Annotated in this window: 48 protein-coding genes and 1 pseudogene (1 of these 49 running past the window's edge); 31 read left to right on the top strand and 18 right to left on the bottom strand. The window is 72.9% G+C overall.

Features of this window, described 5'->3' with window-relative positions; all coding sequences use genetic code 11:
* Window positions 1-37: 37 nt before the first annotated feature.
* From GTY84_RS12240 to GTY84_RS12205, 8 genes are all read right to left on the bottom strand, one after another.
* Complete coding sequence (locus GTY84_RS12240) at window positions 38-1213, bottom strand: LLM class flavin-dependent oxidoreductase (RefSeq protein WP_161226216.1); 1176 nt, start codon at window positions 1211-1213, stop codon at window positions 38-40.
* A 120-nt stretch (window positions 1214-1333) separates the two neighbouring features.
* The gene (locus GTY84_RS12235; protein ID WP_161226215.1) at window positions 1334-2821 is read right to left on the bottom strand and encodes an aldehyde dehydrogenase; all 1488 of its coding nucleotides are present in this window, start codon (window positions 2819-2821) and stop codon (window positions 1334-1336) included.
* Window positions 2822-3025: 204 nt separating this feature from the next.
* The gene (locus GTY84_RS12230; protein ID WP_202550902.1) at window positions 3026-3994 is read right to left on the bottom strand and encodes an AraC family transcriptional regulator; all 969 of its coding nucleotides are present in this window, start codon (window positions 3992-3994) and stop codon (window positions 3026-3028) included.
* 375 nt (window positions 3995-4369) lie between these two features.
* Window positions 4370-6727: a pyruvate dehydrogenase gene (locus GTY84_RS12225; protein ID WP_161226213.1), complete on the bottom strand. Its 2358-nt coding sequence runs from the start codon at window positions 6725-6727 to the stop codon at window positions 4370-4372.
* Window positions 6728-6759: 32 nt separating this feature from the next.
* Window positions 6760-8097, bottom strand: a complete 1338-nt coding sequence (locus GTY84_RS12220) for a CaiB/BaiF CoA-transferase family protein (protein WP_161226212.1) — start codon at window positions 8095-8097, stop codon at window positions 6760-6762.
* A gap of 153 nt (window positions 8098-8250) precedes the next feature.
* Complete coding sequence (locus GTY84_RS12215; RefSeq protein WP_161226211.1) at window positions 8251-9222, bottom strand: hydroxymethylglutaryl-CoA lyase; 972 nt, start codon at window positions 9220-9222, stop codon at window positions 8251-8253.
* Window positions 9223-9308: 86 nt separating this feature from the next.
* Window positions 9309-9896 carry an NAD(P)H-dependent oxidoreductase gene (locus GTY84_RS12210; protein WP_161226210.1) on the bottom strand — a complete coding sequence of 196 codons (588 nt, stop codon included), beginning with the start codon at window positions 9894-9896 and terminating at the stop codon, window positions 9309-9311.
* Complete coding sequence (locus GTY84_RS12205; protein ID WP_161226209.1) at window positions 9896-10429, bottom strand: flavin reductase family protein; 534 nt, start codon at window positions 10427-10429, stop codon at window positions 9896-9898. The genes GTY84_RS12210 and GTY84_RS12205 overlap by 1 nt, the downstream gene beginning before the upstream one ends.
* A 335-nt stretch (window positions 10430-10764) precedes the next feature.
* Here GTY84_RS12205 and GTY84_RS12200 point away from each other — a divergent pair, with 335 nt between their 5' ends.
* Both GTY84_RS12200 and GTY84_RS12195 read left to right on the top strand, forming a co-directional pair.
* On the top strand, window positions 10765-12567 hold the full coding sequence (locus GTY84_RS12200) for a CoA transferase (RefSeq protein ID WP_345943415.1): 1803 nt from the start codon (window positions 10765-10767) through the stop codon (window positions 12565-12567).
* Window positions 12568-12724: 157 nt separating this feature from the next.
* The gene (locus tag GTY84_RS12195) at window positions 12725-13144 is read left to right on the top strand and encodes a NucA/NucB deoxyribonuclease domain-containing protein (RefSeq protein WP_161226207.1); all 420 of its coding nucleotides are present in this window, start codon (window positions 12725-12727) and stop codon (window positions 13142-13144) included.
* Between the two features lie 52 nt (window positions 13145-13196).
* Here the strand turns inward: GTY84_RS12195 and GTY84_RS12190 are convergent, their stop codons facing one another.
* On the bottom strand, window positions 13197-13823 hold the full coding sequence (locus GTY84_RS12190; RefSeq protein ID WP_161226206.1) for an SMI1/KNR4 family protein: 627 nt from the start codon (window positions 13821-13823) through the stop codon (window positions 13197-13199).
* 187 nt (window positions 13824-14010) lie between these two features.
* Here GTY84_RS12190 and GTY84_RS12185 point away from each other — a divergent pair, with 187 nt between their 5' ends.
* The gene (locus tag GTY84_RS12185) at window positions 14011-14331 is read left to right on the top strand and encodes a hypothetical protein (RefSeq protein ID WP_161226205.1); all 321 of its coding nucleotides are present in this window, start codon (window positions 14011-14013) and stop codon (window positions 14329-14331) included.
* 148 nt (window positions 14332-14479) lie between these two features.
* The gene (locus GTY84_RS12180) at window positions 14480-14827 is read left to right on the top strand and encodes a hypothetical protein (protein ID WP_161226204.1); all 348 of its coding nucleotides are present in this window, start codon (window positions 14480-14482) and stop codon (window positions 14825-14827) included.
* Between the two features lie 94 nt (window positions 14828-14921).
* Here GTY84_RS12180 and GTY84_RS12175 read toward each other — a convergent pair whose 3' ends face one another.
* Both GTY84_RS12175 and GTY84_RS12170 read right to left on the bottom strand, forming a co-directional pair.
* Window positions 14922-15731 carry an SAM-dependent methyltransferase gene (locus GTY84_RS12175; RefSeq protein ID WP_161226203.1) on the bottom strand — a complete coding sequence of 270 codons (810 nt, stop codon included), beginning with the start codon at window positions 15729-15731 and terminating at the stop codon, window positions 14922-14924.
* Between the two features lie 136 nt (window positions 15732-15867).
* Window positions 15868-17514 (bottom strand): SpoIIE family protein phosphatase, encoded by a 1647-nt coding sequence (locus GTY84_RS12170; RefSeq protein ID WP_161226202.1) that lies wholly within the window; start codon window positions 17512-17514, stop codon window positions 15868-15870.
* Between the two features lie 735 nt (window positions 17515-18249).
* On the opposite strand from GTY84_RS12170, the gene GTY84_RS12165 reads away from it, so the two are divergent.
* Window positions 18250-19128 carry an SDR family oxidoreductase gene (locus GTY84_RS12165; RefSeq protein WP_161226201.1) on the top strand — a complete coding sequence of 293 codons (879 nt, stop codon included), beginning with the start codon at window positions 18250-18252 and terminating at the stop codon, window positions 19126-19128.
* 196 nt (window positions 19129-19324) lie between these two features.
* A complete protein-coding gene (locus tag GTY84_RS12160; RefSeq protein ID WP_161226200.1) occupies window positions 19325-20347 on the top strand; it encodes a methyltransferase in 1023 nt (340 codons plus the stop codon).
* A 691-nt stretch (window positions 20348-21038) separates the two neighbouring features.
* Here GTY84_RS12160 and GTY84_RS12155 read toward each other — a convergent pair.
* The gene (locus tag GTY84_RS12155) at window positions 21039-21554 is read right to left on the bottom strand and encodes a helix-turn-helix transcriptional regulator (RefSeq protein ID WP_161226199.1); all 516 of its coding nucleotides are present in this window, start codon (window positions 21552-21554) and stop codon (window positions 21039-21041) included.
* A 306-nt stretch (window positions 21555-21860) separates the two neighbouring features.
* Here GTY84_RS12155 and accB point away from each other — a divergent pair, with 306 nt between their 5' ends.
* From accB to GTY84_RS12075, 16 genes are all read left to right on the top strand, one after another.
* The gene (gene accB, locus GTY84_RS12150) at window positions 21861-22385 is read left to right on the top strand and encodes an acetyl-CoA carboxylase biotin carboxyl carrier protein (RefSeq protein ID WP_161226198.1); all 525 of its coding nucleotides are present in this window, start codon (window positions 21861-21863) and stop codon (window positions 22383-22385) included.
* Window positions 22382-23734 carry a biotin carboxylase N-terminal domain-containing protein gene (locus GTY84_RS12145; RefSeq protein WP_161226197.1) on the top strand — a complete coding sequence of 451 codons (1353 nt, stop codon included), beginning with the start codon at window positions 22382-22384 and terminating at the stop codon, window positions 23732-23734. Before accB ends, GTY84_RS12145 begins: the two co-directional genes overlap by 4 nt.
* Complete coding sequence (locus GTY84_RS12140; RefSeq protein ID WP_161226196.1) at window positions 23731-25197, top strand: pyruvate/oxaloacetate carboxyltransferase; 1467 nt, start codon at window positions 23731-23733, stop codon at window positions 25195-25197. The genes GTY84_RS12145 and GTY84_RS12140 overlap by 4 nt, the downstream gene beginning before the upstream one ends.
* Window positions 25194-26051 carry an HAD hydrolase-like protein gene (locus tag GTY84_RS12135; protein ID WP_161226195.1) on the top strand — a complete coding sequence of 286 codons (858 nt, stop codon included), beginning with the start codon at window positions 25194-25196 and terminating at the stop codon, window positions 26049-26051. Before GTY84_RS12140 ends, GTY84_RS12135 begins: the two co-directional genes overlap by 4 nt.
* Window positions 26048-27877: a PEP-utilizing enzyme gene (locus GTY84_RS12130; RefSeq protein ID WP_161226194.1), complete on the top strand. Its 1830-nt coding sequence runs from the start codon at window positions 26048-26050 to the stop codon at window positions 27875-27877. Before GTY84_RS12135 ends, GTY84_RS12130 begins: the two co-directional genes overlap by 4 nt.
* Window positions 27874-28983 (top strand): PEP/pyruvate-binding domain-containing protein, encoded by a 1110-nt coding sequence (locus tag GTY84_RS12125; RefSeq protein WP_202550901.1) that lies wholly within the window; start codon window positions 27874-27876, stop codon window positions 28981-28983. The genes GTY84_RS12130 and GTY84_RS12125 overlap by 4 nt, the downstream gene beginning before the upstream one ends.
* Complete coding sequence (locus GTY84_RS12120; RefSeq protein WP_161226193.1) at window positions 28970-30967, top strand: acetoacetate--CoA ligase; 1998 nt, start codon at window positions 28970-28972, stop codon at window positions 30965-30967. Before GTY84_RS12125 ends, GTY84_RS12120 begins: the two co-directional genes overlap by 14 nt.
* Entirely contained in the window at window positions 30964-31860 is an 897-nt protein-coding gene (locus tag GTY84_RS12115; RefSeq protein ID WP_345943414.1) for an amidohydrolase family protein, read from the top strand. Before GTY84_RS12120 ends, GTY84_RS12115 begins: the two co-directional genes overlap by 4 nt.
* Complete coding sequence (locus GTY84_RS34920; protein WP_161226192.1) at window positions 31857-32756, top strand: IclR family transcriptional regulator; 900 nt, start codon at window positions 31857-31859, stop codon at window positions 32754-32756. Before GTY84_RS12115 ends, GTY84_RS34920 begins: the two co-directional genes overlap by 4 nt.
* The gene (locus GTY84_RS12105) at window positions 32753-33499 is read left to right on the top strand and encodes an SDR family NAD(P)-dependent oxidoreductase (RefSeq protein WP_161226191.1); all 747 of its coding nucleotides are present in this window, start codon (window positions 32753-32755) and stop codon (window positions 33497-33499) included. The genes GTY84_RS34920 and GTY84_RS12105 overlap by 4 nt, the downstream gene beginning before the upstream one ends.
* Window positions 33500-34167: 668 nt before the next feature.
* Complete coding sequence (locus GTY84_RS12100) at window positions 34168-35040, top strand: ABC transporter substrate-binding protein (RefSeq protein ID WP_161226190.1); 873 nt, start codon at window positions 34168-34170, stop codon at window positions 35038-35040.
* 2 nt (window positions 35041-35042) lie between these two features.
* The gene (locus tag GTY84_RS12095) at window positions 35043-36143 is read left to right on the top strand and encodes an amino acid ABC transporter permease (protein WP_161226189.1); all 1101 of its coding nucleotides are present in this window, start codon (window positions 35043-35045) and stop codon (window positions 36141-36143) included.
* Between the two features lies 1 nt (window position 36144).
* Window positions 36145-36897 (top strand): amino acid ABC transporter ATP-binding protein, encoded by a 753-nt coding sequence (locus GTY84_RS12090; RefSeq protein ID WP_161226188.1) that lies wholly within the window; start codon window positions 36145-36147, stop codon window positions 36895-36897.
* Between the two features lie 96 nt (window positions 36898-36993).
* The gene (locus tag GTY84_RS12085) at window positions 36994-37779 is read left to right on the top strand and encodes an acetoacetate decarboxylase family protein (RefSeq protein ID WP_161226187.1); all 786 of its coding nucleotides are present in this window, start codon (window positions 36994-36996) and stop codon (window positions 37777-37779) included.
* A 74-nt stretch (window positions 37780-37853) separates the two neighbouring features.
* Entirely contained in the window at window positions 37854-38543 is a 690-nt protein-coding gene (locus tag GTY84_RS12080) for a GntR family transcriptional regulator (protein WP_161226186.1), read from the top strand.
* Between the two features lie 42 nt (window positions 38544-38585).
* Complete coding sequence (locus tag GTY84_RS12075) at window positions 38586-39392, top strand: glucose 1-dehydrogenase (RefSeq protein ID WP_161226185.1); 807 nt, start codon at window positions 38586-38588, stop codon at window positions 39390-39392.
* Window positions 39393-39652: 260 nt separating this feature from the next.
* Here the strand turns inward: GTY84_RS12075 and GTY84_RS12070 are convergent, their stop codons facing one another.
* Complete coding sequence (locus GTY84_RS12070) at window positions 39653-41131, bottom strand: choice-of-anchor A family protein (RefSeq protein WP_345943413.1); 1479 nt, start codon at window positions 41129-41131, stop codon at window positions 39653-39655.
* Between the two features lie 500 nt (window positions 41132-41631).
* On the opposite strand from GTY84_RS12070, the pseudogene GTY84_RS12065 reads away from it, so the two are divergent.
* Window positions 41632-41844, top strand: a pseudogene (locus GTY84_RS12065) (chloramphenicol phosphotransferase); the annotation flags it as partial.
* Window positions 41845-42208: 364 nt separating this feature from the next.
* Window positions 42209-42469 (top strand): hypothetical protein, encoded by a 261-nt coding sequence (locus GTY84_RS12060; protein ID WP_161226184.1) that lies wholly within the window; start codon window positions 42209-42211, stop codon window positions 42467-42469.
* Window positions 42470-42591: 122 nt separating this feature from the next.
* Here the strand turns inward: GTY84_RS12060 and GTY84_RS12055 are convergent, their stop codons facing one another.
* The gene (locus GTY84_RS12055) at window positions 42592-43473 is read right to left on the bottom strand and encodes a LysR substrate-binding domain-containing protein (RefSeq protein ID WP_161226183.1); all 882 of its coding nucleotides are present in this window, start codon (window positions 43471-43473) and stop codon (window positions 42592-42594) included.
* A gap of 71 nt (window positions 43474-43544) precedes the next feature.
* Between GTY84_RS12055 and GTY84_RS12050 the strand changes: the two genes are divergently transcribed.
* The 3 genes from GTY84_RS12050 to GTY84_RS12040 are packed head-to-tail and all read left to right on the top strand — an operon-like array spanning window position 43545 to window position 46107.
* Window positions 43545-44741 (top strand): thiolase family protein, encoded by a 1197-nt coding sequence (locus GTY84_RS12050; RefSeq protein ID WP_161226182.1) that lies wholly within the window; start codon window positions 43545-43547, stop codon window positions 44739-44741.
* On the top strand, window positions 44738-45433 hold the full coding sequence (locus GTY84_RS12045) for a 3-oxoacid CoA-transferase subunit A (RefSeq protein WP_161226181.1): 696 nt from the start codon (window positions 44738-44740) through the stop codon (window positions 45431-45433). The genes GTY84_RS12050 and GTY84_RS12045 overlap by 4 nt, the downstream gene beginning before the upstream one ends.
* Window positions 45430-46107, top strand: coding sequence for a 3-oxoacid CoA-transferase subunit B (locus GTY84_RS12040; protein ID WP_161226180.1), 678 nt, complete (start codon window positions 45430-45432; stop codon window positions 46105-46107). The genes GTY84_RS12045 and GTY84_RS12040 overlap by 4 nt, the downstream gene beginning before the upstream one ends.
* A gap of 133 nt (window positions 46108-46240) precedes the next feature.
* Here the strand turns inward: GTY84_RS12040 and GTY84_RS12035 are convergent, their stop codons facing one another.
* The 3 genes from GTY84_RS12035 to GTY84_RS12025 all read right to left on the bottom strand — a co-directional run bounded on the left by GTY84_RS12035 (window position 46241) and on the right by GTY84_RS12025 (window position 49654).
* A complete protein-coding gene (locus GTY84_RS12035; RefSeq protein WP_161226179.1) occupies window positions 46241-47011 on the bottom strand; it encodes an SDR family oxidoreductase in 771 nt (256 codons plus the stop codon).
* A gap of 28 nt (window positions 47012-47039) precedes the next feature.
* Window positions 47040-48665, bottom strand: coding sequence for an NAD(P)/FAD-dependent oxidoreductase (locus GTY84_RS12030; RefSeq protein WP_161226178.1), 1626 nt, complete (start codon window positions 48663-48665; stop codon window positions 47040-47042).
* Between the two features lie 89 nt (window positions 48666-48754).
* Window positions 48755-49654, bottom strand: coding sequence for an alpha/beta hydrolase (locus tag GTY84_RS12025; RefSeq protein ID WP_161226177.1), 900 nt, complete (start codon window positions 49652-49654; stop codon window positions 48755-48757).
* Between the two features lie 363 nt (window positions 49655-50017).
* On the opposite strand from GTY84_RS12025, the gene GTY84_RS12020 reads away from it, so the two are divergent.
* From GTY84_RS12020 to GTY84_RS12005, 4 genes are all read left to right on the top strand, one after another.
* A complete protein-coding gene (locus GTY84_RS12020) occupies window positions 50018-51175 on the top strand; it encodes a substrate-binding domain-containing protein (protein WP_161226176.1) in 1158 nt (385 codons plus the stop codon).
* Between the two features lie 148 nt (window positions 51176-51323).
* Entirely contained in the window at window positions 51324-52046 is a 723-nt protein-coding gene (locus GTY84_RS12015; protein ID WP_161226175.1) for a glucose 1-dehydrogenase, read from the top strand.
* Window positions 52047-52121: 75 nt separating this feature from the next.
* A complete protein-coding gene (locus tag GTY84_RS12010) occupies window positions 52122-54695 on the top strand; it encodes an ATP-binding cassette domain-containing protein (protein WP_202550900.1) in 2574 nt (857 codons plus the stop codon).
* On the top strand, window positions 54692-55753 hold the full coding sequence (locus GTY84_RS12005) for an ABC transporter permease (RefSeq protein WP_161226174.1): 1062 nt from the start codon (window positions 54692-54694) through the stop codon (window positions 55751-55753). The genes GTY84_RS12010 and GTY84_RS12005 overlap by 4 nt, the downstream gene beginning before the upstream one ends.
* A 187-nt stretch (window positions 55754-55940) precedes the next feature.
* Here the strand turns inward: GTY84_RS12005 and GTY84_RS12000 are convergent, their stop codons facing one another.
* Window positions 55941-56996: the 3' portion of a helix-turn-helix domain-containing protein gene (locus tag GTY84_RS12000; protein ID WP_161226173.1), read on the bottom strand. 660 nt of this gene lie beyond the right edge of the window; only the last 1056 of its 1716 coding nucleotides appear in the window; its start codon lies beyond the right edge, outside the window; the stop codon is at window positions 55941-55943.

Below are 56996 nucleotides of genomic sequence, written 5' to 3'. Positions count from 1 at the left end.
CCGGTCCGCCGGTCCGCCGGGGAGGGCGGTGCGGCGCTCAGTGGCGGATGCCCGCCTCGATCATGAGGGGCATGACCTCGTCCCGGAACATCGGGAGTTCCTGGTCGGGGTCGATCAGACCCATGATCATGCCGCCCATGCCGGCCTCGTTGAGCTCCTTCATGCCCTGGACGACCTGTTCGGGGGTGCCGACCAGCGGATAGCCGCCCCAGCCGGCGATGAAGCGCTCCGACATCTCCCTGGCGTGGTCGAAGGACTGGCTCGCCCCGGAGAGCGCGATCTTGATGACGTTGCCCGCGGCTCCCCAGTCGCCCTCGTCGACGACCTGCTGGAAGGCCGCCTTCGCCTCCTTCTCGGTGTCCCGGACGACCACCAGTCCGTAGGTCATCACGTCGATGGCGCGCTGGTACTCGTCGCGCGCCTTGCCGCGGACGGTCCCGGTGTAGGCCCTGATGTTCTCCAGCGTGTCGAGGCTGGCGAAGTTGATGTCGACGTTGCGGGCCGAGTAGTCGATGCCCGCGGGCGAGTTGCCCGCGTTCAGCAGCACGGGGTTCGGGCCCTGGTGCGGCTTCGGGTAGGACTCCACGTCGCGGCCCTGGAAGTACGTGCCGTCGACGTCGAAGCTGCCCTCCTCGGACCACAGGCGCAGCGCGTAGTCGATCCACTCCTGCCCGAACGCGTACCGCTCGTCGTGCTGGCGCTGCTCGCCGCCGAACATCTCCATCTCCGGCGGGACCCAGCCCATGACCAGGTTCAGGGCGAACCGTCCGCCGGAGATCCGGTCGATCGTGGTCGCGGCCTTGGCCGCCACGATGGGGTGCACGGTCGGCAGGTGCGAGGTCGCCGCGATCGCGATGTTCTCGGTGGCCTCGGCGAGCCCGGCGGCCCAGGTGTAGGTCTCGAAGCAGTTGCCGTTGAAGTTCGTCGAGCCGCCGAAGCCCTTCCACCGCGCGACGGGGACCATGACCTCCAGGCCCATCCGGTCGGCCTGCTGGGCGATGGACTTCGTGTGCTCCCAGGTGATCTCGTACGACGAGGGCGCGTGGGACATGATCAGGCCGTAGGAGCAGTTGGTGCCGAACAGGCCGAGCTTCATCGGCTGGTCGTTGAGCAGCGGGTTGGTCTCCCGGCGGTCCCGGGCCGGCCGGGTCTCGCTGTCGGGACGCGGATCGGTGGCGGCGAGTCCGAGCCTCTCGTTCGCGCTGAGCGTCATGTCGTTCTCCTTGGTTCTCCGGTTCGCCCCGCGCGCGGGACGTCGTGCCCGGGCGGGGGTGGGTACGGTCGCGGCCCGCGGCGACGGGCGCGCGGGTGGAGGGGGGAAGGGAAGGGGGGATCAGCCCATCTTGAACGGGTCGCGGGACCCGCCGGTCAGCTCGACCAGGACGGACTTGTTCTCCAGGTACTCGTTGACCGCGTCGGTCCCGTTCTCCCGGCCGATGCCGGAGAGTCCGAAGCCGCCGAAGGGCATGTTCGGGGTGACGACCCGGTAGGCGTTGATCCAGACCGTGCCGGCGCGGACGGCGGCGGCCACCCGGTGGGCCCGGTGGACGTCCTTGGTCCACACGGCACCGGCCAGTCCGTAGGGCGTGTCGTTGGCCAGGGCGACGGCCTCGTCCTCGTCGGTGAAGGTGTAGGCGGCCAGGACCGGGCCGAACACCTCCTCGCGCACGATCGTGTTGCCGGGGTCGGCGAGGACCACGGTCGGCCGGACGAACAGGCCGCCGAGGTCGGCGTTGGGTCCGCCGCCGCAGGCGATGGTCGCCCCCTCGGCCCTCGCGCCCTCCAGGAAGCCGAGGACCTTCTCGTACTGAGGGCGGTTGGCCACCGGTCCCATCTCGGTCGCGGCCTCCGTGGGGTCGCCCTGCTTGATGGCGTTGGCCCGCTCGACGACCCGGGCGATCAGGTCGTCCTTGACCGACTCGTGCACGATGAGCCGGGACCCGGCCATGCACGTCTGCCCGGTCGCGGCGAACACGCCGGCGACGACGCCGCCGGCCGCGGCGTCCAGGTCGGCGTCGGGGAAGACGATCTGCGGTGACTTCCCGCCGAGTTCCAGGGTCACCTTGTTGATGTTCGCCACCGCGGCCTGCGCCACCTTCGCACCGGTCGCGGTCGAGCCGGTGAACGCGACCTTGTCGACGCCCCGGTGGGCCGCGAGGGCCTCGCCGGTGGACCGGTCCCAGCCGGTGACGACGTTCAGGACGCCGGCGGGCAGGCCGGCCCGGGTGAGGATCTCGGCGAACGCGACCGTCGAGGCGGGCGAGTGCTCGGACGGCTTCACCACACAGGTGCATCCGGCCGCCAGGAGGGGAGCGAGCTTGAACGTCAGAAGCAGCAGGGGGCTGTTCCACGGTGTGATGGCGCCGACCACCCCCACGGGCTGGCGGACCGTGTAGCCGAAGTAGGTCCGCGGGTCCAGGGCCGGGACGGTCTTGCCCTCCAGCTTGTCCGCGAGCCCGGCGTAGTAGGTGTACCAGGTGCCGAGTCCCCTGAGCTGGCCGGTCATCTCGCGCATGAGCTTGCCGGAGTCGCGTACCTCCAGCAGCGCGAGCCGTTCGGCGTTCGCGCCGATGGCGTCGGCGATGTCGCGCATGACGGCGGCGCGTTCGAAACCGCTCTTGGCGCCCCACTCGCCCTCGAACGCGGCCCGTGCGGCCCGGACGGCGATGTCGATGTCCTCCGGGCCGCCGTCGGCGACGGTCGCCCACGGCTGCCCGGTGTAGGGGTTGAGTGATTCGAAGGTCTTTCCGGAGACGGCGTCGACGCTCTCGCCATTGATGAAGAGCTTGAACGTCTCGGGCGGGGAGGAGGGGGAAGCCATGTCGTTCGGTCTCCTCGGAGGGGAGTCGGGGGTGTCGCGGACTTCACACCGAACGCTAGGAAGAGCGGTGCCGGACTCCTATCCCTTCGCGGACGCGTAAGGGCCGTTGAGCGCAGAGTCGGCGGATGCGCGGCCCGCGTCCCCGGTGCGCGGGCACGGGTGGAGCGCGCCCGGCCGGCGGCCGGGCGCGCGGGGTGCGGCGGGTCAGCGCTGGAGCGTGACGGAGGGCAGTTCGTTGAACTGGTCCCGGTACTGCTGGGCGAACCGCGACTGGTGGAAGAACCCCCACCGCATGGCCACGTCCGCGACCCGGGTCTTCTGCGGGTCGCTGCGCAGCAGTTCGGCCCGCACCCTGCTCAGCCGGATGCGGCGTACGTACGCCATGGGCGACTCCCCGAGCTGCTCCTGGAACGCGGCGTGCAGGGTGCGGACGCTCACGCAGCCGACACGCGCGAGGATCTCCGGGGTGATCTCGCCTTCCGCGTGCGCCTCGATGTAGGAGACCACGGAGGTCAGCCGGCCGAGACGGCGCAGGTCCTCGCTCCCGGCGAGCGCGTCGCTGAACCGGTGCCGGCCCGCGTGCAGCAGCGAGGTGAGGACATAGGCCTCGAGCTGTTCACGTGCGAGCGGCATCTCGGCCAGACCGGCGGGCTTGTCGAGTTCGGCAGCGAGGAACTGGACCGCCCGGAGCAGCGCGCGGCCGGAACCGGTGGTCAGGTCGAGGCCGAAGTCGAAGTCGATGATCCCGGTGACCGGTCTGCCGATCAGGTCGGAGAGGTGTGCCTCGAGGCTGGTCCGCGGGATCTTCAGGATGAGCTGCTCCGCCTCGGGGGTCCAGGACACCCGGTTCGTCTGGACCGGGGAGAGCACCACCCCGCGCCGGCCGGCCGCGGTGGCCTCGCGGCCGCCGTCGCTGCGGGATGCCTTCGTCTCGCCGACGATGGTGAGGTTGACGTGGTAGCAGTCCTCGGTCGCCGGCATGGTGAGTTCGGCTTCGGCCTGGTAGGTCAGGTACCCCAGGGTCATGTACCGGTCCGTGAGGGCGTTCAGGCGCATGTCCATCGCGTCCCGGGGGCCGATCAGATCATGCGGCAGGTAGATCCTGGTGACCGCCTCGCGGGCCTCCTCCAGGCTCTGCGTCCTGATCACCGAGGCAGAGGCCAGGTATTCCATGGCACCCCCTTCGGGGCACATCAGCTCCGTGATGAGTGCCGCCAGCGTAGACGTGCGGTGACGGCCGGCGCAGCCGCCCGCGGTGAGCGGCTATCCGTTCCCTGCTGATTCTGGCGAAAACAGGACAAACATCAAGGTCGTGGGTCACATGGGGCCGGGGGTGCGGCGTTCCCGCCGCCCGAAGCAGGGCAGGAGCAGGGCCGGAGCACGCCCGGAGCAGGGCCGGGGCACGCCCCCTGCCGGGCCCGGCCCCACCCGGCCGCGCCGGGTCGGCACGGCTGCGACGGCCTCCCGTCCGTCGGGCACCGCTGCCCGCGCGGGTCCGTCCCCCGTTCGGTGGCACCGGCGTCGTGGGTCCTTTGGACCGGTGCGGTGCTACCGGCCGAGAAGGGTCAGTGCCGCGTCGATGATCGCGTCGGTGCCGATGCCGTGCAGTTCGTGCGCGTCGGCCAGGTCCGAGGACTGTCCGAACTCGGTCACCCCCAGGCACCGGATGCGGTCGCCGCGTGCCCCGGCGAGGTAGGACAGGGTGTGCGGATGGCCGTCCAGGACGGTGACCAGGGGTGTGGGGCGGAGCGGGGGGAACAGCTCGTCGATGATGTCCGACCCGCCGCCGGCCGTGCGGGTCCCGCGCCGCTGGAACGAGCGGAAGACCAGGTCGGGGCTGGTGAGGCAGACGACCCCGGCGCCGATGCCCAGGTCCGCCAGGGCGTCGGAGGCCGCGACGACCTCCGGCATCATCGCACCGACACCGACCAGGGTGATCCGCTCGTCCGCCGGGTCCGGCGAGCGCAGGCGGTAGCCCCCGGCGACCGCCTGGAGGCGCCGCCGCTCCCTCAGCGCCGGGTCGTTCGGGACCCGGGCGAGCGCGGGGTCGACGGGGCGCGTCGAGAGCCGGAAGTAGGCCGACGTGCCGCCGGGGACACCGATCCCGTTCATCGCGTGCAGGAAACACCATTCCAGGTCCTGGGCGAACGCCGGTTCCCAGTAGACGCAGGAGGGCTGTTCCAGGCCGATCGACGGTGTCGTGACGGACTGGTGGGCGCCGCCCTCGGGGGCCAGGGTCACTCCGGACGGGGTCCCGACCAGGATCGACTGGCCGCCGGCGTAGATGCCGTAGCTCCAGGGTTCCAGGGCCCGGGTGACGAACGGGTCGTACAGGGTGGCGACGGGGATCAGCCGCTGGCCCCACCGGGACCACGTGGCGCCCAGTTCACCGGCGAGCGACACCAGGTTGACCTCGGCGATTCCGAGCTGGATGTGTTGCCCGTCGCGGACCTCCGACCACCGCAGCACACGCTCGGTGTCATCGGCGAACCAGTCGGTCCGTTCGGTGGCCGACCACACTCCGGTCTTGTTGATCCAGCCGCCGAGGTTGGTCGAGGAGGCGACGTCGGGGCTGCACGTCACCACCCGGGCGGCGGTCTCCGGGGCGTCCCGGACCAGATCGGCCAGCAGCCGGCCGAGCGCGGCCTGGGTCGAGGCGGGCTTGCGGTGCGGGTGTCCGAGCGCCGTCGGCACCGTAAGGGGTGGCGACGGCGCGTACGGGGAGCGCCGGAGCAGCTCGCCGCGCCGCGAACACAGTCCGGCGGCGGCCGTGCCGGGTTCGAACGGACGCCACGGGTCCTCCGGGCGGACCCCGCACGACTGCGCCAGCGACCGCATCTGCGCCCCGGTCAGGAGCGCGGAGTGGTTGCCGGGGTGGCCCTCGGTCGGCAGGCCGCGTCCCTTGACGGTGTAGGCGAAGACGACGGTGGGCCGGTGCACGTCGACCGTGTCGAACGTGTCGACCAGGAGCCCGAGGTCGTGCCCGCCGAGGTCGCGCACCGCGGCGGCGAGCCGGTCCTCGGTCAGTGAGGCCAGCAGCGCCTCCAGCTCCGCCGAGTCCGTCCCCGCGAGGATGCGGTCGGCGGTCTCGGAGGAGTCGGCCCTGAGCATCCGCTGGTACTCCTCGTTCGGCATCCCCTCCAGGCGGCTGCGGAGTTCCTCCCCGCCCGGGCGGGTGAACAGCTCGCCGACGGTGCGCCCCCACTTCAGGACGACGACCTGCCAGCCGGCGGCGGCGAACATGCCCCGCAGGCGCTCGATCTGTGTGTCGGGCACGATCCGGTCCAGTGACTGCCGGTTCAGGTCGACGACCCACAGCAGCTCGCCGAGTTCCGTCACCTGCGGGTCCGCCACCGCCTCCCAGATGGCGCCCTCGTCGAGTTCGGCGTCGCCGAGCAGGCTCACGAAGCGGCCGGCGGGGGGTGTGCCGGGGAACCGGGAGGCGAGGTAGCGGTGCGCGACGGCCGCCCACAGCGCCGCCGTCGCGCCGATGCCGACCGACCCGGTGGAGAAGTCGACCGTGTCGGGGTCCTTGGTGCGCGACGGGTAGGACTGGAGGCCCCCCTTCGCCCGCAGCGTCGTCAGGTACTTCGGGTCCAGGTCTCCCAGCAGGTAGTTGATCGCGTGCAGGACGGGCGACGCGTGCGGTTTGACCGAGACCCGGTCCAGGCTGGTCAGGTGGTGGAACCACAGGGCGACCATGATGTCGACCATCGACGCGGAGGACGCCTGGTGCCCGCCGGCTTTGATCCCGGTCCGGTTCGGGCGTCCGTGGTTGGCCGCGTCGACGATGGCGGCCGAAAGCCAGAGCACGCGCCGGGAGATGTCGCGCAGGACGTCGGTGCCGTCGGCCGGCCGGTCAGGTGCGTTCGCGGGCGGGGGGACGGCTCGGGGAATCTGTGTCATGGATCGCTGCCTCCCGGTGAGGGGCTGTGGGGTCAGATGTGCGCGGACCGGGCACGGTGGCCGGGCGGGTCGTCCGGTGCGGCGGCGGGCACCGCGTCGCCGGGTCCTGCCACGGCGTCCCGGCACGCCCGGCAGCCGCACGGGCGCGCGAGAAGCCCGGAGAGGACCTCGTGCGTGTGTTCCCCGAGGTCCGGTCCCGGACGGGCGACGGGCAGGGACCGGCGGCCCAGCACGGGCACGATTCCGGGGAACATCACGTCGCGGAGTTCCCCGGCGACGTCGACCGGGAGTGTCTGCACCATGTCGCGTGCCGCGAACTGCTCGTCGTCGACGATGTCCTTGGCGGTGTGGATCGGCCCGGCCGGCACGTCGGCCGCGGCCAGGGCGGCCAGGACCTCGTCGCGGGGGCGCCGGCCGGTCCACGCCCCGATGGCCCGGTCGAGTTCGTCACGCCGGGCCCAGCGGCCGGCGTTGGTCGCCAGACCGGGGTCGTCCCGCAGGTCCGGGCGGCCGATGGTCTCCATGCAGCGGCCGAAGATGGAGTCGCCGTTGCCCGCGATGACCACGGAGTCGCCGCCGGAGCAGACGTAGGCGTTCGAGGGGGCGATGCCCTCTATCCGGCCGCCGGTGCGCTCCCGGAGCACGCCGTGGGCGGAGTAGTCGGGGACGAGGGACTCCATCATCGAGAAGACCGCCTCGTGGAGCGCGACGTCGATGTGCCGTTCGGCGGGCGTCCAGGGACGGCGGCCCCGCTTCTCGCGGTTGACGCGGTCCAGCAGCGACATGACGACACCGAACGCCGCGTAGAGGCCGGCGACGGAGTCGCCGATGGACACACCGACGCGGGAGGGCGGCCGGTCGCTGTCGCCGACGAGTTCCCGCATCCCGCCGAAGGCCTCCGCGACGGCGGCGAACCCGGGCCGGGGAGCGAGCGGACCGGTCTGGCCGTAGGCGGAGATGCGTGCCACGACCAGTTCGGGGTTGGCGTCGGTGAGCGCTTCCGGGGTCAGTCCCCACTTGTCGAGGGTGCCGGGGCGGAAGTTCTCGATCAGGACGTCCGAGCAGGAGACCAGGTCGAGGACCGAGGCCCGGCCGTCGTCTGTGCGCAGGTCGAGTTCGACCGACTTCTTGTTCCGGTTGACGGTGCGGTACAGCATCGAGGTGCCGCCCGCGAACAGGCGCCAGTTGCGGAGTTCGTCGCCGGTGCGGGGCCGCTCGATCTTGATGACCTCGGCGCCGAAGTCGGCCAGCAGGCGGCCCGCGGTGGGCGCGGCGATGAAGTTGCCGAGTTCGACGACGCGGATGCCCGCCAGCGGGAACGTGTCGGCGGAGGCATGGGACCGGTGCGGTGTGCTGCCTGCCAGGCTCATTCTCGGTGCCTTCCTTGTCGGTTGCGGGAGGGTCGGGGGGACTCCGCGGGGCGGCCGGGGCGGCCCGGGCTCCCCACGGGCTCGGCGGGGCGGCCGGGGCGCGTGCCTTCCGCCGCGGCCGGGGTGCGCGTCTGCCGCCGCGCGGACGGCGGGTCAGTTCCCGGTGGCGGCCGGGCTGTCCGCGGGGCCGGTCGGGGCGAAGTCCCCGGCCCGCAGGAGCAGGCCCTGCGGCGGGCTGCCGAGCCGGTCCCCGAGCCAGGACCCGACCCGGGCGAGGCCCTCGGGGTCGGGGGTGCCGGGACCGAGCAGGGGCACGCCTTCTCCGCGCAGGAGGTAGAGGAGGTCCTCGGTCGCGATGTTGCCGGTGGCGGCGGGGGCGAACGGGCAGCCCCCGAACCCGCCGACGGAGGCGTCCAGGGCGACGACTCCGCCCGGGACGGTCCCGCCGTCCGCATCGAGGCGGGCGGCCGCGGCGGCGTTCGCGTAGCCGGTGTTGCGGGTGTTGTGGAAGTGGAAGCGGAGTCTGCGGACGCGCGCGTCGCCGGCCGCGAGCGCGGCCAGCGCGCGGACCTGGCGGGGGACTCCGACGCCGATGGTGTCGGCGAACGCGATCTCGTCCGGCTCGCTCTCGGCCACCCGCGCCAGCACCTTCTCGACCCGGCCGAGGGGGACCCGCCCGGAGAACGGGCACCCGAAGGCCACCGCGAGGGTCACGCTGACCCGCATACCGGCGTCACGGGCGACCTGCGAGGCCGCGGCGGCATGGCCGAGCATCGCCTCGACGGTGAGGTTCTGGTTCCGCAGGCAGAAGGCATCGGTCACCGGAACGACGATGTTGACCTCGGTGCACGGGGTCCGTGCGGCCCGCTCGGCACCGCGCCGGTTGAGGACCAGCCCGATGTAGGACACCCCGGGCTCCCGGGGCACCTTCGCCATGACCTCTTCGGCCCCGGCCATCTGCGGGACGAGGTCGGGGCGGACGAAGCTGACCGCCTCGACGCGCCGGGCGCCCCGGGCGACCAGACGCGTGATGAGTTCGGCGCGGGTGCCGGTGTCGAGCGGCCTCCTCTCGTTCTGGAGGCCGTCGCGGGGGCCGACCTCGACGAGTTCGACGGTCGTGGACATGTACGCGTTCTCCCTGCTGGTTCGGGGACGGCCCGGTCGGCCGGGCCGCGTGCCGGGCCCGCCGCCCGGTGGTAGCTGTTCACGGGTCACACCAGCGGCCTGAGCAGGGCGATGCTCCCGCCGGCGCGGCACGCGGCCGCCAGGTCCACGAGAGCGCGGCCGTGCAGGACGCCGGTTCCGGCCGCTCCCGGGGTCAGGGACCTGTCGGGGCCGAAGGCGGTCCCGGTGAGGAACAGCGACGGTGAGAGCACCTGGACGGCGTAGAAGGAGGTGAGGACGGACCGCAGCCTCTCCGGTGCCAGGAAGTGCTCGGGGGCCGCGCCGGTCATCACCACGGCGGCCGCCTTGCCCCGCAGCGGAGCGCGGGTCTCGTGCTTCGCACCCCGTTCGACGTGTTCGAGGAAGGAGGCCAGCAGGGACGTGTGGGTGGCGCGGTGGACGGGGGACGCGAACACCACGGCGTCCGCCTCCTCGACCGCCTCCACGGCGGCGGCGAAGCCGTCGGCCGCGCCGTCCCGCAGGTCCACGAGGGTGCAGAGGGCCCCGGCCTCGCGGCACCCCTCCAGAACGGCCCCGGCCGCGGCCGCCGTCGAACCGCTCCCGTGCGGACTGGCGAGGACCGCGGTGACCCTGAGCGCGCCGGGCGCTCCGCCGGTCCGCTCCGCGCCGTCCATCAGGACTCCCGCCAGTCCGCGCGCGGGTAGGTCCCGCGGTGGTAGAGCAGGGGGTTCCGCCCGATGTCGTGGCCGAGCGCGGTGACCTCGCCGACGGCGACGGTGTGGTCGCCCCCGTCGTACTCGCGCCACAGGGTGCACTCCGCCCAGGCGCTCACCCCGCCGAGGACGGGAGATCCGTTGGGTGACGGCGTCCAGTCGACACCGGCGAACTTGTCGGTCCCGGAGCGGGCGAACCGGTCGGACAGCCAGGCGTGGTCGTCGGCCAGGATGTTGACGGCGAACCGGCCGGCCTCGCGGATGCGGGGCCAGGTCGTGGACGTGCGGGCCGGGCTGACGGAGATGAGCGGCGGGTCGAACGACAGCGACACGAAGGACTGGCAGGTGAAGCCCAGGGGCGTGCCGTCGGTCCGGCCGTCCAGCGCGGTGACGACGACGACGCCCGTGCAGAACGCGCCCATCGTGGCGCGCAGGGCCTCGGGGGTGATCGCGTCGGCGGCCGTCCGCGTCGGTGGGGTGCTGAGGCTGGTCATGCCGTACAGCGTCATCCACATCGCACGGACCGCATATCCGGTCTCGGCACTCTCCGATCCGGTCCGTGCACAGTGCCCGTCCGCACCGTGTGCGTACCGCACGTTCAACACGTTCACGCGCCCAGCGGCCGGCCCCTGTTGTCCCTCCGCGGCATCGTCGGTTCCCATGGGAACCACTCGGCGAGCGGCTTGGCGGCACCCGGGGAACGGCGGGGGTCCGTCGCCCGCGGTGGTGTTCCCCGGCAGGGCGTCGCGGGGCGGGCCGCCGACGTGCCCGGGGCCGGCATGGGGCCGGCCCCGCCCGGAGGGCCGGGGCCACGGCGGGAGAGGAAGTCATGGAGCTGGGCGCCTGCCCATGCGCCGGGATTCCCGAACCGGTCCGTGTCCCCCGGGCGCTGCCGGAAGGAGGTGGGTGCTGCATGGGTGTCGGTGCTCTCGGCGGAAGGGCCAAGTGCCATCTCGCTGAACTGGGGTTCCCTCCCGTTTCCGCGGAGAACGGCCTCTGGCGCGTCGGCTCCGTCCGGAGCCGGCTCGGAAACGTCACGGTGCGATCGGCGGACACCCCGGGGGCGGATGTGACCACCGAGGAACTCGCCCAGGCCGTCTGCGCCGTGATGAGCCTGTACGGACTGCGCGAGGGGAACGGTCCACGCCGCGTCGGAGTGGACTACACGAGTGTCCTGCGGGCGGTCTCCGTGGGCCAGGGACTTCTCGCCGCCCTCCTCGCCCGTGCACGGGGACACGCCCTCGGCGCCGTCACCGTGGACCCGGTCTCCGCGGTCCTTCTCCCCCACGGGCACTACCTGGCGGTCGCCGAGGCGGCACCGGACGTGTTCAGGCCCCGCGCCGGCCAGGGACGCCCGCCCCCCTTCCGCACCCTCGACGGCCAGTGGGTGGAGATCGAGACACTCCGGGCAGACGCCTGGGGCTCCTGGTGGCGGCACCTGGGCGTCGACGGCGTCACCATCGGCCACGCCTGGCGCGAGCACGCTGCACGTCAGTGGACCGGGCGGAACCGCGTCCCCGAGGCTCTGCACGCGGCTGTCGCGGTCCGTTCCCTGGCCGAGCTGGAAGCCGCTGCCGAGGACCGGGGGGTGGCCGTGACCAGGCTCCAGCCGCACGGCCGGCACCGGCCCGGCGCGCTCCCCTGGACGAGCACCGCGCACCAGCCGCCCCACGGTCCCCCGCCGGTCTCCGGGTCCCCCGCCCCCGGGAGCCTTCCGCTGTCCGGGGTGACGGTCGTGGAGTGCACCCGCTTCCTGCAGGGCCCCTACGCGGGCCTGGTCCTCGCCCTGCTCGGCGCGCGGGTCGTGCTGGTCGAGCTTCCCGGCGGGGACCCGGCGCGGGGGATCGAGCCGGTGGTCAACGGCTGCTTCGCCGGCTTCCGGTCCCTGCACCGCGGCAAGCATCCGGTCCGCCTGGACATCACCAGTGCTCCGGGCCGCCGATCGTTGCTCGAACTGGTCTCCGGGGCCGATGTGTTCTTGCAGAACTGGCCCGCCGGCCGCGCGGAACGTCTCGGTCTCGCTCCCGGGGCGCTCTGGCGGGTGAACCCGCACCTCATCTGTGCCCAGGCCTCCGGCTGGGCACCCCTGCGGGGCCCCCGTCTGCCGACAGTCGCGACCGACTTCTCCGCTCAGGCCCATGCCGGTCTCGCCTACGCCCAGCGTCCCGTCGGCGAGGCCCCCGCGTGCAGCACCACTACCATGCTGGACGCCCTGGGCGGCATGGTGTGTGCCGAGGCGGTCCTGGCTGCCCTGCTCCACCGTGAGACCACGGGGCGCACCGCGGCCGTGGAGACCTCACTGCTGTCCTCCGCCCGGCTTCTGCTGAGTGACCCCCGTCCCTCTCCAGCGCCGCTCTTTCATCCCCTGCCTGCGGCCCGGGGGCACCTGGCGCTGTCCGACACCCCGCGGACCCGCGCCGTCCTCGGGGTGTCCTCCCACGCCGGGAGGCGGGAGCTGGTCCGGGCCCTGGCGGACGACTCCGCCGCCGGCTGGGAACACCGCCTCAACTCCCTGGGTGCTGCCTGTGCCCGTGTCCGCGGCATCGGCGACATCGCCGACGACCCCGCCACCTCGCGCTGTCTCCAGCACGACCAGGGCGTCCGCGTCGCCGCTCCGTGGGAGTTCTCGTGACCGCCGCCCGTCGGCGCCGACCCGCAGCCTGTACCGCCGGGTGGTGCCGCATACGTGCGGGGCCCGGCAGGGCGTCCGGCCTGCCGCCGTGCCGACGGGCGGCGGATGTCGGTCCGGTGTCCGCTCCCGTGCGAGGCCTTTACCTCCGGAACGTGCGGTGGCCTCCCACATCAAGACAGCTTTCACGCAGCCGCAGAACACCCTGCCGGCCAATCCCTCGAAGCACGTGGCGGGCCAGAACGCCAGTGACCCGCTGCACCGGCTGCAGAAAAGCATCAGCCAGACGAATCTGAACAGATACAATGCAAACCGGCGTGAGGCCGTGAAGGTGTGCACAGCCGTAGACCCCAACTACGCGTCGAAGGGGTTGGAGTGCGACGAGTACCCGTTCGCCTCAACCTATGAAGGGTCGGCCCAGTCCATCTACGAGCCGAGTAAACCCGAGAAGAACTTTTCGGCGCTGGCCATCAACGGTACCGAGAACACCGCGGGTGGCAGCCAGCTCGCTACGTACTACGCCAACAACAGGATCATCGACGGCCCGAACGACGAGTTCTATGTGGTGATCATACCCTGACGCCAGTCATCTGTTCCCGGCCGGCTTCTGGCCGGGAACAGCACCCGCCTCGCTAGAATTCCCACTCAAGGTATCCGTCAGCGGTGAACACCGCAGCGCACCCGTTGAGCGTCAGAAGGGGATCACTGTCGCATTCGATCCCTTGAGTGACTCCGGTCTCCAGCGCACACGCCACATCGGCCCACATGTCGGCCACGCTGGGCCAGGTGGGCGCGCCGAAGTAGCCGTCGGCCTTGCCCCAGGTCAGAACGCTCCCGCGCAACTCACCGGGCCTGTTGTCCACCACCAGCAGGTCCCCCGTCGTGTCGTCCCCGATGGGCACCAGCAATGGATGAAACTCCTGGCAGGCGTCCCCGGCACGGGCTGTGGCAGTTGCCCCGTCAACGGAGTGCTGCCGGGCGGCGAGCTTCTGCTGCCACAGCATCTGCATGCGCTGAAGCCCGAGGGGGATGTACAAGGGGGGCAGTACAACGCCCGTGATCGGGTTCGGCTCCGCCCCGTCGAAAAGCAACAACTGTTCCCTCACCGCATCGGGGAACGTCTGCCCCATCAGGGACTGAGCTTCGGATAAGTCGTTCATGGTCGCCGGTGGCCGGACAGTACGTGCTGTCGCGGGCGCATGCGCATCCAGAGCCGTTCGGACACGTGCCCAGGCATCGGTGAGTGTTGTTGTCGTCATCACTCCATCTTGCTACTTGGCGCTGATCGAGTACGCCCTTGGCGCGAAGTGATCGCGTACGGTCCGGTGTTCCCTCTGCCGCCCTCCCCCTGGACCCGCGGGACCGGGCTCGTGCCGGCAATGTTCGGCGCCGGTACGCTCGCCGGCCCGGTGCTCGGCGGCGGGTTCGCCGAACTCGGTCACTGGCGTGCCGCTTTCGGGCCTGGCGGTGCTGCCCTGCCTGGTCACCCTGCGCGCCCTGCCCGTCGGACGGCCGGAGAATCCGGTGAGCCGCCCCGTGCCGGTGGCATCGATGGCCGCGCTCGCGTCGACGGCGGCGGTACTGAGTCTCAGCTCCGCCCTCACCGGGTTCCTGGTGCCGCTGGTGGTCCTCGCCGGGCTGCTGCTGGTCCTGTTCCTCGTCGTGGACGCCCGGGACGCCAACGGCGTGCTCCCGCGCCTGACCTACGTCCGCGGCAACCACCTCAAGGGGTCTACCTCACAGTGGCGGGCCTGTGCGCGGAGGTGATGACAGAGAACTTCATTCCGCTCTTCGGGCAGCAACTGGGGGGTCCGGCCCCCCTGCCGGCGGGGCTGCTCGGCGCCGTCCTCTCACTGGGCTGGGCCGCGGCGCAGCTGTCCAGCGTGCGTGCGACGGGGCGGGGGCCCGAAGGCTCGTGCGCACGGGCCCCTTGTTCCTCGCCGCCGGTCTCACGGCGTACGGCCTGCTCCTGGCCGAGGACGCCCCCGGCACGGCCGTTGTGCTGTGGGCGGTCCTGCTGCTGGTCGCGGGTGCCGGGATCGGCTGCGCGTTTCCCCATCTGCCGGTGGCCACCATGAGCAGCGGCGCCGACGAGGCGGAGGGCTCCAAGGCCACGGCGGCCGTCAGCACCACCCGGCTGATCGCGTTCACCCTCACCTCGGCCGTCGCGGCACCCTGCTCGCGGCGGGCGGCGCGGACCCGCTCGTCTCAGCCCGCCGGCTCGTCCTCGGAATCGCCGGGATCACCTTCCTGGGTGTCCTGACGGCCACCCGGGCGGCCGTCAGGACACGCGGGACCCCGTGAGCCGCTCCGCTCCGGCCGACGGGGCCGCCCGGGCGGGGCAGGGCCGCCCTTCGTCAGGGTTTCCTCGCGACCGCTCCGTACATGGCGATGTCGCGGCCGTCGATGCCGTCCTGTTCGGGCCCCGGGCGCCAGAGGTGCACCTGGGTGATGCCCGGTTCCTGGAGCTCCAGCCCGTCGAAGAACGACCGGGCGGTGGCGAGGTCCCGCAGCGTCATGGGCATGCCCTGCCTGCGGTAGTCCTCCGCCACCCGGTGGACCTCCTCGGGCGCGAAGTCCGCGGTGCCGATGGTCATCGCCAGGTAGCTGCCGGACGGCAGCGGATCCAGCAGCCGCTGGATCAGGCGCCGGTCCTCGGGCGGCAGGATGAAGTGCATGATGCCGATCACCATCAGGCCGACCGGCCTGTTCAGGTCGATGAGTTCGTGGAACTCCCGGCTGTTCAGCACGGCGTCGGGGTCGTGCATGTCGGCTTCGACGTAGACGGTGGCGCCCTCGGGCGAGCTGTGCAGGAGGGCGCGCGCGTGGGCGAGGACGATGGGGTCGTTGTCGACGTAGACCACGTGCGACTCCGGTGCCACCTCCTGCACCACCTCGTGCAGGTTCGGCGAGGTGGGCAGTCCGGTCCCGATGTCGAGGAACTGCCGGATGCCCCGTTCCCGGGCGAGGTAGCGGGCGGCGCGGTGCATGAACCGCCGGTTCTCCAGCATGTGGACCGGGAGGGCGGGCCAGTGTTCGCACATGGCGTCGCCCGCTTCGGCGTCGACGGGGTAGTGGTCCTTGCCGCCCAGGATGTAGTCGTAGACCCGGGCGGAGTGGGCCCGTGAGGTGACGAGCCCCTGCGGCCTGCTGTTCGGAGTGTTCATGTGACACCTTCCCGCTGAGGGTGGGTACGGGTGCGTGGCGTGCTGCTCGTGCCGGGTTCGCGGTGGTCCGGGCCGGTCCCGGTGGGTCTTCCCACCGCTCGTGCGGGGCGGAGGGCCGGTGGCGCGTTCCGCCGCGTCATCGTTCCCTCTCCGCCCGCAGGGCGATGACGGCGATGTCGTCGCGGCGGTCGTGGACGGACGGCAGGAGTTCACGGATCAGACTGGGCAGGGGCACTCCTCTCCGGGCCAGGGCGCCGGTGCGCTCCCGCAGGCGCCGCAGGTTGTGGCCGATGTCCGTACCGGGCCTCTCCACGAGCCCGTCGGTGTAGAGCAGCAGGGTGTCGCCTTCGCGCATGGCCACGAAGAGGTCCGTGCGGGGGAAGGCGTCGGTGACGCAGAGGGGCGGGTCCGGGGCGGCGAGGTCGTGCAGATACCGCGGTGGCGCGCCGGCGGGGACGAACAGGGGCGGCGGGTGTCCGGCGTTCGACAGGGTGACGTCCCAGGCGTCGCCCTCCCGCCGCCGCAGGATCGCGTGGACCACCGTGACCATCGAGGGGCTGTCGAGCGCCTGGACGATGCGGTCGAGCCGGTGCAGTGTGGCCGCCGGGCTCGCCGCCGGTCCGCTGTCGAAGGCAAGGCCCCTCAGCGTGCTGTTGACCCGTCCCATCGCCATGGCCGCGTCCAGGTCGTGGCCCGCGATGTCGCCGATCGACACCGCGAGCGAGTCGTCCGAGAGCCTGACGGCGTCGTACCAGTCACCGCCGACCTCCGCGGCGGAGTCGGCCGGGTGGTACAGCGCCGTGATCGTCACCCCCCCGACGTACGAGGGGGCGGCCAGGAAGGACTGCTGCAGGGTGAGGGCCGTCTCCCGGATGCCCTGCATCTCCAGCGTCCGGCGCAGCGGTCCGCTCATCTGCTGGAAGACGTCCTGGAGGAGCGCGAGGTCCGCCTCGTCCGCGGGCGGGTTCCCGCGGCAGGTCGCCGTGCTCGCCAGCGCGACCGTGCGGCCGTCGACCACGACGGGCAGCAGGGCCACGCTCGTGGCCCCGGCCCGCCGGAGCCACTGGTCGGAGACGTGGGAGAAGATGCCCTCGGGCGGGCGGCCCGCCGAGAAGGTCAGCAGCTGGGACCGCTGGGAGCGCATGGCCCGCTGCGTGGTCGGGCCCATCGTGAAGTCCCCGCTCAGCTCGGGCAGGGAGGGCAGGCCCGGGGCGAGGGCCACCCGCCCCACCGGTACCGCGGAGGGCGCGTCCCGCGCGGGCGGGGATCCGTCCGGCGTGTCGCTCTGCACGTGGAAGATGGCCACGGCGTCGGCCAGTTCGGGGACGACGGCCGCCGCGGCCGTCATGAACGCCTCGGAGAGATCGCGTGCGGCCGGTACCGACGCCATGCGGGCGAGCAGCTTCTCCCGCATCCGCGTGCGCCAGTCGTCCTCGGCGTCGGCAGCGGTGCCCACCCACTCCTCCTCCCCGCCGGGAACGGGCGCCGCGACGATCCTGACGTGCCGGTACCGGTCGGGGCTGTTCTCCAGCCGCACGCGCACGATCTCGTCGACGGGGAGCCGGCGCCGGGTGGCCCTGCGCCACACGCGCCGGAACCGTTCCCGGTCCTTCGGGTGCACCGCGTTCATCCACGAGGCCCCGCCGTCGGGTGCCCACAGCCTCTCCGGGATCCCCCGGCCCGTCAGCCGGGTGACGACTCCGTCGGCCGACATCACCCACACCAGCTGGGGCACCGCGCCCAGGAGGGCTTCGTACCGCTTGAGGAGGTGCCTGTCCTCCACCTCGTCCCTCCTCCGCCGGGGCGTCCTCCGCCTGCCGCTTCCGGCCCGGCGCTTCCGGCCCGGCGGGCGTCCGGGGCCGGTCGGATGCCCGCGGCACGGGCATCACCGCGCTCCGGCGTCGCCACCGCGCGCGTCCGGCGGACCGGGCCTCCCCACCGGTGCGCTCCCGTGGACGCAGGCGTGGGCCTTCGGGCCCGGCGTCGCCCACCACCGCCGCCGGGCCCGGCGGGCCCGTCCCGCGGCGGACACCGGACGGTCGTCTCCCCACATCCTCCGACACTCCCGCGCATCCGGCACGGCAGCACGCCCCGGACGCCGGCGCGGCCCGGCTCCCCGTCCGGGACATCGCCCCCCTGGTCCGGAGGCCGTCCGGACCGCCGGTGGCGGGCGCGGCACGGGCGGGCAGGGGCGCGCGGTGCCCTGTGCGGCGGCGGGCCGAGGGCTCTCCGCCGCCGCACGGGCCCGGGCCCGCCGCACGCGCCGCCCGTCCATCCGGACCCGGTCGCCACCCGTGCCGCGCACTCCGTCACCCGGCGGCCGCTGTCCGCGTCCGCCGTCCTGGAAGATTCCGGGGAAACGCCCGGAAGCGTCGCGGGTGCGCTCGCCACCGCGTTTCAACACGTTCACTCAACGCGCCCGAAGGACCCCTTCCGCCCACTCTCCGGTCCGGGGCTCACTGGTGGAAGCCGTTCCCGGAAGGAGCGGGACCGGAACGACGGGAAGGGAAGGGTCAGGATGACGCTGCTGCCCGGATGGTCCAGCCGACAGCACCGCGAGCTGCACGGCCCCGTGGAAGCGGCGGGACACACGTCGGGCTCACCCGTGTTCGCGGGACGGACCGCCCTCGTCGTGTCCGCCAGCCGGGGTATCGGATACGCCATCGCCACCGAACTCGCACGTCAGGGCGCCTGTGTCGCGCTGACCGCCCGCAACGGGGAGCCGCTGCGCGCCGCCGCCTGCGCCATCGCCGAGGAGACGGGGAGCCGGGTTCTGCCCCTCGTCGCCCACAGCCGCAAGGCCGCTGAGCGCCAAGCGGCCGTGGACGCCGTCATGGAGTCCTTCGGGCGTCTCGACATGCTTGTGTACACCACGGGGATCAACCCGGCCATGCACACACCGGTCATGGAACTCGACCTGGAGTCCGTACGGCACACCATGGAGACCAATGTGCTCGGAGCCCTGGGATACACGCAGCTCGTCTGGCATTCCTGGATGAAGGACCACGGCGGAGCGATCCTGATGACGAGCACGGTGGGCGCGACCGGGGGGTTCCGCCTCCCCGCGTACAGCGCGAGCAAGGCAGCCCTGAACCGGCTCACCCAGGACATGGCCGACCAGCTCGCGCCGCGCGTGCGCGTCAACGCGGTCGCTCCCGCGTTCGTCCGGACCTCCTTCATGGAAACCCTGATCACGCTCCCCCATGACACGATCGCGGCCAGCTATCCGATGGGACGCATCGGCGAGACCGGCGACATCGCTCACGCCGCCGCCTTCCTCCTGTCACCGCACGCCTCATGGATAACAGGCGTCACGCTGCCCGTCGACGGCGGCAAATCCGTCGCGGCCATCACCCACGACCGCGCTCATCCAGGGCCGGGCCAGCGAATCCACTGAACCGGGGCCGAAGCTCCACGGGCATACGGGAACCACCCGCCGCCGGAGTGGGGAACACGCACGGCCGTCCTTCTCACGGAAGGCGACGGCCGGGAAGAGGGACCGGCACACGCCCGTGCCGTGTCCGCCGTGGACACGCGCCTGAGCACACCGCCGGCCGAACGGAATCGGAAGAGAGAAGAAGGGAATCCCGGTCATGTCCGACGAAAAGACCCCCTCGGGCGGGGAATCCGCCGGCCTGTTCCTGATAGAGCAGGCCCTGGGCCTCGCCTACCCGGCGGCCCTGCGCGCCGCGGCCGTCACGGGCGTGGCCGACCACCTCTCGGACGCCCCCGCACCACTGGAGGAACTGGCACGGGCCACGGGTACCGACGCGGGGAACCTGCACCGGATCCTCCGGGTCCTCGCCACCCGCGGCGTCTTCCGCGAAGTCGGCGCGGGGCATTTCGTGCTGACCCCCGCGGCCGAACCCCTCCGCACGGACGCGCCGTCCTCGGTGCGGGCCGCGATCACCATGCTCACCAGCAAGGCCATCTGGTTCTCGTGCGGCGAGCTGGCCGTCCCGGTCCGCGGCGGGGACATCTCCTTCGACAGCGTCTTCGGGAAGAGGATCTGGGACTACTGGGGAGGCGATCTGCCGAAGGACGAGGAGTTCCACGCGGGGATGGCGTCCATGTCCGACCCCGAGATCCGCTCCCCTCTGCGGAGCTACCGGTTCCCGGACGGTGCCACCGTCGTGGACGTGGGAGGAGGACACGGCACCCTCCTCCTCCACGTCCTCGCGCAGAACCCGAGCCTGAACGGCGTCCTGTACGACCGGGAAAAGGTACTCGCCGGCCACCGGCTGGGGGAACTGGGCGCCGATGAACGGTGGGAGACCCGGGCGGGGGACTTCCTGGAGGAAGTACCGGCCGGGGACCTGTACCTGCTCAAGTACATCACCCACGACTGGGACGACGAACGGGCCGCCCGCATCCTGCGGAACTGCCGGAGGGCCATGGCACCCGGCGGGCGGGTGCTGGTGTTCGACGCGGTCATCCCGGAGGGCAACACACCGCACACCGGCAAGCTGCTGGACCTCATCGTGATGTCCGTCCTGCCGGGCCGGGAACGCACGGAGGACGGGTTCCGCCGGCTGTTCGCCGACGCGGGACTTCGCATGACCCGGGTCATCGGGACCGACAGCCACGTGTCCGTCGTCGAAGCCGTGGCCGCCTGACCGGGCATCCCGCACCTCGACGGACCCCGTCCCGGTCAGGACGGACCGCCCTCGGCAGGACCGCCGGAGGAAGGAACGCGCGGGAGGACCGGCGACCGCAACAGCGGGAGGCGCCGCCGGGCCGGGCGATGTCCCGCGCGTTCGGGCCGGGCCCGCGGTGTCTCGCGAGCGGCGGGCGGTTCCCCGGTCATGCCCGTGACGGTGGTGTGCGACCACGCGCCGTGTACCGCGCACCGTCCCGTCGTGTCCTCCTGTGCCTCGCCCGGTGCGGCCGCGGCCCGCGGTCTCCCCTCTCACCCGGCCGGTGTCCCGTGGGGTGAACTGCCCGGTGGGCATGGCGTGTTCGCGGTCCTGCGCACCGGACGACCGGTGGGCGCCGGACCGGCCGGCTGCCGCGTCATACCGGCCCGCCCCGGACCGTCCCGGCACCGCCCCCGGACCGTGACCGGAGGCGCACCGCGCACCCGGTGCGCTCGTACCCCGCTCCTGGCCGGACCGGGTCTCCGGGGCCTCCCTGCCCGGGGGCTTCGCCGGTCCGGGCCGCCTGCCCCGGCGGCCCTGTCCCGCCGCGGCGGAGGCGGAGGCGGGCGGTGCCGGACCTCGGCCAGGTCCGGCGCGGGACGGCCGCCGGCCCCGGGCCCGCGGCGCCCGCCGCGCATCCCGGTCCGCCCGTCTCCCCCGCCCGTACCGGCTACGCGGCCCGCGCCGCCGGTACGGGGTGGGCCGGGTGCGGGTCGGGGCGGCGGCGCAGGTGACCGTGCTGGTAGGCGAGGGCCACGGCGTGGGCCCGGTGCCGGGCCTGGAGGACGTCGAGGATGCGGCGGACGTGGCTCTTGACCGTGTTCACGCTCAGGTGCAGGCCGTCCGCGATCTCCTCGTTGCTCTTCCCCTCGGCGATGAGCCGGAGCACGTCCTGGCAGCGCCCGGTGAGGACCACCCACTCGCGCGGCTCGGGCGAGAGCCGGGCCAGCCAGCCGCGTTCGTAGCCGATGGCGACCATCCGCGCGCGTTCGCTGGTGCCCAGGCTCTTGCCCAGCCGGTCGACGTGGCGCTGCACGGTCGGCCGGGCCACGTGCAGGTGCCCGGCGATCTCGACGTTCTTGTACCCCCGGGCGACGCCCGACAGGACCTGGAGCTGTCTGCAGGTCGGCAGTACGGCCGCCTGTCCGGCCGTCCGCCCGGTGGTCCGCGGACCGGTGGTGGTCACGATGCCCCTCTCCTCTGCCGTCTCGGGAGGCGGCACGGGTGCCGTCTCCCCCGTGAAGAGACCGCACGGGGACATTCCTGACGCCGTTTGACGGAACGTTTTTCCATGTCCGCCAAGGGATTTGCCCCGACGGGCTCCCGCACCCCCGGACCGCTTCCCTCCGGTACAGCTCACCTGCCCCGACCAGGCGATTTTGCGTCCAGGAGAAAGTTGACCGATTTCATTGCGCTCCTGGGAAGGTGCCTCCACGATGGTCTCCACGTCACACGCAGCGTGTGACGTGGAGCACGGAAGGGCACGCGATTCGTGGACATAGACCTCGAGGAGCTTGCAGCGATCATCGAGCTGCTCGACAACGCCGAGTTCACCCAGTTCCGGTTCGAGAAGGGCGATCTGCGGATCGCGGTCAGCCGGGGCGGGGCGCCGCTCGAGCCCGCCGCCCCCGCCCCCGCGCCGTCCCCGGCACAGGCCGCGGCCCCCGGGCGGGCGGCCACCGGCGCGGCGACCGCCCCGGCCCCCGCGCCGGTGTCCGCGCCCGCCCCCGCCGCCCCCGCGGCGGGCTTCGACGAGAGCTCCCTCGCGGCCGACGAGACCCTGGTGCGGGCCCCGCTGCTCGGCACCCTCTACCGCGCCCCGAAGCCGGGCGAGCCGCCCTTCGTCGAGGTCGGTGACACGGTCGAGGCCGACTCGGCGCTGTGCATCGTCGAGGTCATGAAGCTGATGAACTCCGTGACCGCGGGCGTGCCGGGCGAGGTCACCCGGATCCTCGCGGCCGACGCGGAGCTGGTCGAGTTCGGCCAGCCGCTCTTCGTGATCCGGCGGCTGCCGTGACGCACCGGATCTTCATCGCCAACCGCGGCGAGATCGCCGTCCGGATCATCGAGGCCTGCGAGCGGCTCGGGTTCGAGACCGTGCTCGGCGTCTCCAGCGCCGACACCACGACCCTGGGCGCCCGCCGCGCCACCCGCTCCGTCGTCCTCGGCGGCCCGCAGTCCCGCGACAGCTACCTGTCCGTCGCCGGTGTCGTGCACGCGGCGGTCGAGACGGGCTGCACGGCGCTCCACCCCGGCTACGGCTTCCTGTCCGAGCGCGCGGACCTCGCCCGTGCCTGCGCCGAGAACGGCATCGTCTTCATCGGCCCCTCGCCCGAGGCCCTGGAGTCCCTGGGCGACAAGCTCAGCGCCCGCGCCATGGCGACCCGCCTGGGCGTGCCCGTCTCCCCCGGCGGCACGGCCACCTCGCTGCGGGAGGTCGAGCGGCTGGGCGCCGAGGTCGGCTTCCCGATCCTGGTCAAGGCCGCCCACGGGGGCGGCGGACGCGGCATGAAGCTGGTCACCACCCCCGAGGACCTCGCCGAGGCATGGGCGCTGGCCTCCTCGGAGGCCGAGGCCGCCTTCGGCGACGGCACCGTCTTCCTGGAGCGCTACGTCGCCGACGCCAAGCACGTCGAGGTCCAGATCCTCGGCGACCGGCACGGCCACCACGTCCACCTGGGCGAGCGGGAGTGCTCGGTGCAGTACCGCTACCAGAAGGTGGTCGAGGAGTCGCCCTGCGCCGCCCTCGACGCGGCCACCCGCGACGTCCTGACCACCAGCGCGCTCGCGATAGCCCGCGAGCTGGACTACGTCGGGCTGGGCACCGTGGAGTTCCTCTACGACGTGGCCCGCGGCGAGGTGGCCTTCCTGGAGGTCAACCCGCGCCTCCAGGTCGAGCACCCGGTGACGGAGCAGGTGACCGGCGTCGACCTGGTCCGCGAGCAGATCCTGGCCGCGCTCGGCGAGCCGCTCTCGGTCACCCAGGAGGACATCACCGTCACCGGCCACGCCATCGAATGCCGCGTCACCGCCCAGGACCCGGCCCGTGACCTGCTGCCCAGCCCCGGCCCCGTCACGCACTGGCGCCCGCCCGCGGGCGGCGGCATCCGCCTGGACACCCACATCTACCAGGGCTACGTGTTCCCGCCCTACTACGACGCCCTGATGGCCAAGCTCATCACCTGGGGCACCGACCGCGAGGCGGCCCGCACCCGCATGGAACAGGCCCTGGCCGGCTTCGGCATCGGCGGCCCGGTGACCTCCCGCGACCTGCTCGCCCGGATCATCGCCCACCCCGACTTCGCCGACGACTCGGTCACCACGCACTGGCTCGCCGACACCATCCTCACCGGGGGGTCCGCATGACCGCCGTCAGCCTCGTCGACGTCACCATCCGCGACGGCAACCAGAGCCTCTGGGGGGCCGTCGGCATCACCCGGCGCATGATCGAGGCCATGGCGCCCGACCTCGACCGGGTCGGCTACCGGGCCGTCGAACTGGCCAGCAGCACCCTGCTCGCCACATCGGTGCGCTTCCACCAGGAGGACCCCTGGGAGACGCTGCGGACCGCCAGGCGGCTGATGCCCCGCACGCCCCTGGCGTTCCTCACCACCGGCAAGCGGTTCATCACCTTCTACCGCACCCCCGAGTCCCTCTTCGAACTCGCCTTCACCCTGCTGGTCCGCAACGGCGTCAGCCGCCTGTGGGTGGTCGACCCCATGCACGACATGGAGGGCGCCCGGCGCATGGCGGAGATGGCCAAGCGCGTCGGCTTCACCGACGTGGTCGCCGGGATCTGCTACACCAACAGCCCCGTCCACACCGACGACTACTACGCCGCCAGGATCGCCGAACTCGACGCCTGCACCGCGATCGACAGCGTCTACCTCAAGGACCCGGCCGGCCTGCTCACCCCCGAGCGGCTGCGCTCCCTGGTCCCCGGGCTCCAGTCCTCCCTGCGGCGGCTGCGCCTGGACGAGATCCACAGCCACGCCACCACGGGACTCGCCCCGCTGACCCTGCTGGAGGCCGCCGACCTGGGCATGACCAAGCTGCACTGCGCCCTGCCGCCGCTGGCCAACGGCACCTCGCACCCCGCGGGCCCCCAGCTCGTGCGCAACCTGCGGGCCCGCGGCCACGAGGTCGACGTCGACACCGACGCGATGGAACGGGCCTCGGCCTACCTGCGGCGGCAGGCGAGGACCAAGCGGCTGCCCGTCGGCGCGCCGATGGAGTACGACGAGGCGTACCACCGCCACACCATTCCGGGCGGCGTCCAGTCGACGCTCTCCCGCCAGCTGCGCGAACTGGGCCGCCCCGAACTGTTCGACGCGGTCATCGAGGAGTCCGTCGAGGTCCGCCGCGACCTGGGCTGGCCGATCGTGATGACCCCCTTCGCCCAGTACATCGTCACCCAGGCGACCCTGAACGTGATCACGGGCGAGCGGTACAAGCAGCTCAGCGACGAGGTCATCGACCTGCTGCGGGGCGACTTCGGGCCGCTGCCGGGCGAGGTGGACCAGAACCTCCTCGACCGGGCGACGGCCACCCGGCGGGGCCGGCTGCCCGCCTCCGACGGCAAGGAGGAGGTGACCCTCGCCGACCTGCGGCACCGCTTCGGCGAGAACCTCACCGACGAGGAACTGCTGCTGCGGGCGGTCATGCCCGGCGAGCAGGTCGACGCGATGGTCGCGGCACGCCGGGAGTCCCCGGCCGCCGTCCTCAAGGGCCTGCTGCGGACCGCCGAGCGGCGGCCCGGCCTGAGCATGTCGGTCAGCAGCGGCACCACCCGGTTCACCCTCGAACGCGCGCCGGAGGCGTCGTCATGACCTCACTGGAGCAGATCCGCGGCTGGGTACTGGACGTCGACGGCTGCCTGGTCCGCACGAGCCGGGCCGGCGGACGGGGCGGCACCGCTCTTCCCGGCGCGGCCGGACTCCTGGCCGCGCTCCGGGCCGCGGGGCACCGCGTGATCGTGTGCACCAACGCCTCGGAGAAGGCCCCCGCCGCCTACGCCGACCACCTGCGCTCCATCGGCCTGCCGGTCGAGGACTCCGCGTTCGTCACGGCCGGCAGCGCCACCGTCGACCACATCCACGCCCACCACCCCGGCGCCCGTGTCCTGGCCGTCGGCGACGAGGGGCTCACGGTGCCGCTGCGCGAGATGGGCATCACCCGGGCCGGTGCGGACGACGCCGAACCCGCCGACGTCGTCGTGGTCGGCGCCGCCTCCTCGTACTCCGCCGCCGACCTCAGCGCCGCCGCCCTCGCGGTCGACGCCGGGGCCGCCTTCTACACCACCGTCGGCTCCGCCTGGTTCCACGGCGGCCTCGGCCGCTCCCTGGCCGTCTCGGGGGCCGTCGCGGCCAGCATCACCTGGGCCACCGGCACCGCCCCGGCCGTGGGGGGCAAGCCGTCCCCCGTCCTGGCCGCGTCGCTGCTGCGGCGGCTGGCCCTGCCCCCCGAACAGGTCGCCGTGGTCGGCGACGCGGTCGCCGAGATCGCCCTCGCCCGCCACATGGGCGCCCGGTCGGTGGCGGTGCTCAGCGGCGCCCTCACCCCCGCCGATCTCGACCGCATGACCCCGGACCAGCGCCCCGACCTCGTCCTGGACGACGTCGCGGAACTCCACCGCCGTCTGGGCCCCTCCCAACCCGCGTCACAGCAAGGAGTCTTCTCATGAGCGGTGAGGTTTCGCGCTTCCCCTTCTTCCACGAGACCCCGGCACCCGAGGGCGCCGAGGGGTGGGAGTCGATGTACCCCTACTACCTGCTCCCCCGCGAGGAGACCCGCGACTGGGAGGACTCCGTCCTCTGGTTCGCCGACACCATGCACTGGTCGCGCGGCGTCCACCCGTTCGACAGCATCGGCGCCGAGGCGGTCTACCTCGGCGCGGGCCAGAACAGCACCCGCATCTTCGTCCTGCCCACCTCGCTCGGCCTGGACGTCCGCGTCCACAACGGCTACGTCTACATCGCGGGCGTGCCGGTCACCGACCCCGAGGAGATCCGGCGCCGCGCCGTCCTCTTCCAGGAGCGGGCCGGCCACTACTACGCCAACTGGGACGAGCTGTACGCCAAGTGGAAGACCAAGGTGACCGACGCGGTCGCCCGCATGAGGACGATCAGCTTCCCGCCCCTGGGTGAGCTGGACCCGGTGGAGGTCGTCACCGAGGCCCGCGGCCGTTCCACCTCGTGGGACATCATCGCCAACTACCACCGGCTCATCGACGAGTTCTTCCTGGTCTGGCAGTACCACTTCGAGTTCCTGAACCTCGGCTACGGCGGGTACATCGTCTTCTTCCAGTTCTGCAGGCAGGCGTTCCCGCAGATCACCGAGCAGGAGGTCGCCCGCCTCGTCGCCGGTGTCGACGTCCTCGCCTTCCGGCCGGACGACGAACTGCGCAAGCTGGCCCGCAGGGCCGCGGACCTGGACCTGGTGGACGTCCTGTCGGGCCCCGGGACGGCCGGGGAGAAGTTCGCCGCCCTCGCCCTGAGCGAGAACGGCCGCACCTGGCTCAAGGACTACGAGGACGCCCGGGAGCCGTGGTTCAACTACTTCGCGGAGTACGGCTTCACCCACGACCAGGACACCTGGAACTCCAACCCCGAGATCCCCCTCCAGGGCATCGCCCGCTACGCCGCCCGCATCCGCGCCGGCGAGGACATCGCCCGCCCCGTCGAGCGGCTCTCCCGCGAGCGCGACGAGATCGTCGCCGAGTACCGCGCTCTCCTCAGCCCCCAGGAGCAGGCCCAGTTCGACGAACTGCTCGGCCTCGCCCGCAAGGTGTTCCCGTTCATCGAGGAGCACAACATCTACGTCGAGCACTGGACCCACACCGTCTTCTGGGAGAAGGCCTGGGAACTCGGCGACTTCCTCGTCTCGGCCGGGTTCGCCACCGCCCGCGACGACATCTTCTACCTCAACCGCTTCGAGCTCGACCAGGTCCTCGCCGACGTCGTGCAGTCCTGGGCGATCGGCGTGGAGATCCGCGGCAGGAAGAAGTGGGCCGACGTCATCGCCCGCCGCCGCCCGATCGTCGCCGCCCTCCAGGCCCGGACCGCCCCGCCCGCCTACGGCATCCCGCCCGAGGAGGTCACCGACCCGTTCGCGGTGATGAACTACGGCGTGACCACCGACCGGGTCAGGGAGTGGCTCGGCGCGTCCGACGGGTCGGCCACCACCCTCACCGGCATACCCGGCGGCCCGGGTGTCGTCGAGGGCCCCGTGAGGGTCCTGCGCACCGAGAAGGACCTCGCCCTCCTGCAGCCCGGCGAGATCCTGGTGGCCCCCATCACCGCCCCCTCCTGGGCCGCCGCCTTCTCGGTGGTCACCGGCGTCGTCACCGACATCGGCGGCATGATGAGCCACGCCGCCATCGTCTGCCGCGAGTACGGCGTGCCCGCCGTCGTCGGCACCGGCTTCGCCACCGCCAACCTCACGACCGGCCAGCGCGTCCGCGTCGACGGCAACACCGGCACCGTGACCATCCTGGAGGACACCCCGTGAGCGCGCCCGTCCTGACCCGCAGCACCTTCATCCTGCCCTTCTCCGACCCGGGCTGCCTCGACGCCCGCGCCGTCGGCGGCAAGGGCAAGGGACTGGCGGAGATGACCCAGGCGGGGCTGCCCGTCCCGCCCGGCTTCACCGTCTCCGCCGCCGCCTACCGGGACTTCCTCGACCGCGGCGGACTGCGCGAGCGGATCACCGCCCTCGTCGCCGGGGTCGACCTGCACGACGCCGCCTGCGTGGAACGCGTCTCCGGGACCCTGGAGGACCTGCTCACCGCCCAGCCGCTGCCCGACGAGCTGGCCGCCGAGATCACCACCGCCTACCACGCCCTGTGCGACCAGCTCGGCGTGCCCGGCCTGGCCGTCGCCGTGCGCTCCAGCGCCACCGCCGAGGACTCCGTCGCCGACAGCTTCGCCGGCGAGTTCGAGACCTGGGTCGACATCACCGGCGCCGACGACGTCCTCGCGCACGTCCACCGCTGCTACGCCAGCGTGTACGCGAGCCGCGTCCTGCACTACGCCCTCGAACGCGGCGTCGACCTCGCGGGCGTCGAGATGGCCGTCGTCGTCCAGAAGGTGGTCCGCGCCCGCTCCGCCGGCGTCATGTTCACCCTGGACCCCATCACCGGCGACCGCTCCCGCATCGTGCTGGAGTCGAGCTGGGGCCTGGGCCTGTCCGTCGTCGGCGGCGAGGTCACCCCCGACCGCTACACCGTCGGCAAGGTCGGCCTGCATCTGCAGGACAAGGTCCTGGGCGCCAAGCGCGTGGAGTACCGCGACGGCAGCGGCCCGGTCCCCGTCGCGGAGGACCGCCAGCGGGAGTTCTGCCTGCGCGACGAGGAGGCACTGGCCCTGGCCGCCCTCGCCAAGACCGTCGAGAGGCAGCACCAGGCCCCCCAGGACATCGAGTTCGCCGTCGACGAGGACCTGCCCGACGGCCGGAACCTGCTCCTGCTGCAGTGCCGCCCCGAAACGGTGTGGAGCGGCAGGGAGCGCGCACCGCGATTCGACGGGGCGGCGGGACTGATGTCCTGGATCACCGGCAGCATCAGCTCCGCCGCCTCCGGACAGGCACCCCGGGAGGCCGGTCATGACCACGGCTGACGACACCGCGCCCGCCCGCCCGGCCCCGCCCGCCCTGCTCGCCGAGCCCCCCGCCGGGATCCGCGAACGCTCCCGGATCGGCCACTACCTCGACTGGCTCGAACGCGAACGCGGCCTCTCCTTCGCCACCTACGACGAGCTGTGGACGTGGTCGGTGACCGACCTCGAAGCGTTCTGGTCGTCCGTCTGGGACCACTTCGGGGTCGTCTCGCACACCCCCCACCACCGGGTCCTGGGCTCCCGGGAGATGCCCGGCGCCCGGTGGTTCGAGGGCGCCACCCTCAACCTCGCCGAGCACATGCTGCGCCACCACGACCTGGACGACGAGACCGCGGTCATCGCCGTCTCCCAGACCCGCCCCGACATCGAGCTCACCTTCGGCGAGGTCCGCGAACAGGTCCGCCGGGCCCAGGCCGGGCTGAAGGCGCTCGGCGTCCGGCGCGGCGACCGGGTCGCCGCCTACCTGCCCAACATCCCCGAAACGATGATCGCCTACCTGGCCACCATCAGCCTGGGCGCGGTCTGGGCGAGCTGCGCCCCCGAGTTCGGCGCCACCGGTGTCCTGGACCGGTTCCGGCAGATCGAGCCGAAGGTCCTCCTGACCGTCGACGGCTACCGGTACGGCACCAAGCGGATCGAACGGGTCGACGAGGCACGGGAGATCCGCGCCGGGCTGCCCTCGGTCGAGCACGTCGTCCACGTGCCCTACCTGGGCCTGCCCATCGAGGCCGCGGTGAGCTGGGAGGAGCTGCTCGGCGGGCCCCTCGGCCCGGACGCGCCCCTGGAGTTCGAGGCCGTCCCCTTCGACCACCCGGTCTCGGTCCTGTTCACCTCCGGGACCACCGGCCAGCCCAAGCCCATCGTCCACGGCCACGGCGGCCTGCTGCTGGAGCACCTCAAGAACCACGCCCTGCACTGGGACCTGGGCACCGGCGACCGGCTGCTGTGGTTCACCACCACCGCGTGGATGATGTGGAACGCGCTCGTCTCCACCCTGCTGGTGCGCGCCGGCATCGTCATGATCGACGGCGACATCACCCATCCCGACACCTCCCAGCAGTGGCGGCTGGCCGAGCGCACCCGGCCGACCGTCATGGGCATCAGCGCCGGACTGCTCATGCAGTGCCGCCGCGAGGGCCGCCACCCGGCCAAGGAGTTCGACCTCGGCTCGCTCCACCAGCTCGGCGTGGTCGGCAGCCCGCTGCCCCCCGAGGGCTACCAGTACGTGCACGAGCAGTTCGGCGACGAGGTACTCCTCAACGTCGGCAGCGGCGGCACCGACGTCTGCTCCGGCATCGTGCAGGCCAACCCCCTGAGCCCGGTCTGGCTCGGGGAGATGTCCGGCCGCAGCCTCGGGGTGGACGCCCACGCCTTCGACGACCACGGCCGGCCGGTCGTGGGCGAACTCGGCGAACTGGTCATCACCTCGCCCATGCCCTCCATGCCGGTCGGCTTCTGGGGCGACACCGACGGCAGCACCTACCGGGCCGCCTACTTCGACGTCTACCCCGGCGTGTGGCGCCACGGCGACTGGATCCGCTTCAGCGGGACCGGGAGCTGCGTCATCACCGGCCGCTCCGACGCGACCCTCAACCGCGGCGGGGTGCGCCTGGGCACGGCGGAGTACTACCGGGTGGTGGAGGGCATGCCCGAGGTCTCCGACAGCCTCGTCGTCCACCTGGAGGACCCCGACGGGGGCGCGGGCGAGCTGCTGCTCTTCGTCACCCCCGCCGACGGCGCCGTCCTCGACGACGCGCTGCGCGGACGCATCCGCACCGCCATCCGCACCCGGCTCTCCCCCCGGCACACCCCCGACGGCATCGTCGCGGCGCCGGCCATCCCGCGCACCCGGACCGGCAAGAAGCTCGAACTGCCGATCAAGCGCATCCTGGCCGGCAGCCCGGCCGCGACGGTCCTCGACCCCGACGCCGTCGACGACGCGGAAGCGCTGGCGTTCTTCGCGGCGATCGGAGCGGACCGGTGACCCGCTACGAACCGCGCATCGACGTCGACGCCCTCACGGCGCTCGACTTCCACGCCCACATCGAGACCGACGGCCACGGCCACTACGCCCTCGACCAGGAACTCCTGGACGCCTCCGCCGCGTACTTCCGCGGCGGCCAGGACCGCACCCCCACCCTGGAGACCATCGCCGCCCTCTACCGCGAACGCCGCATGGCGGCCGTCGTGTTCACCGTCGACGCCAGCACCTTCCTCGGACGGCCCGCGCTGTCCAGCGAGGAGATCGCCGAGTCCTGCGCCGCGCACGCCGACGTCCTCGTCCCCTTCGGCTCCGTCGACCCCCACCACGGGGCGGAGGCGGTGAAGCGGGCCCGGCGCCTGGTCGTCACCCACGGGGTGCGGGGCTTCAAGTTCCACCCGAGCCTGCAGGCCTTCGACCCCTCCGACCGCGCCCACTACCCGCTCTGGGACGCCCTCCAGGAGCTCGGCGTCATCGCCCTCTTCCACACCGGGCAGACCGGCATCGGCGCCGGCCTGCCCGGCGGGCGGGGCATCAAGCTCCGCTACTCCGACCCGATGCTCGTGGACGACGTCGCCGCCGACTTCCCGCACCTCGACATCGTCCTCGCCCACCCGTCGGTCCCCTGGGCCGACTCGTCCCTCTCCATGGCGACGCACAAGGCCAACGTGCACCTCGACCTCTCCGGCTGGTCACCGAAGTACTTCCCGCCCCAGCTGGTGCGCCAGGCCCGGACGCTGCTCCAGGACAAGATGCTCTTCGGGTCCGACCTGCCGGTGCTCATGCCCGACCGGTGGTGCGCGGACTTCGAGAAGCTGGAGATGCCCGAACCGGTCCGCCACAAGATCCTCAAGGGGAACGCCGTGCGCCTGCTGGGACTCGGGGGGACGCGGTGAGCGAGCCGCCGGGCCAGCCTCCGATCGAATCGGTCGACCGCGCGCTGCGGCTGCTGACCATCCTCCACGACGGCACCGAACTCAGCGCCACCGACGCCGCCCAGCGGCTCGGTGTCGTCGTGTCGACCGCCTACCGGCTGCTCTCGTCCCTGGTCTACCGCGGCTACGCGGTCCAGGGCCGCGACCGCCGCTACCGCCTCGGCCCCGCCCTCGTTCCCGCCTCGGCCACGCCCCTGACCCTCGGCGGGCTGCGGGCCCTGGCCCACTCCTCCCTCGAGACGCTGCACGAGCGCACGGGCGAGACGGTCCAGCTCATGGTGCTGGAGCGGCGCAGCATCCGCTTCGTCGACGGGATAGAGAGCGAACTGCCCCTGCGGGTCGGGGTCCGCAACGGCGAGAAGATGCCGGCGCACTGCTCGGCCGGCGGCAAGGCGCTCCTGGCGGCGCTGAGCAACGCCGACCTGGACCGCCTCTACCAGACGGGGCTGCCGGTCTGGCCCACCGCCAAGCTCGGCGACCTCGGCACCCTGAAGCGGCAGCTGGTCCGGGTGCGGCAGCAGGGCTACGGCCGCAACGACGAGGAGACGGAGCAGGGGGTCAGCGGCATCGGCATGGCCGTCACCGATGTGCTCGGGCAGCCCGTCGCCGCCCTCACGGTGGCCGTCCCCACCGCCCGGTTCACCCGGGACCACATCGACGCCTGTCTCACCGCGCTCGGCGCCGCCGCGGCCGGGACCGCCGACCGGCTGCGCAGCGCCGCCTCGGCCGGCTCCCCGCCGGCCGCGGCGGACGGCACCGGCCCGGCGGGGGCCGGGAGCGGCGCGGACGACGGGCCGGAACGCACATCCGCCGCGCGACGGGCGCGTACGGAGAATCCCGGAGGAGAAGCATCATGACCCTCAGAGACAAGAGGACCCTGGTCACCGGAGCGGGCCGGGGCATCGGCCGCGCCATCGCCCTGGCCTACGCGGCGGAGGGCGCCCGGGTGGCCGTGGCGGACGTCGACGACGCGGCCGGCGAGGAGACGGTCGCGCTGATCGGCGGCCTGGGGGGCGAGGCGTTCTTCGCGCACACCGACGTCACCTCCGAGGCGGACCAGAAGGCCCTGGTCGACGCGGTCGTCGTGGCCTGGGGCGGTCTGGACGTGGCCTGCAACAACGCGGGGGTCGCGCCGCCGATGACCCCGCTGGCGGAGATCACGCCGGAGCTCTGGCACCGGGTCATCGACGTGGACCTGACCGGGGTCTTCCTCGGGGTCCTCCACCAGCTTCCCGCCATGCTCGCCGCCGGGGGCGGGACGATCCTCAACATGGGCAGCATCCTCAGCCGGGTCGCCTTCCCGGGGCTGACCCCCTACACGGCCGCCAAGCACGGCGTGGACGGGATCACCCGGCAGATCGCCCTCGAGTACGCCGCCCGGGGCATCCGCGCGGTCACCATCGGCCCCGCCTTCATCCGCACCGGCCTGGAGGCCGCCCTCGAACCCGCCGTGCGGGCCGACCTGGACGCCCAGCACCCGGCGGGGCGCATGGGCGACCCGGAGGAGGTCGCGAGGGCGGCCGTGTTCCTCGCCGGTGACGGCGCCTCCTTCATCAACGGCGCCTACATCCCCGTGGACGGGGGCTTCCTCACCCGGTAGCCCCCGCGGCCCGCGCCGGTGCGGCCGGCGCGCGCCGCGCGGACGCCGCGCCGGGCACGGCGCGATGCCGGGCACGGCGCGATGCCGGGCACGGCGTGATGCCGGGCACGGCGTGATGCCGGGCACGGCGCGATGCGATGCCGGGCGCGGTCCCCGCCGGGGCGCCGCGCCGTTCGGCCGGTCCGGGCGGGGCTCTCCCGCCGGCGGGGACCGCGCGGCGCGGAGCAGCGCCCCGCCCGCCGCCGGACCGCGTTCGCCCGCGAGGCCGGAGCGAACAGCGAGGCGCCCTGGACCGGCGTCGGGAACGCCCGCGCCCGGGCCCGGCGCTCCTGCCCGGACAGGTGCGGCGCCCGTTCGGCCGGACGGGCCGCGGGCTTCTCCCGGTGTCCCGCGCGCAACGAGCGGACGGCCCGCGCCACCGCCTCGTCGCGGGCAGCCGGGGCCCGGGTCGTTTCCCGCCCCTCCGGTCCGGAATCGGGCAGCGTGACGCCGTGACACTGCGTCAACATCCACTTATCGCCAAACCCTGGCCAAAAACACACACCCATGTATAGCCTCTGTCACACATCACTGACATGTCAGTGATGTTCCAAGGTTCGCGCGGCAGTGCATGGCGTGGACTCGCGCTGCTCTTCGTACTCCGAAGCCATCCTCCACAGAGGTCGCACATGAAGAAGTCACCGAGAATCAGCGGCGTCGTGGCCATCGCCACTGCCCTCGTCGCGCTCACCGCCTGCTCCGGCGGGAACGGAGCGGACGGTGAGAACCGGGCGAAGCCGTTCGGGGACTGCGAGGTCACCGAGAATCCCCCGGTCCACGAGATGAAGACGAGGAAGGACGGCGAGCTGACCGTCGCCGCCTCGCTGCCCTTCCCCGCGGGATACCGGGGCAACACGCTGGATTCCATCGACGGCGGCTACATGTACTGCCTCGACGCGGAGATAGCCAACCGGGCGGGCCTGAAGAAGATCACCCTGGTCAACGCCTCCTTCGAGGCGCTGGTGACGGCCAAGACGTCGAACTTCGACTTCGCGGTGTGGGACATCCTGGTCACCCCGGAGCGCCGCAGGGCCGTCGACTTCGCCAGCCCGTACAACACCTACGAGACCGGTGTCCTCACCAAGACCGGTTCCGGGATCTCCCGGTCCGGCATCAAGAAGGCGACCGTCGGCGTGCTGGCGGGGTCGCTCCAGCTGAAGTTCGCCGAGGACACCCTGAAGCCCGGGAAGGTCCGGGTGTTCAACTCCAACGACGACCTCTTCAACTCCGTGCTCTCCGGCCAGATCGACGCCGCCCTGAACGACACCGCGACGGTGATGCCGCGTGCCGCCAAGTCGGACGGGAAGCTGGAGGTCGTCGGCAGGTACCCGGTCGGCGGCGACGTCGCGCCGCTGTTCCCGAAGGGGTCGCCGAACGTGGCGGCGGTGAACGCGATCCTCGCCGACATGGAGAAGGACGGCACCCTCAAGGCGATCATGGACAAGTGGCTCAACCCGATCCTCGGCGGCGACCCGAACGCGCTCCCCGACTGGAGTGCCTGAGCATGAGCGCGGCAACCCTCGACAAGGGCACCGCCGACGGGTCCGCGCCCGGCGCGGAGGGCTCAGCCCCGGCCCGTCCGCTGCGGACCTCGGGATACCTCGGCGCGGCCGCGGTCCTCGCCCTGCTGACCGCCGTCCTGTGCTACCAGTTCGCCGGGACCCTGCTGACCGGACCGATGCCCAGGCTCCTGGCCGGTGCCGTCCTGCCGGTGCTCGTCCTGGGCGGGCCGCTGCTGCTGGCCCACCAGCGCAACCGGCTCTCGGAGGAGGAGTGGGAGGCCGGGCGCCACACCGAGTCGCGGGTCGCGGCCGCCCGGTCCAGGAACGCCTCGGTGTCCTCCCTGGGCCTGACGGGCTTCGTCGCCGTCGTGGCGGTCGCCGGGCTGCTCGTCTTCACCAACGACGGCGCGGTCCAGAAGACCTTCTTCAACATGTCGTTCATGACCCGGAGCCTGGGGGACGTCTTCGGGGCCCTCCTCATCAACATCCAGATCGCCGTCGGCGCCCAGCTCCTCGCCATGACCTTCGGCCTGCTCCTCGCCGTGGCGCGGCTCCTGCCCGGGAAGGGCTTCTGGCCGGTCCGGGTGCTGGCCATCGCGTACATCGACGTGTTCCGCGGCATCCCGTCCGTGGTGCTGATCTACCTGGTCTGCTTCGGACTGCCCCTGACCGAGGTGCCGGTGCTCAGCGAGGGCGACCCGGTCGTCTACGCCATCATCGCCCTGGCGCTCACCTACAGCGCGTACAACGCCGAGCTGTACCGCGCCGGCATCGAGTCCATCAACCCGGGGCAGACCTCCGCGGCGCTCTCCATGGGCCTCTCGCAGCCGGACGTGCTCAGGTTCGTCATCCTGCCGCAGATGTCGCGGAACATCGCCGCGCCCATGCTGAGCCAGTTCATCGGGCTGCAGAAGGACACGGCGCTGGTCATCGTCGTCGGCATCATCGACGCCTTCAGCCAGGCGAAGATCTACTCCGCCAACGACTTCAACCTGTCCGCGGTGACCGCCGTGTGCTTCGTCTTCGTCCTCGTGACCATCCCGCAGACCCGCTTCGTCGACTACCTGCTGGCGCGCTCCGGCACAAAGCTGAAGAGAGTCTGACATGACGACAACCGCACATGTGGCCCTGGAAGAGGTCACGAAGCAGTACGGCGCCACCACGGTCCTCGACCGCGTCGACCTCTCGGTGGAGCGGAACGAGGTCGTCACCCTCATCGGCGCGTCCGGGTCCGGGAAGTCGACGCTCCTGCGCTGCGTCAACGGGCTCGAACCGATCCAGGGCGGAAGGATCTCGCTCAACGGGGACGTCGTCTCCGGCGACGGGGTCGACCTGGTCAGGCTGCGCCGCCGGGTCGGCATCGTGTTCCAGAGCTTCAACCTCTTCCCGCACATGACCGTCCTGCGCAACTGCACGCTCACCCCCGTCCGCGCCAAGGTCGCCACGAAGGCACGGGCCGAGGCCGACGCGCGCGTCATGCTCGAACGCGTGGGCCTCGGGGACAAGGCGGACGCCTATCCCGAACAGCTCTCGGGCGGACAGCAGCAGCGGGTGGCGATCGCACGGGCCATGCTGATGCGCCCCGAGGTGCTGCTGCTGGACGAGATCACCTCGGCCCTGGACCCGGAGCTGGTGATCGAGGTGCTCAACCTCGTCCGCGAACTGGCGGACGACGGCATCACGATGATGATGACCACCCACGAACTGCCCTTCGCCCGGGAGATCTCCTCCAAGCTCTGCTTCCTGCACAAGGGGAACATCCTGGAGCAGGGCCCGCCCGAGCAGATCTTCAACGAGCCGCGCAGCCCCGAACTGAAGAACTTCCTGCGCCGCATCCACGAGGCGGGACGGAACTGAGGGACCGCCCGCCGGCCCCTCCCTCCCGCCGCGCCGCACCCCTGCGGCCACCGGCCCCCTTTCGCACGAGAACCCTATGGACAACGGGAGTTGACGATGCCTCAGCCCTACGACGTGAAGAACTTCTTCAAGTACCTCGGCTACCCCGGCGGCGACCAGCCGTACTGGTCGAAGGACCTGCGGACCCTCTCCGTCTACTGCCGGGGGGACGCCGCGAACCTCGCCGCCCTGCTGGAGCCCACGCCGTTCGAGCCGGCCGACGACCGGTTCGTCGTGCAGATAGCGGACTTCGGCAACGCCACCCCGGGCGCCTTCTACGACTCCGGGATCGTCATCCCGGTCCGCTACAAGGGCACCACGGCGGTGACCTACTTCTTCGAGTTCGAGGACCAGCACTGGAGCGTGGCCTTCGGCCGCGAGGTGTGGGGCTACCCCAAGCAGTACGCCGAGATCGAGCTGACCGACGACGAGGACGGCGCCCGCGGCACGGTCACCCGCGCCGGGTCCCAGATCTTCCGCATCGCCATGTCGGCCCGGGAGGGCCACTCCGCCGACGCCTGGTCGGACATGCGCCTGTACCCGCACCTCCAGGTCCACGCGCTCCCCGAGGCGAACGGGCCCGGGTTCAAGACCTTCGAGATCATCTCCCGTGACACCTCGAAGGACTTCGTCCTGCGGCACAAGTCGTTCGGCCCGGCCGAGGTCGACCTCTCCCCGGCCCTCTCCGTCAACGGCGTCGAACTGGAACTGGTGGAGGTCCTCGGCGGCGAGTACTCCGTCGGCGACTACGCCTGCACCGTCGAGAACGGCATCTCCACCGTCATCGACGACCTGCTCGCGGCCCCCGCGGCACAGGACACCCGGGCCGCGGCCACCCCGTAGCCTGCTCCCAGTCAACCGCCCACGGCGCCAACGGCCCTGCCGTTGGCTCCCTCCCCCACAAGAGAGGTCGTCCGGTGTGTTCCGTGAAGGTCGTCGGCGATTCAGCGGCCGACGGTGAGGCGTCCCCGCCGAGCCTGCTCAGCACCTCGGCCTACAACGCCCTGTGCTCACGCCTGGTGCGCTGCGAGATCATGCCCGGGGAACGGCTCAGCGAGCCGGAGCTGCGCAGCGGGCTCGGCCTGGGGGCCTCCCCCGTCCGCGAGGCGATCAGACGGCTCGCCTTCGAACGTCTCGTGGTGGTGTACCCCCGCAGCGGCACCTACGCCACCGACATCGCCCTGAAGAACTCCCGCTCCGTGACCGAGCTGAGGCTCGAACTGGAGTCGCTCGCCGCGGTCCTGGCCTGCCGCCGCGGATCGGACGCGGAGAAGCAGCGCCTGCTGGCACTCGCCGAACGGCAGGCGGAGACCGCCAACCTCCAGGAGTGCATCGACCTGGACGCCGCGTTCCACCGCGCGATGTACGCGATGACCCGCAACGTGCACCTCGCGGCCACCGCCGAGATCCACTTCAACCTCGCGCTGCGCCAGTGGTACTTCTGCTCGAAGGTCGTCACCTCCCCCGGCGGCACCGCGGTCGACCACCGCCCGCTGGCCGAGGCCATCGTCCGGCAGGACACCGGGGCCGCCGCCGAGCACATCCGCGAACACGTCCTGCACGACTCCCAGAACGTCGTGCGGATCCTCACCGACTACGGACTGTAGGCACCGCCGCCCCGCGCGGCCCCACCCGAGGAGTACCGTCCCATGCCGGCCGATCACGCCACCGCCCCGCCCGCCGGCCCGCCCGGCCTCTTCTCCCTGGCCGGCCGGACCGCCCTGGTCACCGGCGCCGGCGGCGGCCTGGGCCGTGCCCAGTGCGAGGCCCTGGGCACGGCGGGCGCCCGGATCATCGCCTCCGACCTCCACCCGGCCGCCGCCGAGGAGACCCGCGCGTACCTCGCACGACGGTCAATCGACTGCTCGGCCCTGGAACTCGACGCCACGAGCACGAGCGCCGTCGAGGCCGCCTTCGACGCCCTGGAGGCGGCCGGGGACCTCCCGGACGTCCTGGTGAACAACGCGGGCGTCTCCCTGCGCAACAGCGCGCTGGAGGCCACCCCCGAGGAGTTCGACACCACCCTCGCCGTCAATCTGCGGGCCACCTACTTCACCGCGCAGCGCGCGGCACGCGCCATGCGGGAACGCGGGGGCGGCCGGATCATCAACCTCGCCTCCATCGGCGGCCTCGTGGTCGACGGCGAGCGCTCCTCGGTCTACGACGCCTCCAAGGCCGCCGTCGTCCAGGTCACCAAGAACATGGCCTACGAATGGGGCCGGTACGGCATCAGGGTCAACGCCATCGCCCCCGGCTACATGCGCACCGCCATGACCACGGACCTCCTGCCCGACCGGGCCGAGGAGGACCGTCTCGTCGCCACCCACATCCCGCTCGGGCGCATCGGCGAACCCGGCGACCTCGCGGGCGCGGTGGTCTTCCTGGCCTCGGACGCCTCCGCGTACGTGACCGGCCACACGCTCACGGTCGACGGCGGCTGGGTGGTGTCGCTCTGACTTCCGCTCCACCGCCCCGGAGGGCGGGGATTCCCGCCACGGCCGGCCGGCCGTCCCGGTGAGTTCCCGCTTCACCGCGCCGTGCCGGGACAAGTCCCGGTCCCACCCGCGCTCCGCAGGCTGACACGGCCGGTCCGGCCGCCTTCGCGACGGCAGCGGCACCCGGCCGGTGACGGCCGCTCCCCCGCCGGCCGGGTGTCCCGGCGGCGGGGGAGGCACGCGCGGCCGCGCCGCCGGGAGGCCCGGGGCGCGGACACGCCTCAGCCCAGGCGGCGCGTCCTGCGGACCACCACGGCGGCCGCCGATCCGACCGCGACCAGCAGGGCCCCGGTGGCGGCCAGCAGCCAGTTGTCCGACCCCGCGCCGGTGCTCGCGAGCGACCCGTCGGAACCGGACTGGTCCGGGCCGGACCCGTCCGGACCGCCGGAGCCGTCGGAACCGCCGGGGCCGTTGGGGCCCTCGGAGCCGCCGGGGGCGGACGGCAGGCCCGGGGAGGCAGTGGGCTGCGGGCTCGTCGGGGTGTCCGACGGCGTCGGGGAACCGCTCGGGTCGGGCCCCTGCGACGGGTCCGGGGAACCGCTCGGGTCCGGGCTCTCCGACGGGTCCGGGGAACCGCTCGGGTCGGGGCTGCCCGACGGGTCCGGGGAACCGCCCGGGTCGGGGCTCTCCGACGGGTCCGGGGAACCGGTCGGCTCCGGCGTGGACCCCTCGTCGCAGCCGGGCAGGTCGCCCTCGAAGGGATAGGCGTGCAGTTCCTGGCCGCCCGACTGGCCCTCCGACGTGTGGGTCAGTGAACCGGCCGTGTAGAAGCGGCCGTTGGTGCCGCTCATCGAGAGCGTCGTCATGCTCGACGGGTCGCCGACCAGCACGCTGCCCTGGAACTGGGCGGCCCCCCTCAGCCGGATCTCGGTGGCGTCCGGGAAGTTCCACATCAGGCGCTCGCGCAGCCCCGTCTGGGGCAGGGCGTCCATCAGCGTGCTGATGGCGCGGCTCGCGCCGTAGATGTTGACGAGGACCGTAGCGCCCTGCGGGATGTTCTCGAACCTGATGTCCTGCGCGCCGCCCTGGGCGTTCGCCAGGTCGGCGTCCAGGGAGAAGACCTGGAGAGCGGAGGTGCCGTCGCCCGTGAAGACCCTCTCGTGGCCCGCGTCCTCCACCGTCCCGGTGGCCGGGCGCCGGTGGTCCTTGCCGTCGTCGTAGGCGTAGCACTGGCTGGCCAGGGTGAGCCGGCCGCGCAGGGCGGTGTACGGGGCCACCGCGTCGGCGTCCTTGACCGGGTCCGGGGAGACCGTGCCGCTCAGGTTCCGCCCGTACTTGACCACGCCGTGGCTGGTGCCCTCCTCGGCGAGCAGCCGTTCGCCGCTCGCCACGGTCAGGTCCCGGCCCACGGTGAGGTAGTCGGAGCCGTCGGGCGGCGGCACCCGGGAGCCGACGCCCGCGACGCCGACGTTGTAGATCTGCGAGACGCCCGCGCGCTTGTCCATGTCGAAGTCGCCGAGGACGACGGCCTTGCCCTCGGCCTCGGCGGCGGCCTCCCGTACCAGGAAGTCCCCGCCGACGAAGATGTTGACGTTGCCGTCGTGGTGGGTGACGGGACCGTTGTTCAGGCCCGGCCAGTCGGTGGGGCAGTCGCTCCCCAGGCAGGGGCCGAGCCCTCCGGGGAGCGGAGCGGCCGCGGCCGCGGGCGCCAGCGCGCCGGTCATCGCCACCGCCGCGGTCACGGCCACCGCGACGCGCACGGTTCTTCCGCCACCGCGTCTCAGCTTATATATCCTCATACGGGTCAATATGCAGCACATCTCACAGAGAGTCACCTCGCCGGGGTGATAGTGATGCGAAACACCCTGAAACGTCCAGGTCATGCGACTCCGCGTATTCGCTTTGACGTGCACATTTTTGACGGGCCGTCGGGCGCCGCGGACGGTGCGCGGGAGGGGCACCGGCCGGGGCGGGGCCCCCGACAAAGTGATGACCCGGGCGGCGGGGCCCCTCCGTTCCGTGATGGACCCGTACGGGAGTCCCCCGCCGGGGCGGGCGGCCGTCCGGGGCCTCCGCGGCCTGACGCCCCGGGGCGGGGGACGGGGGCGCCGGTGCCGCGCCCCTGCCCCCTGACGCCCCGTCCGCGTGGGCGTGGGCGGGGCGTCAGGGGGCGGCCGGCCTGTCCAGGGAGTGGACGGTGACCGGGCCGCCGAAGAGGGTGTCCTCGCGCAGGGGGGTGAAGCCGAGCCGTTCCGCCACCCGGAGCGAGGCGGCCCGGGGTGACCGTCCCGCGGGGCTCGCGGCCCGGCAGTACGGCCCGGTGCACGCCCACGGGGAGTACGACGTGGAGTGCGACACCGGTGCGGCGGACCCCCGGGCGTGCGCGCTGCGGATCAAGGAGGCCCTCGCGTGCCCTCCCCGCCCCTCCGCCTTCACCCGTCTGCGACGGCGTCATCTGCCCGACGGCGTGTGAGCGCCGGGCGGGCCCGGGGGCGCCCGGCGGGGCGTCGTCGGGGCGTCGCCGGGAGGCCGTCGGGGCGCCCGTCGGGGCCCCCTTCTCCCGTCCGTGGTGCCGGGCCCGTGTCCGTACGGCCGCCGCGGCCGCGCCTTCTGTGACGCACTTCACTGTTTGAAGGAACCGGGATCCGATCATCTTCTCGTCAACGACAGAGGACCCACGCTCCGCATCGGGAGGTGGGTCCTCGGCGTGTCCGGGGGTCCGCGCGCCTCTTCGGAGGGGGCGTGGGGCCGCGCGTCCGCGGGGCCCTGGCCGGGGCCGGCCGCCTGGATTCTCACGGGTCCTGGGCGGCGGGCCCCCGGAACCGGAGAGGCCCGTCATGACGGTACACATCGAGGGCGTGCACCTCGCGATCCTCGTGATCGCCTGTCTCGTGGGGTACGCGGTCCACCGCCGTTCGCCGGGGCAGCCCGCGGCGGCCGGCGGTCCCGCGGAGGCGATCATGGTCGCGGCGGCCGTGGTGACCGCGCTGGTGCTGCTCTTCACGGGTGCGGAGACGGGCCCGCCGGAGGTGCCGCCCCCGCCGGCCGGTCCGTCGCACCCCTCCCCCGGCGCCCCCTCGGCGCCGCCCGGGCCGTGAGCCGTCACGGGCCGTCAGGGCGGCGGGCCCTCCCCCGGCCCGGCCCCTTCCCCGGTCGGCACCGCGTCGGCGCGCCGGGCGGCGGGCCGCGGGGCGGTTCACGGGGGCGGGCCGCGGGGCGGTCAGAACAGCCGGCGGACGGCCTCGACCGCGCGGGCCAGGTGGGGTTCGGTGCGGTCGGCGCGGTGGGCGACGGCCAGGTCGATCGTCGCCGCCGGGCGGACCAGGGGCCGGTAGACGACGCCGTCGAGGGCGAGCGCGGTCACCGGTTCGGGCACGACCGCCGCGCCGAGCCCTCCCGCGACGAGGGTGATGAGAGTCGAGGTCTCCCCGACCTCGTGGCGGATGCGGGGGTCGACGCCGGCCTCGCGCAGGAGGCCGAGGACGACGCCGTGCATGACCGAGTGGCGGTCGGCCGCGTGCACGATCAGGTCGGTGCCGGCGAGGTCGGCGGCGCGCACCCGGGCGCGTGCCGCGAGGGGGTGCTCGGCGGGGAGCGCCACCACGAGGCGGTCGCGGCGCAGGGTGTGGACGGTGAGGGAGGGGTCGGCGGCGACCGGGCGCAGCAGGGCGACGTCGATGGTGCCGCCGCGCAGCGCCTCGACCTGGTCCGGGGCGAGCATCTCGCCGCGGAAGGAGAAGTCGATGCCGGGCAGTTCGGTGGCGAGGTGGCGCGAGAGGGCGGGCAGGAGGCTGTAGGTGGCGGAGCCCACGCAGGCGAGGGTGAGGTGGCCGACCGCGCCGGCGGCGACCCGGCGGGCGTGGTGGGCGGCCTCGTCGACGTCGGCGAGGATGGCCCGGGCGCGGCCGAGGTAGGCGCGGCCGGCGTCGGTGAGGTCGACGCGGCGGGTGGTGCGCCGGAGCAGGAGGACGCCGAGTTCGTCCTCGAGTTGCCGGATCGCCTGCGAGAGCGGGGGCTGGGCCATGTGGAGGCGCTGGGCGGCGCGTCCGAAGTGGCGTTCCTCCGCGACGGCGACGAAGTAGCGCAGTCTCCGCAGATCCATAGTCCTCGTGTCTCAATCGGGGCGGATATGGATACTTCACGATACTGGCGCCCGGGTCTAGCGTCGAGTGCATGAGCAGTGCATTCCTCTACTCCGCGACACGGACGCCGTTCGGCAGGTTCAACGGGGCGCTGGCCGGTATCCGGCCCGACGACCTGGCGGCCGCCGCGATCGGCGGTGTGCTCGCGCGGACACCGTCCCTGGATCCCGGTGCGATCGACGAGGTCGTCTGGGGCAACGCCAACGGCGCCGGGGAGGAGAACCGCAACGTCGGCCGGATGGCGGCGCTGCTGGCCGGGCTGCCGGCCGGGGTGCCGGGCACGACGGTCAACCGGCTGTGCGGTTCGGGCCTGGACGCGGCGATGGCCGGTTCGCGGATGATCGAGACGGGTGACGCGGGGATCGTGCTCGCGGGCGGCGTCGAGTCGATGACGCGGGCGCCGTGGGTGCTGCCCAAGCCGTCGCGGGCCTTCCCGGCGGGTGACACGGCCGCCGTGTCGACGGTGCTGGGCTGGCGGCTGGTGAACCCGCTGATGCCGAAGGAGTGGACGGTCTCGCTGGGCGAGTGCAACGAGCAGCTCCAGGAGCGGTTCGGGATCTCCCGTGAGCGGCAGGACGAGTTCGCGGTGCGCTCCCACCGGCTGGCGCACCGGGCGTGGGAGGACGGCTTCTACGACGCGCTGGTCACCCCGGCCGGCGGTCTGGAGCGCGACGAGGGCATCCGGGCGGACACCAGCACCGGGAAGCTCGCCGCGCTGAAGCCGTCGTTCCGGCCGGAGGGCACCATCACCGCGGGCAACGCCTCGCCGCTCTCCGACGGCGCCTCCGCGGTGCTGCTGGGCGACGAGTCGGCGGCGGAGGTCCTGGGGTGCGATCCGCTCGCCCGGATCGTCGGCCGGGGCGCGATGGCGCTGGACCCGCGGGAGTTCGGCTACGCGCCGGTGGAGGCGGCCGACCGCGCGCTGGCGCGGGCGGGCATCGACTGGGGCCGGGTCGGCGCGGTCGAGCTGAACGAGGCGTTCGCGGTGCAGGCGCTGGCCTGTGTCGACGCGTGGACCGGACGCGGTCTGCGCGATCCCGGGATCGTCAACCAGCGCGGCGGGGCCATCGCGATCGGGCATCCGCTGGGTGCTTCGGGCGGGCGTCTCCTGGGGACGCTGGCCGCCGTCCTGCGCGAGCGCCGTGAGCGGTACGGCGTGGCCGCGATCTGCATCGGTGTCGGCCAGGCGCTGGCCGTCGTCCTGGAGAACACGGAGGTGTCGAAGTGAGCCGTGCCGCGGTTGTGGAGTCCACCGACGAGGCCGTCGCCGGGATCGAGGACGGGTCGACCGTCCTGGTCGGCGGGTTCGGTCTGGCGGGGATGCCGTTCGACCTCATCGACGCCCTGATCCGGCAGGGGGCGAAGGACCTCACGATCGTCTCGAACAACGCCGGCAACGGTGATGTCGGGCTGGCGGCGCTGCTCGCGGCGGGCCGGGTCCGCAAGGTGATGTGCTCGTTCCCCCGGCAGGTCGACTCCCATGTCTTCGACGCGCTGCACCGTGAGGGGCGGATCGAGCTGGAGGTGGTGCCGCAGGGCAACCTCGCCGAGCGGATGCGGGCCGCCGGTGCCGGGATCGGCGCGTTCTACTGCCCGACGGCGGTCGGCACCCCGCTGGCCGAGGGCAAGGAGGTGCGCCGCATCGACGGGCGGGACTACCTGCTGGAGTACCCGATCAGGGGCGACTACGCGCTCATCTCCGCCCACCGTGCGGACCCGATGGGCAACCTCGTCTACCGCAGGACCGCCCGGAACTTCGGCCCGGTGATGGCGACCGCGGCCGCCACGACGATCGTCCAGGTCGGCGAGGTCGTCCCGCTCGGCGGGCTGGACCCGGAGGCGGTCGTCACCCCGTCCGTCCACGTCGACCGGATCGTCCGGGTCGACACCCGCCACTACACCGTCCAGGGGGCACGATGAGCACCGGTACGACCCTTCCGGCCGGCCCGGCGGACCCGTCCGCCGGGAGGCCGCTGACCATGGACGAGGTGGCCGCGGTGATCGCGCGGGACATCCCGGCCGGGTCGTTCGTCAACCTCGGCATCGGCCGGCCGACCACGATCGCCGACCACCTGCCCGAGGAGCTGGGCGTCGTCCTGCACACCGAGAACGGCATGCTCGGCATGGGGCCGAAGGCCGAGGGGGAGCTGGTCGACCCCGATCTCACCAACGCGGGCAAGGTCCCGGTCACCGAGCTGCCGGGGGCGGCGTACTTCCACCACGCGGACTCCTTCGCCATGATGCGCGGCGGTCACCTGGACGTCTGCGTGATGGGCGCCTACCAGGTCTCCACCGGCGGCGACCTGGCCAACTGGCACACCGGCAGGCCCGACGACATCCCCGCCGTGGGCGGTGCGATGGACCTGGCCATCGGGGCCAAGGAGGTCTACGTGATGATGACGCTCTTCACGAAGTCGGGCGCGCCCAAGCTGGTCCCGCGGTGCACCTATCCGCTCACCGGCGTCGGCTGCGTGAGCCGCGTCTACACCGAGCTGGCCACCTTCGACCTGCGGCCCGACGGGGTCCATGTGCGGGAGACCCACGGCACCACCGTCGCGGAGCTGCGCTCCCGCCTCGGCGTCGAACTGCGCTGACCGGCGCGGGAATCATGTGAGGGCCCGGACCACCCTGGTGGTCCGGGCCCTCATGTGTGCCCGCCCGCGGATGCCCGCGCCGGCGGGCGGGCCGGCGGCGGGGCGGGGCCGGTGCGGCCCCGCCCCGGGCCGGTCAGCGCGCGGTGTAGCCGCCGTCGATCGGCAGGTTCACGCCCGTCACCCAGTCCGCCTCGTCGGAGGCCAGGTAGAGGACGCCGTAGGCGACGTCGAGGGGGCGGCCCAGGCGGCGCAGCGACTGGTTGCCCGTCATGTGCTCCTCGTAGGCGGGCAGGCCGCCGGGGAAGTCGGCGGCGATGCCCTCGACCAGCGGGGTCAGGACGGTGCTCGGGTGCACCGAGTTCACGCGGATGTTGTACTTGCCGTAGGTGGCCGCGTCCTGCTTGGTCTGCATCGAGACCGCGCCCTTGGCCACGTGGTAGGCGGTGAACTCGTCGTTGCCGATCATCCCGTAGATGGACGAGTAGTTGACGATGCTGCCGCCGCCCCGGGCGATCATGTGCGGGATGGCGTGCTTGGTGCAGAAGAAGACCCCCTTCACGTCGACCGCGAACAGGGCGTCCCATTCGGCCTCGGTGAGTTCGTGGGTCGGTTTGTCGACGCCGATGATGCCGGCGCAGTTGACGAGGATGTCGAGGCCGCCGAACTCCTGTGCCGCGGCGTCGACGACCTCCTTCACCGAGCTCTCCCGGGCGACGTCGAGGCTCCAGAACTCCGCGGTCCCGCCGGCGGCGCGGATGGCCGCGACGGTCTCGCGGCCCCGGGTCTCGTCCAGGTCGGTGACCGCGACGGCGGCGCCCTCGGCCGCGAAGAGCTCCGCGGTCGCCCGGCCCATGCCCATCGCGGCACCGGTGATCAGAGCGGTCTTGTTCTCCAGGCGTCCCATGACGGTGTCCCCTCTCCTCGTGTCCGGTTCAGGCGCCGGCCGGCTGGTTGGCCAGGAAGGAGCGGTAGCCGTCGGCCTCGGCGTCGCGGCAGAACTGCTGGTACACCTGGCCGCCGCCCATGTAGACCTGGAACTCCTCGGGCTTGCCGGGGATGTTGTCGCCGAGGAACCAGGCCTTGGCCTTCTTGCCCTCGGAGTACATGACCGTGGCCTTCCCGGCGCGCTCCGTCTCCTCCACCCACCAGGCCTCCGACTCGGGGGTGGCCTCCAGGAAGGGGACGTCGTTCTCCCGGGCCCAGGCGATGGCCCGCTGCAGCCACTGGGCGCCGAGCTGGATCGGGACGGGCAGGTTGGAGTAGGGGGTCTGCGGGCCGAGGGACATGAAGAAGTTGGGGAACCCGTGGGCGCCGATGCCGAGGTTGGAGCGCAGTCCGTCGGCGAGCCACTTCTCGCGCAGCGTGCGTCCGCCGCGGCCCACGATGTCGATGCCGGTCAGGGTGCCGGTCATGGCGTCGAAGCCGGTGGCGAAGACCAGCACGTCGACCTCGTACTCGGTGTCGCCGACGACCACGCCGCGCTCGGAGATGCGGCTGATCGGCTGCGAGGCGACGTCGACGAGGTGCACGTTGGGCCGGTTGAACGTCGCGTAGTAGTGGTGGCCGGTGGGGACGCGCTTGCCGTTGAAGGAGTAGCCGGTCGGGGAGAGGAGGTCGGCGACGTCCTGGTCCTCGACGATCTCGTGGATCTTGCGGCGGATGAACTCCGAGGCGAGTTCGCTGGCCTCGTGGCTGGTGGCCAGGTCGTTGAAGCACTCGTTGGCGAAGTGGAACCCGCCCTCGTTCCACTTGCTCTCGAAGATCCGGTCGCGTTCCTGCGCGGAGACCTCGAGCGCACCGCAGGGGGCCGGTTCCATCGCGACGCCGAAGGGGTGGCCGGCCGCCTTCTCGTAGATCTCGTCGTAGTGGTCGCGCAGGTGGGCCATGTCCTGCTCGGTCACCGGGTCGTTGGTGGTCTCGACGACGAAGTTCGGGGTGCGCTGGAAGACGTGGAACTCGCCGGCGTCCTTGGCGATCTCGGGGACCATCTGGATGCCGGAGGCGCCCAGCCCGATGAGGCCGACCCGCTTGCCCTTCAGGTCCACGCCGCCGCGGGGCCACGCCGAGGAGTGGTACTTCTCGCCCCGGAAGGAGTCGATGCCGTCGATGGCGGGCAGGACGGCCTGGGACAGGACGCCCATGCCGGAGACGAGGTAGGTCGCGGTCAGGGCGGTGCCGTCGGCGAGGTGGACGGTCCAGAGGTTGGCGTCCTCGTCGTGGACGGCCTTCTCCACGCGGGTGGACAGGCGGATGTCCCGGCGCAGGTCGAGCCGGTCGGCGACGAACTCGAGGTACCTGCGGACCTCCTCGCCGGCCGGGTAGCGCTCGGTCCAGGTCCACTCGTCGCGGACCTCCTTGGAGAAGGAGAAGGAGTAGTAGCTGTACTCGCTGTCGGTGCGGACGCCGGGGTAGCGGTTGACCCACCAGGTGCCGCCGATGCCGTCCTGGCCGTCGACCACGAGGGTGGACAGGCCGATCTCGCGCAGGTGGTGGAGTATCGCGAGGCCGGAGAAGCCGGCGCCGATGACGATCGCGTCGTGGTCGGGCTTGCTGGTCATGTCTGTGGGTCCTTTCACCGGGTGGTGGCGGAGGGGGCGCCCGGGGCGGGGCGCGGAAGCAGTGGGGGGGCGGGGCCCGGCGGTCGCGGTCAGGACCGGTACCAGGCGGCCATGGCGGCGATCTCCTCGTCGGCGCGGGCGAGGCGACCGGCCTGGAACGGGAAGACGTGCTGCATGCCCCTGCCGACGGAGAACGTCACGTCCGTGCCGGCGCTCCTGGCCAGGGCGACCAGGCGCTCGGAGTCCTCGAAGAGGGACTCGGTGTCGGCCGCGCAGACGTAGAGCGGCGGGAAGCCCTCGTAGGTGGCGTACAGGGGGTTGACGTACGGGTCCCTCGGGTCCGCGCCGCCGGAGAGGTAGCGGTCGATGTTCCCGGCCAGGCCCTCGCGGGTGATCAGGAAGTCGGTGTCGTTGTTGGTCTCGATCGTGGCGCCGGTGTTCTCCATGTTCAGCCAGGGCGACATCGTCAGGACCCGGCCGGGCAGCGGGCGGCCGTCGCGGCGCAGCGTGAGCGTCATGGCGACGGCGAGGTTCCCCCCGGCGCTGTCGCCGACGAAGCAGATGTCCTCGGCCCTGATGCCCTGGTCCAGGAGTGCCTGGTGGACGGCGAGTCCGTCCTCGATCTGGGCCGGGAAGGGGAACTCCGGCGCGAGGCGGAAGTCGACGACGAAGGCGCGGGCCCCGCAGGCCCGGGCCAGGTGCCCGGCGAGCTTGCGGTGGCTCGAGGCGGAGCCGAGCGCGAAGCCCCCGCCGTGCATGACCACCATCATCCGGGAGGGGTCCGCGCCTGCCGGGGTCACGAGGATGCCGGGGACGCCGCCGAGGGAGGTCGTGGCGTAGCCGACCTCCTCGGGTTCGGTGGTGGCCCGCTGCCAGTCCTCGAAGACCCAGCGCATGAGCTGGAGCGACATCTGCGGATGGGCCTCGAACTCCACGCTCCACTCGGCGTAGATCTCGCCGAGGGGGTCTGTGGGGCGGGGAAGGGGCATGTGGGCGCTCCTCGGTGTCAGGGGCGGTGGTCGGTGCTGCCGCGGGGCGGCGAACGCGGCCGTCCCGAGGTGGCGAGCATCTCCGCCGCCGCGCGCCCCGCATGAGCGCTGTCACAAAATGAGGCACCCCTGTCTCACGGTGGCTCGCGTCACACGGCCCCGCTCACGACAGCCTTCGACGAGGCCCCCACCGGGCCCGGTTCCCCTCACCCGGGCGATCGCGCCGCTCCGAGCGCACCGGCGATCCCGCCCCTCGGAGCCGGGCCGCCCCCGGCTCCGCGCCTCCGTGCACCCGGTCGCCCGGTTCCTCCGGGCCCTGCGGGTCACCGAGGTCCTTCACCGTTCTCAGCGAGGAGACATCCCATGTACGTCAAGAAGCGGGCCGTCGCGGCGACCGCCGCCGCGGCCGCCGCGGCCCTGGCGCTCAGCGCCTGCGGCGGGCTGTCGGCCGGCTCCGGGGACTCCGGCGCTGCCGGTGACTCCGGCGGGCCGTGGCCGACCGTGAAGGTGGGCGGTGTCGGTGTGCAGTCCGACATCAAGGACGTCACCGCGTTCTGCGGCACCAAGCCGATCAAGGTCGGCTACGCCGACGGCAACACCAACAACACCTGGCGCAAGGCCACGATCGCGCTGTTCCAGGCCCAGGCGGCCAAGTGCCCGAACATCACCCAGGTCAAGGTGACCGACGCCCAGAACAACACGCAGAAGGCGATCTCGGACATCAACTCGATGGTCGCGCAGGGCGCCAACGTGATCGTCACCTTCGGTGACGCCGGGCAGGCCCTGCTGCCCGCCATCCGCAAGGCGAACGAGGCCGGGGTGGCGGTCGTGCCGATCGTCTCGGGCATCGGCGGCACACCGGGCAAGGACTACGTCGACTTCGTCGCCGAGGACGTCGAGGGGTACGGCACCACGCTCGCCGACTGGGCCGCCAGGACCATGGGCGGCAAGGGGAACCTGGTGATGCTCGGCGGCGTCGCCGGCAGCGCCTACTCCCAGACCGTCTACGACGGTGTGAAGAAGGCCGTCGCCGCGCACCCGGACATCCGTCTGCTCAACCCCGACGGCTATGTCGCCACCGACTGGGACGTCAGCAAGACGCAGCAGGTCGTGGCCGGCCTGATCACGAAGCACGGGAAGATCGACGGCATCGTCTCCGACTTCGGCGGCGGTTCGGTCGGCGGCATCCGCGCGTTCATCGCCGCGGACAAGCCGCTGCCGGTGTGGGCCGCCAACGACTCCAACGAGTTCGCGGGCCTCTGGCACCGCTACCACAAGCGGTACCCGAGCTACCAGATCGCGACCGAGTCCTCCCGCAACTGGGTCGTCCAGGCCGCCCTGAACAAGGGTCTGGCGGCCTACAACGGCATCGACAACGACGAGCCCTCCACGTACAAGCTGGAGATCATCGAGGACTCGACCAACCCGAAGCTGCTGCCCAGGCACGACAAGTCGCTGCCGGCCGACGCGATCCTCTCCTCCGGTCTGACCACCGAGCAGATCAAGGAGCTCTACAAGTGATCCGGGTCCGGCCGGGGCGGCTCCCGGGCCGTCCCGGCCGGACCGGCGCCGCCGCCCCTTCCTTCCCCACCGCTTTCCTTCCTGCCCTCCCCGGCCGTCCTCCCGTACGGGACCGGGCCGCGGGCGGGGGACCGACCGAGGAGCACCCATGAACCGACTCGCCGGCAAGGTCGGCATCGTCACCGGCGCCTCGCGGGGCATCGGCCGCGCGATCGTCGAGGCCATGGCGGCCGAGGGCGCGGCCGTCGTCGCGACCAGCCGCGCCGCCGCCGACGACTCCTTCGGCGCAGGGGTCGACTACGCGTCCCTCGACGTGGCCAGCGAGGACGACTGGCGGCGCGTGGTCGCCGGGACCGTCGGCCGCCACGGGCACGTCGACTTCCTCGTCAACAACGCCGGGATCATCGCCTACGAGGGCCTGCACGAGCTGACCGGCGAGGAGTGGAACCGGGTCGTCGCGGTCAACCAGACCGGCACCTGGCTCGGGATGCGCGAGGTGATCCCGCACATGGTGGCCCGGGGCGGCGGCAGCATCGTCAACGTCTCCTCGATCTGGGGCAGCGCCGCCGTCGCCGGGGCGCACGCCTACCACGCGACCAAGGGCGCGGTGCGCAACATGTCCAAGAACGCCGCCATCAGCTACGCCCGGGAGGGCGTGCGCGTGAACTCGGTGCACCCCGGCTTCGTGCGGACCCCGCTGACGGACGCCCAGGACCCGGAGGTGAACGAGTTCGTCATCTCCCGGACCCCGATGGGCCGTGCCGGGCGCCCCGAGGAGATCGCCGCCGGGGTCGTCTTCCTCGCCTCCGACGAGGCCAGTTTCGTGACCGGTTCCGAACTCGTCGTGGACGGCGGCTACCTCGCCCAGTAACAGGCCCGGCGACGGGCCGGGCACCGGGCCGGCCGCCCGGGCCGGTGCCTCCCCAACTCTTCCAGGAGATCCGACGTGACCAACTCCGGCAGCAACGGACCCGAGACCCGGGTCCGGCCACCGCAACGGGGCGCGGGCCCCGCTCCCGACCCGTCCCGCGGGGCGGCCGGCCCCGTCGCGCCGGTGCTCTCCCTGCGGGACATCGGGAAGTCCTTCCCCGGCGTCCGCGCGCTGGACGCGGTGAGCTTCGACGTCCGTCCCGGCGAGGTGCACGCCCTGGTCGGCGAGAACGGTGCCGGCAAGTCCACGCTGATGGCCGTGGCCTCGGGCGCCCTGGCCGCCGACGACGGCGCGGTCCTCATCGGCGGCGGCCGGCTCACCCACGCGCAGCCCGAGCAGGCCCGGAGCCTGGGCCTGGGCATCGTGCGCCAGCACCCGGCGCTCCTGCCCGACCTGACCGTGGCGGAGAACATGGCGCTCGGTGTCGGCTACCGGCGGGTGGGCGGGCTGCGCCGGGCCGCCGCCTGGACCCGCGAGACCCTCGCGCCGTGGGGGATGGACATCGACCCGCGGGCCCGCGTCGCCGACCTGTCGATGGAGAAGCGGTTCATCGTCGAGATCGCCAAGGCCCTCGCGCTGGACCCGAAGGTCCTGATCCTGGACGAGCCCACCGAGCACCTGAGCGCCGAGGAGGTGCAGCGCCTCTTCGCGAAGGTCCGCGAGACCGTCGCGGCGGGCGCCGGCGTCGTCTACATCTCCCACCGCATCCCCGAGGTCAAGCAGATCGCGGACCGGATCACCGTCCTGCGCGACGGCCGGACCCGCGGGACGTTCGACGCCGGGAGCGTCACCGAGGACCAGATCGTCGAGCGGGTCGTCGGCCGCCGGCTGGAGACGGTGTTCCCCGCCAAGGAGCCCGTGCCCGCGGGCGCGGCCGGGCGGCTCGTGGTGAGCGGGCTGTCCGGTCCCGGTTTCGACGGCGTCTCCCTGACCGTCCGCTCCGGCGAGATCGTCGGCCTGGCCGGTGTCCAGGGCAACGGGCAGACCGAACTCGTCCGCGCCCTGGCCGGGCTCGCCCCCGCCTCGGGCCGGATCACCGTCGACGGAGCGCAGGTCCGCGGCGGGAACGCGGCCGCCGCGGAGGCCGGCGTCGTCTACGTGCCCGCCGACCGGCACGGCGAGGGCGTCTTCCTGCCGCTGGGCGTGGGCGAGAACATCGTGGCGCGCACCCTGCGCAGGGTCTCCCGCTCCGGCCTCGTCAGCGACACGCTGGCCCGGGCCGCCGCCGAGGAGCAGATCCGCGGCCTCGCGATCAAGACCCCGACGCCCGACACCCCCATCGGCTCCCTGTCCGGGGGCAACCAGCAGAAGGCCGTCATGGCCCGCACCCTGCTGGCCGCGCCGAAGGTCCTCGTGGTCGAGGAGCCCACCCAGGGCGTCGACGCCGGAGCCCGGGTCGACCTGTACCGGATCCTGCGCGCCGCGGCCGACGACGGCGCCGCCGTCATCGTGCTCTCCTCCGACAACGTCGAGCTGGAGGGCCTGTGCCACCGGGTGCTGATCATGTCGCGCGGGAACGTCGTGGAGGAGCTGGCCGGTGCGGAGATCACCGAGGCGGCCATCACCCACGCGGCGCTGACCTCGACGACCGTGCGCGACCAGGACCGGGCCCGTCCGGCGGGGCGCGGCCGGCTGCGGGCCCTGCTGGCCGGCGACCAGGCCCCCGCGGCCGTCCTCGCCGCGTTCGTGGTGCTCCTCGGTCTGGGGACCGGGCTCCACAACGGCGACTACCTCGGCCAGTTCAACCTGGGCAACCTCATGCTGATGATCGCGCCGCTGCTGCTGGTCGGTGCCGCGCAGCAGGTCGTCGTCCTGGGCGCCGGGTTCGACCTCTCGGTCGGGCCCCTCATGGGCCTCCTGGTGGTGATCTCGTCGTACTGGATCGTGGACGGCGGGAACCTCGTCCTCGGCCTGGTCCTGATGGCCCTGGGCGCGCTCGCGGTGGGGGTCCTCAACGGTGTGATGGTCACCTGGTTCCGGATCAACCCGGTCGTCGCGACCCTCGCCGTGTACATGGCCCTGCAGGGCGTCTACCTGTCCCTGCGGGACACCCCGGGCGGCACCGTCTTCCCGCCGGTGGTGGACGCGGTGCAGGCCCGCTTCGGGGCGGTGCCGCTGGCGACCGTCCTCGCGGTGCTCCTCGTGCTGCTCCTCGAACTGGCCCTGCGCCGCACCCGGTGGGGCGTCGAGCTGCGGGCCGTCGGGTCCGAACCGGACGCCGCGGAGCGCCTGGGGGTGCGGGTCCGGCTGGTCCGGTTCGGCTCGTACGTGCTCTGCTCGCTCCTGGTGCTGCCCGCGGGTGTCCTCCTCATGGCCCAGATCGGTGTCGGTGACGGCCGCCCCGGTCTCGCCTACACGCTCAACTCGGTGACCGTGGTCGTTCTCGCGGGAACCAGCATCTTCGGGGGCCGCGGCTCCTTCATCGGGGTCATCGCCGCCGCCGTGCTCGCCCAGCAGCTGGTCAGTGTCTCCCCGTTCCTCGACCTCTCCCCCGCCTGGGGCTACTGGCTCCCGGGCCTGGTCACGATCGGCGCCGCCGTGCTGTACGCGCAGCTGCGCCGTACCCGGGGGACGGGAGCGCACGCATGAGCACACGGCCCTCCGGCGCCCCGCGCCGCATTCCCAGTCCCCGGGAGGACGACATGAACGACAACGGCTCCGGCGGGGGCATGGCCTGGCGCCGCCTCCTTTCGGGCGGCTGGGCCGGGATCACGTTCGCCACGCTGCTCCTGTTCGCCCTCAGTCCCGCCATCGCGCCCGGCAGCACCGGCTCGGCACCGCTGCTCAGCATGCTGCCCTTCGCCGCGGTGCTCGCCATCGCGGCGGCCGGGCAGACCCTCGTCGTGCAGCAGCGCGGGCTGGACCTGTCGGTGCCGGGCATGATCGCGCTCGCCGCGGCCGTCTCCACCTGCACGGTCCAGTACCACGGCTGGCCGACATGGCTGGCGATCACCGTGGCCGTGGCCGCGCCCGCCCTCGTGGGCCTGCTCAACGGTGTGCTGGTCGCCGTCACCCGGGTGATGCCGCTGGTCGTGACCCTCGGCATGAACGCGGTCCTGCTCGGCACGGTGCTGAAGATCTCCGGCGGCTCGCCGGCCACGGCGCCCGACGGGCTGAGCCGGTTCTCCGTCGACCGGACCCTCGGCGTCCCGAACACCTTCCTCATCGCGGTCGCCGTCCTCGCCGTCGGCGGTGTCGTCGCCAGGCGGTCGGCGGCCGGACGGCGGCTGACGTACATCGGGGTCAGCGTGCCCGCCGCCTCGGCCCTGGGCATCCGGGTCGTCCGCCACCAGGTCACCGCCTACGGCTTCGCGGGCCTCGCCTACGGTGTCGCCGGGGTCCTGCTGGCGGGCTACACCCGGACCCCCGGCCTGTTCATCGGGGACAGCTATGTGCTGCCGACCGTGGCGGCCGTCGTCCTGGGCGGCACCGCGCTGTCCGGCGGCATCGCGAGCATCGTGGCCAGCGGCATCGGGGCGCTGTTCCTGACGCAGCTCGGCCAGCTGCTCCGCTCGCTGGGCTGGAACGACGCCCAGCAGCTCATCGCGCAGGCGGCGGTCCTCGCCGCGGTGGTCCTGCTGCGCCAGGCCGCCCCCGTCCTGCGCCGGGCGGCCCGGCGCAGGAGGGCGCTGCCCGCGGCCGGCTGAGGACGGCCCGCGGACACGCGGCGGTGCGGTCCGGGAAGAGGGTTCCCGGACCGCACCGGACGGCGCCCGCCGCACCCCGCCGCGGCCGGTGTCCGTGCCGCCGTGCCGGTGCCGCGTGCCGCGGTGCGGGCGCGGGGCCGGGAGGAGCGCTGCGGGAGGGGGCTGCGGGAGGGGGCCGGAACCGCCGTCAGGTGCCGGTGAGCTTGTAGGACTTCATTTTGCGGTAGATCGTCGCCCGGGACAGGCCCAGCATCTCGGCGGCGCGGGAGCGGTTCCCGTCGGTCTCCCGCAGCGCCCGGGAGATCGCCTCCAGTTCGGCCCGCTCGATCATGGTCAGCGCGCGGGCGCCCTGGATGCGTTCCGGCAGGTCGCCGGGGAGGACGTAGCCGCGTTTCCCGGCGAGGGCCAGCCCCTCGACGACGTTGTGGAGTTCCTTGAGGTTGCGGGGCCACTCGTAGCCGGTGAGCAGGTCGAGGGTCTCCGAGCGGGGTTCCAGGCCGACCCCCGGCATGGCGCGGTCCGTGAAGTAGCGCCACAGCGCGGGCAGGTCGGCGGTGCGCTCCCGCAGCGGAGGGACCCACACGTGCGACGCCCCGAGGCCCACCGCCGTCTCCTCGGCCTCGGCGGCCGTGCGCAGCGTGGCGGTCAGGATCACGGGGCCCTTGGGGACGCTCATCTCCAGCAGCCCGGCCAGGGCGATGCGCGCCGCCGGGTCGAGGGCGTCGATGCCCTTGACGATCACGGGCGCGCCGCTCTGCAGCCGCTCCGCGATGCCGCGCAGCCAGCGCTTGCCGCCCACCAGGGTCCGTTCGACCGTGTCGATGACGATGTGGGCGCCCGGTCCGTCCTCGCCCGGACGGAACGGGAGTCCCAGGGCGAGGGAGGTCTTCCCGACGCCCGACTCGCCGGCGATGACCACCGGGCGGGACGCCTCGCGCCGCCGGGCGACGGCGTGCAGGGCCGCCATCCAGTCCTGGGAGCGTCCGATGAGCTGGGGCCGGGCGCGTCCCGGCGCGGTGACCGCCGGGGTCCTGCCGCGCTGGAGGGAGACGATCGCCCCGGCGCCGCCCTCCACGGGCGCCAGCCGGACCTCGGTGGGGCCGCTCGAGAGTTCGACGACGAACCGGCCGTCGGACCCCCGCTGGGCCAGGTCCCCGAGCGCGGCGACATCGGCGCTGGACAGCCGGGAGGCGCCCTGGCTCTGCATGATCAGCCCCTGCGGGCCGAACCCGACCACCGCGCC

Origin of the sequence: Streptomyces sp. SID8352 (genome assembly GCF_009862265.1) — a bacterium.
Classification (GTDB): Bacteria; Actinomycetota; Actinomycetes; order Streptomycetales; family Streptomycetaceae; genus Streptomyces.
The sequence above is the reverse complement of the archived record's forward strand: the minus strand, read 5'-3'. Positions and strand labels throughout refer to the sequence as shown.

What these genes read in the sequence shown, in the direction of transcription:
- GTY84_RS12240 (WP_161226216.1), bottom strand. Translation starts at nt 1,213, where the DNA reads ATGACGCTCAGCGCGAACGAGAGGCTCGGACTCGCCGCCACCGATCCG.
- GTY84_RS12235 (WP_161226215.1), bottom strand. Translation starts at nt 2,821, where the DNA reads ATGGCTTCCCCCTCCTCCCCGCCCGAGACGTTCAAGCTCTTCATCAAT.
- GTY84_RS12230 (WP_202550902.1), bottom strand. Translation starts at nt 3,994, where the DNA reads ATGGAATACCTGGCCTCTGCCTCGGTGATCAGGACGCAGAGCCTGGAG.
- GTY84_RS12225 (WP_161226213.1), bottom strand. Translation starts at nt 6,727, where the DNA reads ATGACACAGATTCCCCGAGCCGTCCCCCCGCCCGCGAACGCACCTGAC.
- GTY84_RS12220 (WP_161226212.1), bottom strand. Translation starts at nt 8,097, where the DNA reads ATGAGCCTGGCAGGCAGCACACCGCACCGGTCCCATGCCTCCGCCGAC.
- GTY84_RS12215 (WP_161226211.1), bottom strand. Translation starts at nt 9,222, where the DNA reads ATGTCCACGACCGTCGAACTCGTCGAGGTCGGCCCCCGCGACGGCCTC.
- GTY84_RS12210 (WP_161226210.1), bottom strand. Translation starts at nt 9,896, where the DNA reads ATGGACGGCGCGGAGCGGACCGGCGGAGCGCCCGGCGCGCTCAGGGTC.
- GTY84_RS12205 (WP_161226209.1), bottom strand. Translation starts at nt 10,429, where the DNA reads ATGACCAGCCTCAGCACCCCACCGACGCGGACGGCCGCCGACGCGATC.
- GTY84_RS12200 (WP_345943415.1), top strand. Translation starts at nt 10,765, where the DNA reads ATGGAGCTGGGCGCCTGCCCATGCGCCGGGATTCCCGAACCGGTCCGT.
- GTY84_RS12190 (WP_161226206.1), bottom strand. Translation starts at nt 13,823, where the DNA reads ATGACGACAACAACACTCACCGATGCCTGGGCACGTGTCCGAACGGCT.
- GTY84_RS12175 (WP_161226203.1), bottom strand. Translation starts at nt 15,731, where the DNA reads ATGAACACTCCGAACAGCAGGCCGCAGGGGCTCGTCACCTCACGGGCC.
- GTY84_RS12165 (WP_161226201.1), top strand. Translation starts at nt 18,250, where the DNA reads ATGACGCTGCTGCCCGGATGGTCCAGCCGACAGCACCGCGAGCTGCAC.
- GTY84_RS12160 (WP_161226200.1), top strand. Translation starts at nt 19,325, where the DNA reads ATGTCCGACGAAAAGACCCCCTCGGGCGGGGAATCCGCCGGCCTGTTC.
- GTY84_RS12140 (WP_161226196.1), top strand. Translation starts at nt 23,731, where the DNA reads ATGACCGCCGTCAGCCTCGTCGACGTCACCATCCGCGACGGCAACCAG.
- GTY84_RS12135 (WP_161226195.1), top strand. Translation starts at nt 25,194, where the DNA reads ATGACCTCACTGGAGCAGATCCGCGGCTGGGTACTGGACGTCGACGGC.
- GTY84_RS12130 (WP_161226194.1), top strand. Translation starts at nt 26,048, where the DNA reads ATGAGCGGTGAGGTTTCGCGCTTCCCCTTCTTCCACGAGACCCCGGCA.
- GTY84_RS12120 (WP_161226193.1), top strand. Translation starts at nt 28,970, where the DNA reads ATGACCACGGCTGACGACACCGCGCCCGCCCGCCCGGCCCCGCCCGCC.
- GTY84_RS12105 (WP_161226191.1), top strand. Translation starts at nt 32,753, where the DNA reads ATGACCCTCAGAGACAAGAGGACCCTGGTCACCGGAGCGGGCCGGGGC.
- GTY84_RS12100 (WP_161226190.1), top strand. Translation starts at nt 34,168, where the DNA reads ATGAAGAAGTCACCGAGAATCAGCGGCGTCGTGGCCATCGCCACTGCC.
- GTY84_RS12095 (WP_161226189.1), top strand. Translation starts at nt 35,043, where the DNA reads ATGAGCGCGGCAACCCTCGACAAGGGCACCGCCGACGGGTCCGCGCCC.
- GTY84_RS12090 (WP_161226188.1), top strand. Translation starts at nt 36,145, where the DNA reads ATGACGACAACCGCACATGTGGCCCTGGAAGAGGTCACGAAGCAGTAC.
- GTY84_RS12085 (WP_161226187.1), top strand. Translation starts at nt 36,994, where the DNA reads ATGCCTCAGCCCTACGACGTGAAGAACTTCTTCAAGTACCTCGGCTAC.
- GTY84_RS12075 (WP_161226185.1), top strand. Translation starts at nt 38,586, where the DNA reads ATGCCGGCCGATCACGCCACCGCCCCGCCCGCCGGCCCGCCCGGCCTC.
- GTY84_RS12060 (WP_161226184.1), top strand. Translation starts at nt 42,209, where the DNA reads ATGACGGTACACATCGAGGGCGTGCACCTCGCGATCCTCGTGATCGCC.
- GTY84_RS12055 (WP_161226183.1), bottom strand. Translation starts at nt 43,473, where the DNA reads ATGGATCTGCGGAGACTGCGCTACTTCGTCGCCGTCGCGGAGGAACGC.
- GTY84_RS12050 (WP_161226182.1), top strand. Translation starts at nt 43,545, where the DNA reads ATGAGCAGTGCATTCCTCTACTCCGCGACACGGACGCCGTTCGGCAGG.
- GTY84_RS12040 (WP_161226180.1), top strand. Translation starts at nt 45,430, where the DNA reads ATGAGCACCGGTACGACCCTTCCGGCCGGCCCGGCGGACCCGTCCGCC.
- GTY84_RS12035 (WP_161226179.1), bottom strand. Translation starts at nt 47,011, where the DNA reads ATGGGACGCCTGGAGAACAAGACCGCTCTGATCACCGGTGCCGCGATG.
- GTY84_RS12030 (WP_161226178.1), bottom strand. Translation starts at nt 48,665, where the DNA reads ATGACCAGCAAGCCCGACCACGACGCGATCGTCATCGGCGCCGGCTTC.
- GTY84_RS12025 (WP_161226177.1), bottom strand. Translation starts at nt 49,654, where the DNA reads ATGCCCCTTCCCCGCCCCACAGACCCCCTCGGCGAGATCTACGCCGAG.
- GTY84_RS12020 (WP_161226176.1), top strand. Translation starts at nt 50,018, where the DNA reads ATGTACGTCAAGAAGCGGGCCGTCGCGGCGACCGCCGCCGCGGCCGCC.
- GTY84_RS12015 (WP_161226175.1), top strand. Translation starts at nt 51,324, where the DNA reads ATGAACCGACTCGCCGGCAAGGTCGGCATCGTCACCGGCGCCTCGCGG.
- GTY84_RS12005 (WP_161226174.1), top strand. Translation starts at nt 54,692, where the DNA reads ATGAGCACACGGCCCTCCGGCGCCCCGCGCCGCATTCCCAGTCCCCGG.